This window comes from Cobetia sp. Ld8, assembly GCF_045066615.1.
Classification (GTDB): domain Bacteria; phylum Pseudomonadota; class Gammaproteobacteria; order Pseudomonadales; family Halomonadaceae; genus Cobetia; species Cobetia amphilecti.
Genome location: NZ_JBISHF010000006.1, coordinates 688,951 through 746,621 on the forward strand (window position 1 = coordinate 688,951; position 57,671 = coordinate 746,621).

Below are 57,671 nucleotides of genomic sequence, written 5' to 3' on the forward strand. Positions count from 1 at the left end.
CCGTGGAAGAAGCGCACGCGTGTGCGTCATGACATCGACCACGCCGCCAAGGTGCTGGACGAGGACCACTACGGTCTGGATGAGGTCAAGGAACGCATCCTCGAGTATCTCGCCGTGCAGAAGCGCGTCAAGAAGCTCAAGGGGCCGGTGCTGTGTCTGGTCGGTCCGCCGGGTGTCGGCAAGACCTCGCTGGGCAAGTCCATTGCACGTGCCACCAACCGTCAGTACACCCGTATGGCGCTGGGCGGTGTGCGCGATGAGTCCGAGATCCGCGGTCACCGCCGCACCTATATCGGGGCACTGCCGGGCAAGATCATCCAGCGCATGGCCAAGACGGGCGTGAAGAATCCGCTGGTGCTGCTCGACGAGATCGACAAGCTGGGCATGGACCACCGCGGTGATCCGGCCTCGGCGCTGCTTGAGGTGCTGGACCCGGAGCAGAACGACAAGTTCGCCGATCACTACCTCGAGCTTGATTACGATCTGTCCGAGACCCTGTTCATCTGTACGTCCAACTCGATGAACATTCCGGGTCCGCTGCGTGACCGCATGGAAATCATCCGTCTGCCGGGTTACACCGAAGACGAGAAGCTGGCCATCGCGATGCGCTACCTGGCGCCCAAGCAGCTCAAGGCCAATGGTCTGAAGCCGGGCGAGCTGACCTTCAGCGAAGCCTCCGTGCTCGAGCTGATCCGTTACTACTCGCGTGAAGCCGGCGTGCGTGAACTTGAGCGCCAGCTCGCCAAGGTCTGCCGCAAGATCGTGCGTGAGCGTGTGGTCGCCGAGGCCAAGGAGGGTGCACTGTCCTCCATGCACCTTGAGGCCGAGCAGGTCGAGCGCTACGCGGGTGTGCGCAAGTACAGCTTCGGCCTCGCCGATGCCGAGGACCAGATCGGCCGTGTCACTGGCCTGGCCTGGACCTCCGTCGGCGGTGAGCTTCTGACCATCGAATCTGTCGTCACACCGGGCAAGGGCCGTGTCAGCAAGACCGGGTCACTGGGCGACGTCATGAAGGAATCGGTGAGTGCGGCGCACACCGTGGTGCGTGCGCGTGCCGAGGCCTTCGGTATCGAGGCTGAGCGCTTCGAGAAGGAAGACCTGCACATTCACGTGCCGGAAGGCGCCACGCCCAAGGATGGCCCCAGTGCGGGCGCTGCCATGGTTACCGCGATGGTATCCGCTTACTGTGGACGCCCCGTGCGCTGTGACGTGGCAATGACCGGTGAGGTCAACCTGCGCGGCGAAGTCATGCCGATCGGTGGCCTCAAGGAGAAATTGCTGGCGGCGCGACGCGGTGGTATAAAGCTTGTGCTGATTCCCGAGGAAAATCGCCGTGACCTCAAGGAGGTTCCGGACACCATCAAGGATGCACTCGATATTCGGCCGGTGCGCTGGATCGACGAAGTGCTTGAGGTGGCTCTAGCAGAAAAGTCTACTGCTGAGAAGGACGATTCTCGTTCAGACGATGCCAGTGGTCGTCAGACAATGATCAGTACACATTGACGGGATTTTTTTGGCCATGCCGCTGTCGAAACGGCGGCGTGGTGCGGTTTTGCGCGTGAGGTTGCTTGACAGTCGTTTGAGGGCGTTGCTATAAACTCCGCTTCGTCGCGATCGCGTTTAGCACCCGTAATTTTCGCGCTGATTTCTGGTAATTTTTGCAAATTCAAGGGGTGAAGAGTGAATAAATCCGAGCTGATCGAAGCCATTGCTGCATCTGCCGATATTCCGAAAGCAGCAGCTAGCCGTGCACTCGATGCGATGGTCGACACCGTCACTGATAGCCTGAAGAAGGGTGAGACCGTGGCACTGGTCGGGTTCGGCACCTTTATTGTCAAGGAACGTGCTGCACGTACTGGCCGTAACCCGCAGACTGGCGCTCCGATCGAGATCAGTGCTGCCAAGGTGCCGAGCTTCAAGGCTGGCAAGGCACTGAAAGACGCCGTCAACTGAGGCCTGCCTGCTTCGCAGGCACCCGGTGGCGCGGTACCGGTTCGGGAGTGGTCTGATGACTGCCGAACCGGCACCAGAACATCGAAGCGCATCGCCTGGCGATGCGCTTTTTTTGTGGCTGAACCCGGCCATGTCGGCAGGGCGCAAGCGTTCGATGACCCTGGCGAGTCAGTCAGTCGTGCAAAGTCACCTGCATCTGTCTGCGGCATGCGTATAATCATCAGTCACTGAGTCGCGGCCCTTGTGGCCATTCCAATCCCTGTAGTTCGAGGCCTGCATGCTGCAACGAATTCGAGACCGGTCGCATGGCTGGGTGGCCAAGACGATCGTTGGTTTCATTGTCGTCACCTTTGCCTTCTTTGGTGTTGAGTCGATCATTGGCGCCTTCACTGCCAGCAGTGACGACGTGGCCACGGTCAATGGCGATACCATCAGCCGTCAGGCGGTGGAAACCGAAGTCCAGCGTGCCATCCGTTCTGGCCAGGTAGCGCCGGAACAGGAGCGCGAAGCACGCAATCAGATCATCAACCAGATGATCGATTCCCGCCTGCTGGATCAATACGCCGAGGAAGGCGGCCTGCACATGTCCGATGCGCAGCTCGATCAACTGATCGTGAGCATTCCGGACTTCCAGGACGACAAGGGACGCTTCGATGCCGACCTGTTCCGCAATCGTCTGGCCAGCGCCGGCTATTCTCCCACCTCCTTCCGCCAGCAGCTGAGCAGCGACACCCTGCGCCAGCAGTTGACCGACGGCTTCGCCGCCAGTGCCTTCGTGCTGCCGGGCGAAGAAGAGAAGCTCAGCCAGCTGCAGCGTCAGACGCGCACCTTCCGCTATGCCACGCTGAGCAGTGCGGACCTCGATGCGCCGGTGACGGTCAGCGAAGACGAGCTCAAGGCCTGGTATGACAGCCACCAGGACAACTACCGTCGCCCGGCACAGGTCAAGCTGGCCTACGTGCTGCTGGACCAGAACGAACTGGCAAGCGGTGGCGATATCAGCGAAGACACGCTGAAGGCCGAATATGCGGCCAAGCGTGCCGATGCGCCGCGGGAAATCGCGCACATCATGGTCGAGAAGGGTGACGATGATGCGGCGGCACGTGCCAAGCTCGAGGGCGCACGTGACGCACTCGCCAATGGCGAAGACTTCGCCAAGGTGGCGGCCGAGGTCTCCGAAGACAGCTCCACGGCCGAGGACGGCGGTGAGCTTGGCGTGATCACCCGCGGTATCTTCGGTGAGGACTTCGATGACGCGGCCTTCGCACTGGATGAAGGTCAGGTCTCGGATATCGTCGATACCGGCGACAGCCTGCACCTGATCAAGGTGACCGGTCTGGACATCGCGCCCTTCGAGGACATGCGCGACGAGCTGCTGACGCAAGCCCGTCAGGCCGCTTCCCGCGATACCTTCAACGAGAAGGCGCAGCAGCTGAAGGATGAGAGCTTCGCGGCGGATGATCTAGCCAGCGTCGCTGAGGATCTGGACCTGCCGCTGAAGAAGACCGACTGGGTCGCGCAGGAAAATGATGACGAACTGCTGTCCGAGCCGGGTGTGATGGCGGCAGCCTTCGGTGACGAAGTGCTGGAAGAGGGCTACAACAGTGACGTCATCGAACTGGACGACAGCCGCCGTCTGGTGCTGCGCGTTCTCGAGCAGCGTCCGGCCACCACGCTGGCACTGGATGAGGTCAAGCAGCAGGTTCAGCGCGAAGCCAAGGCCGACAAGACTGCCAAGGCACTCGAAGCACTGGCCGAGAAGCGTCTGGAGACCCTGCGTCAGGGTGGATCACTCGAGGGGATCGACTGGCAGCAGGCTGACGACGTCAGCCGTCAGGCCAGCACCCAGCTGCCGCAGAGTCTGGTCAAGCAGGCCTTCACGTTGGCGCACCCGCAAGATGGCCAGCCGGTCTACGGCAAGGCGTCGCTCAGTGGTGGCATCGCGCTGATCGCCCTGACCGAGATCGGCGAGGCCGAGCCGGGCGAGATGGACCAGTTCCTCTCGCGTCTGGCCACGCGTCTGCGTGCTCAGGCCGCTGTCACGGGCCTGCAGGAATCTCTGCGTGAGCGTGCCGAGATCGAGCGCAACTGATCGAGCGCAAATGAGCCAGGCAACTGGCGTGGGCAGCTTTCCCTGCCAATGAGACCGTCACCCCTTGGGGTGGCGGTCTTTTTTTGGTTCAAGCCATTGGGTTCAGGCCTTTGGGTCAAGCCTCGCAGGCTCAGGTATCGAAGCTCAGGCCGCGAGGCTACGTGCGGGTGTGGCGTCAGGTCACGAGTCATGTATCAAGTCACGAGCCCAGCCGCTGACGCAGGCGCTGGGAGAGTTCGCGGTGACGGGCCTGAATGCCCGTGGAGAGCGTCTGGCGCAGCCAGCGGTGGCCGGCGTCATGATGCAGGCGTTCGTGCCACACCAGCCAGTAGGAGAAGCGGTTGAGGGTGATGGGCAGCGGACGCAGGGCCAGCGGCAGCTGATCGAGCATGCTGATGGCCAGACAGCCCGGCACGCACAGCAGCAGGTCGCTGTGGCAGCTGACACTGAAGGCGGCCAGAAAATGGGGCTGGCGCATGACGACCTGACGACTCAAGCCCAGTTCCGCCAGCTTGAGGTCCACCGCGCCTCGCTCATCACCGCCCATGCTGATCAATTGGTGACTGGCGGCGAGGAAGTCCTCCAGGCTCAAGGTCTCTTTCGCTGCCAGCGGATGGTCCTTGCGCATCACGCAGACGAACTGGTCATCCCCGATCTCGCGACCATGCACGCCGGCCGGCACTCTGGCGGTGGGCACGCACATCGCAAGCTCCGGCCCGCCTTCTTCCAGCTGCTGTTCGACATTGCCGCCATAGGCCTGGATATCCAGACGGATGCCGGGCGCCTGCTCGTGCAGCGGGGCGATCTGGGGCGCCACGAAGGCGTGCATGCCGTAATCGGTGGTGGCCAGCTGAAAGCGACGTTGGCTATCTTCCGGCGAGAACTCGGGCGGCGCCAACAGGGCGCCCAGCTCCTGCAGCAGGCGGGCGAGGGGCTGCCTGAGGGCCTCTGCGCGTGCGGTGGGGCGCAGACCGCGTTGCGCGCGCACGAACAGGGGGTCATCAAAGGCCTCGCGCAGCCGGCCCAGGGTGCGGGACACCGCAGGCTGGCTCAGGTTGAGGCGCTCAGCGGCCCGCGACACGCTGCGGGTTTCCAGCAGCGCATGCAGCGCGACCAGCGTATTGAGATCATGGCGGGCAAGTTCAGCCAGGTGCATGGCAAGCGGTTCCCGGTAGCGAGGCGGCCCAGTCACTGGGATGAAAGTGTGCAGTTTCAACCGCACATGATATCAGTCTCATGCATACCGGGATTCAGTTTCTGTCATTGGTGTGATATCGGGAGCGCGCGTAATCTGGGAGCACTTCGTCGCCGAGCAACGCTTGCGGCGGCCAGTCGTCACAGGGTTGAGGCTACGGGCCAGCGGCCTGATGACGATTCTGATCACATGTCGTTTGACCAGATCATTCGCAAGGAGCATTGCATGCAGACACGCTATTACACGATCACTGACTATCCGAAAGGCACCCCGGAACGCGATCTGTTCCAGTTGCGTGAGGAAGAGCTGAGCGAGCTCGGCGAAGGCGAGGTGCGCATTCGCAACAGCTGGCTGTCCGTGGATCCCTACATGCGTGGCCGCATGAGCGGCGTGAAGACCTATATCGACCCCTTCGAGCTCAATGAGCCGCTGCAGGGCGCAGCCGTCGGTGAAGTGATCGAGTCACGTGACTCTCGCTTCAAGAGCGGCGACAAGGTACGTCACATGGGCGGCTGGCGTGACATCGCGCAGCTCTCTGGTGACCAGGTCGAGCCGCTGCCGAGCATCGAGGTGCCGGAGCAGGCTTACCTGGGCGTGCTGGGCATGCCGGGCATGACCGCCTGGACCGGTCTCAACATCATCGCCGAGATGAAAGAGGGCGATAACGTGCTGGTCAGCGCGGCCTCCGGTGCGGTCGGCTCGCTCGCCGTCCAGCTGGCCAAGGCCAAGGGCGGCACTGTCGTCGGCATCGCCGGCAGCCAGGAAAAGCTCGATTGGCTGGAAGCGCGGGGCGTCAAGGCGGTCAGCTACAAGGGCAAGGATGCCGAGCAGCTGACGAAGGCGCTCAAGGAAGCCTGCCCGGACGGCTTCGATGTCTACTATGAGAATGTCGGCGGTGATTGCCTGGTGGCGGCGCTGAACAACCTGAATGTCGGCGCACGCATCGCCGTCTGCGGCATGATCTCCAGCTACAACGATACCGAGGCGGCACCTGGCCCCTCGAACATCTCGATGATCCTGATCCGACGCGCGCGCATGCAGGGATTCATCGTCTTCGATCACTGGCAGAACTACAGCCGCTTCCTCGAAGAGGTAGGGCCGCAGGTCGCCAAGGGCGATATCGACTACGAAGAGACGGTGGAAGAAGGGCTCGAGCAGACGCCGGACGCCTTCCTCAAGCTGTTCTCGGGTGCCAACAAGGGCAAGATGCTGGTGCGTCTGTGATCTGAGTGCTGAGTGCTGAGAGCTGCGACAGCATTGCTGAAGATCCTGACTGAAGACCCGAACACCTGACGCCTCGCGTACGCGCGCTGCTCAGGCACTTACGAAAGGCTCGCTGCGGCGGGCCTTTTGCGTGGGTGGCCAGGCGTTGTTCATCACACATTACTGGTCATCACGAATTACTGGTCGTCAGGATTGGTGATTCACAAGAACCAAAGACGTGCGCACTGCTCTCTACTTTCGTCGTAGATGCTGCTCTAGAATGTGCGCAACATTCGTGGGGTGGTGACGTCTTCATTTCGTTTTCGTGTCACCAGGCCCTCACGCGACACCCTGTGTCAGGTGGCGCCTGATCATGGCGGCGTTCTGCATTGCCGCCGTGCCGCCCCTGACTCTGCGAGGAGAGCATCATGCAGGACTTTACCTATCAGAACCCGACCCGCGTGCACTTCGGTGCCGGCCAGATCGCCAAGGTGCGTGACGAGATTCCGGCGGATGCCCGCGTGCTGGTCACCTACGGTGGCGGGTCGATCAAGCGCAACGGCGTGATGGATCAGATCGAAGCCGCGCTGGAAGGCCGTCAGTGGTGGAGCTTCGGCGGCATCGAGCCGAATCCGAGCTATCACACCTTGCTCGAAGCTCTGAAAGTCATCAAGCGAGAGAAGATCGATTATCTACTGGCGGTCGGAGGTGGCAGCGTCGCCGATGGCAGCAAGTTCCTCGCGCTCGCCGCCTGTCATGCCGGTGATCCGTGGGAGATTCTTGCCGAGGGCAAGCACCCCGAGACGGCGCTGCCGCTGGGCGTGGTGCTGACATTGCCGGCCACGGGCTCCGAGTCCAATGGCAACGCCGTGGTCACCAACTACGAGACCCACGACAAGCTGCCGATGTTCAGCGAGCTGGCCTATCCGCGCTTCGCGGTGCTGGACCCGGCCACCACCCTGACCCTGCCGGAGCGTCAGAGCGTGAATGGCGTCGTCGATGCCTTCATCCACGTCAGCGAGCAGTACCTGACCTATCCGGTCAATGCGCCGGTGCAGGACCGCTTCTCCGAAGGGCTGCTGATGACGCTGATCGAGGAAGGCCCCAAGGTGCTGAGCCAGCCGGATGATCTGGCCGTGCGCGCCAACATCATGTGGGCCGCCAACCTGGGCCTCAACGGCCTGATCGGACGTGGCGTGCCGCAGGACTGGGCCACCCACATGATCGGTCACGAGATCACCGCACTGCACGGTGTCGATCATGGTCGCACCCTGACCATCGTGATGCCGGCGCTGTGGGAGGAGCTGTTCGAGGCCAAGCGTGCCAAGCTGGCGCAATACGGTCGCCGCGTCTGGGCGCTGGAGGGCGATGAGGAGAGCGTCGCGCGCGCCGCCATCGACAAGACCCGTGAGTTCTTCACTCGTCTGGGTGCGCCGGTGTCGTTGAGCGAAGCCGGTATCAGTGCCGACAGCATCGATCAGCTGGTCGACAACCTGACCCGTCACGGCTTCACCGCCATCGGTGAGCACGGCGATATCACGCCGGACGTGGCGCGTCGTATCCTGACCCGCGCTGCCTGATCGCACGCGTCAGTCAGGGCCGAGTGTCAGCCTCAAACCCCTCGTCACCTCTGGTGGCGAGGGGTTTTGCGTATCTCCCTCCTTGTCTCCCCCCTTGCCGCAGCTTGCCGTCCGTCAGATCGCGTCACTCCAAAAGGCCGGATTCACTTGACGAGACTTCGTCGTCGGCCGGTTTTTGTTACTCTATAACTTTTTGCACGCCCTTCACCTTGCGGAGATTTCAGCATGTCTGTGGCTTCACGCGGCGCCAGGAGCGGCGACGCCCCGACGAGTCCGGTTCCGATTCCGGTGCATCTGATCACCGGCTTTCTGGGAACAGGCAAGAGCAGTTTCATCCAGGCATTGGTCGCGGCCAAGCCGGCGGATGAACACTGGGCGATCCTGGTCAATGAGTTCGGTCAGGTGGGGATCGATCAGGCACTGTTTGCCGGGCGTGAGGATGTCAGCGTCAAGGGGCTGCCCGGCGGGTGTCTGTGCTGCCAGCTGGCCTTCGTGCTGCAGGCGGGGCTGGTCAGCCTGATCCATCAGACGCGTCCTGATCGTCTGATCATCGAACCTTCGGGGCTGGGCCATCCTGCGGGGCTGATCGATGTACTGCGCAGCGAAGGGCTGGCCTCGGCGCTTGCGCTTGAGGAAGTCATCACCCTGCTGGACCCGCGCGCACTGGACGATACCCGCACTCGCGAACACGGCACCTTCCAGGATCAGCTGACGCTGGCGGGCGGCGTCGTCCTCAGCAAGCGTGATCTGGCGAGTGAGCAGCAGCTGGCGGCCGCGCATGAGTTTCTGGCGGGGATGTGGCCGCGCAAGCGCTGGGTCGGTGAGCTGGGTAGAGCCGAGGGCGAAAGCCAGTCGACGCAGGCCCGCATGGCCGGGCAGGAGGTCGCGCTGATCGATTGGCTGCTGTCAGCAGAACGCACGCCTCAGCGCCAGGGCGGCGGGCACGTAAGCGCAGCGCGTGTAGACCAGCCCGAGATCAGCATGCCGGCCGCCCATCGCGCTGCGCGGGATAGGGCGCGTCTGGCGCAGGCCAGTGAAGAACCGTCCGCCTCAGGCGCGATGCCGCTGCCCGGCGCACCGGTGATCGAACAGGCCGAGGGGCTTGAGCATGCCAGCCTGGGCTGGCGAATCGCCGCAAGCGAGGTCTTCGATCTCGATCAGCTGACCCAGTGGCTGGATGGCTTGCCGCGCGAGTGGCGCATCAAGGGCGTCTTTCACACCCAGGATGGTTGGCGCAGCTATAACCGCGCCAATGGGCGTGCCGAGCTTGCGCCGTCCAGTTGGCGCGAGGATTCGCGGCTTGAGCTGATTGCACCGCTGGACGGGCAGGAGCAGAAGCAGGAGCAGGAAGGGATGGTGGCTGCGTTGCCGCTTGAGGATTCCCGTCAGTTGAATGCGGCCTTGCTGGCCTGTCGCAGCGACGGCGCCGCCAGGCCCTTCAACTTCTTCGGCGAGTAAGCTGAGGCGTATGCCTCAGGAAGCGCTACTTACGTCAGGCGCTCCCACTCGCCGATCAGGCGCAGGGCCTCTTCGCGGGAATCGCCACACAGCTCGTAATCGAAATCGAAGTCGCCGCACACCGCCGGACGCTGCGGCGTGCCGAACAGCTTGCACAGATTGTCGTCATCCAGCTGCACGCAACGCACCCCCGCCGGCTTGCCATTGGGCATGCCGGGAATCGGGCTCGAGATCGAGGGGGCGATGCAGCAGCCGCCGCAACCGGCACGACAGCCGGGAGCGGCAGCTTCTGCAGAAAGGGCGGCAGTCTGCGTCATGAGGTAGCGGACGTGTCTTCGTGCTCGGGGAGGACGAGAGGCTCACGCGCCGTCTGCGGGGTATGCCGCGCGATGGCGCCCTTGTTGATGCCCTCATAGGCTTCGACGCGGATGCTGTCACCGCTGTCGAGGGCGATCTGGCGCGCCAGCCAGTCGGCGATCCACTCGATGGTGGTCGGTGTCGGCAGCAGCCAGACCTGCTTGCGCGGCAGGCGGATGCGGAACCTGCCCTGCGGCGCCTCATAGCTGAATACCAGCTCACGCCCCGGGCGGTCGATCAGATCGCCTTCCTCGGCCAGATAGCGGTCGTTGAGCTTCTCGGCCCACTCGGCTTCGAGCGCAGTGTCCCGCACACCATTGCGCTCGATGATCAGCGGAGAGCGATGCCCATGCGCGATACGCTGGCAGTTGCCACTGTGATGACGCAGGCCATGACTGTAGGTGTAGGCGGCGCCGTCGATGGTCTCGTCTCGCAGACGCACGCGCAGCGCCTCGACGCGCGGTGGCAGGCGGCGAGTCAGCAGCTTCTCGAAGTGATTGGCCAGTACCTCGGTGGTGACCTCGGCTACCGGCAGCAGGCAGAAGGCCTGACGCGGGCCGCGCACTTCCATGGCATAGGGCTGGGTGAAGCGCAGGCACAGTCCTTCCGGGCAGTCCGTGACGCTCACGCCTTCGGCCTGACTGGGCACGATCAGGGTGTGATCGGCGTCCTGATCGATCATGCGCTTGGCCCACGGCTTGACGTCGCCGAAGTCGAACAGCATGCCGTCATGGCCGACGGCACCGTCCAGCTCCAGATCCAGATGCTGGCTGATGCCGTACAGGCCGCGGGTATTGCTCCACACCGAGGCATCCACCGCGGTGAGGGCCCTGACGAACAGGGTCTTGGGAGTCATTGCGGTCATCAATCGATACCACTGATCTTGTGAGTCTGCAGCGAGAGCTGCCACTGGGGATTGCGCATGCAGTAGCTGACGCACTGGTTCATCGGCGTGTCGGACGCCAGCACCTCGCGGTAATGCTCGCGGGCCGCGGCAGGCGCGGGCAGGGCGTCGAGGGCGGCGGTATCCAGTGGCTGCAGATAGAAGTGTGCGAAGTCAAGGCTGACGAAGCGCTCCGGCAGGGCCTCCGGCTGCGGGTAGACGAGCTTGAGCTCATCGCCGCCGGTGAGGACCAGCTCGCTGGCGCCCTTGGGGCTCACACATAGCCAGTCGATGCCGGCAGGCGGCTCGACGGTGCCGTTGGTCTCCACCGCGATCTCGAAGCCGCGGGCGTGCATCGCGTCCACCAGCTCACTGTCGAGCTGCAACAGCGGCTCACCGCCGGTGAAGACCACATAGGGCGTGGCGATGCCGGTGTGCTCCGGCCACAGGCTGGCCAAAAAGTCCGCCAGCGCGTTTGCGGTGCGGAACTTGCCGCCATTCTGGCCGTTGGTGCCGACGAAATCGGTGTCGCAGAAGCGGCAGACCGAGGTGTCGCGGTCCTGCTCGCGGCCACTCCACAGATTGCAGCCGGCAAAGCGGCAGAACACGCTGGCGCGCCCTGCGCGAGCACCTTCGCCCTGCAGGGTGTAGAACGCTTCCTTTACCGTATACATCAGAGAGTGCCTGCGCCCTTGGCCGAGTCGGTCGTTTCGTAACCGAGCGGATCGCGCAGCCCATGGGCGGCGAAGGCCTCGAGACGCTCACGGCAGCTGCCGCATTCCCCGCAGGCCAGTTCGCGGCCTTCGTAGCAGGTCCAGGTCTGGGCGTAATCGAGCTGCATGGCGATGCCGGCGGCAAGAATCTCGTCCTTGCTCGCGTGCAGGAAGGGCGCGCGAATCTCCACCGGCGAGAAGTTGGCGATCGCGGCGACGGCGTTCATCTTGTCGACGAACTCCGGACGGCAATCCGGGTAGAGCACGTGATCGCCACCGTGGGCACCATAGAAGCAGACCTCGGCCTCGATGTTGACGGCCTTGGCGATGGCCAGTGACAGCAGGATCATGTTGCGGTTGGGCACCACGGTCGAGGTCATGGAGGCCTCGTCGTAGTCGGCCTTGGGCATCGCCTGGTCACTGTTGGTCAGCGCGGAGTTGTCGATCAGGCCATGGATGGCGCGAATGTCGACGACTTCGTGGGCGACGCCCAGCGACTCGCAGACCTGGCGTGCGACGTCGAGCTCACGCGAGTGACGTTGGCCATAATGGAAGGAGAGGGCGTGTACCTCGAAGCCTTCCTTCAGCGCCTGGTGCAGGACAGTGTAGGAGTCCATGCCACCGGAGTAGATGACGACGGCGCGGGGGCGCTCTGCAGAGGAGGCAGAAGCGGGTACAGCGGAATTCTGGACGTTGAGAGTCATGACGGAGAATTTCTTTGACCGATGGATTCGGCGCCCGGGATCCGGTCCGGGCGAAACGGGCGCCTATCCTACTCTTCCGCACGCCTTGATGCCACTCGTGCACTGGTGCGGGGCGCGGATACGCCGCCTGTCGCCAGGTTCTGAGGCGGCCACGGTAGCCAAGCGTTGAGTCGGCGAGAAAATAGCCTTGGTACCCGCACCACAGGCTGGCATAGACTCGGAGTATTAGCGAAGCGTAGAGAGAGTCGTCTGCGTGCTGCACGCTTGTCCACCTAGTGCTTCGCCTGATGGCACGCACTTCGGGATGACGGGTTGAGGAGCAGGTCGAGGAGCCGGTTGAGTGGCTTGCCGAATGGCTCTTGGAGTGGCTCTCGCAATGGCGCCTGGAGCAGCGCTTGACGTGACAGACGAAGCGGGACGCGTCTGGCGTTCAAAAGGGCGATCAGAAGAGACAAAGTGCAGCAGTCTGGCGCCTGGTGATGTCCATTGGAGGAGTAGCATGGGCGCCCGGGCCTTGCCGTACTAGTCATGCGGCCCGAGCCTTGCGGCAGCCAGCGGCCACAATGAAAGCAGGTGTAAGCAGATAAGCGCGAGAACAGCCGGAAGCGTGAATGACGTGTCATGTCCCGGCGGTGTTACCCGCGTTGCGCCAGCCAACGGCCAGCATCACTGGCGACAGGCGGCCCTTGCGGGGCATCAAGCCCCTTTCCTTATGACTGCAGGTGGAGTGAGCGTGCCTCTCGATATCTTGATCAAATTGCTGTCGTCCATCGAAGAGCCGTTATGGGTTCATGACCGCTTCGGCCAGCTCGCCTGGACGTCGCCGCGCGCTCGCAAGGAAGACAGGGTGCCGGAGCTGCCATCCCCGCTGCCCAAGCAGCCGGAGCCTTGTGGTATCAGCGGCCAGCCCGGCTTCTGGTTGATGGGCATCACCGGCGAGCTGGGGGAGTGGCTGCTGGTGCAGAAGGCCAATCTGCCGTGGCGCATGGCGATCTTCGATGCCGAGTGTCTGGTGGCCAACACCTGCGGTTGGCAGGAGCTGTTCGGCACCCAGCGGCCGCGTCTCGAACCGGTCAGCGAGCGGCGAGTTCGCCTCAAGGCGCCGTTCTCGGGGCTGGCGGAGGCTCGGGCGGCCGGGGTGGATGACAAGGTCTTGATCGCCCTGCGCCGCCTGCAGCCCATCAACCTGCTGTCGCGCGATCGCTTCAATGCCCAGATCGATGAACTGCTGCTGGAAGAAAGCGTCGACGGCAGCATCGATGGCGGCATCATCTATCTGTCGCTGACCCACCTGGAAATCATCAACTCGGCGCACGGTGCCGAGCGTATCGATCCGCTGCTGGAGCGGGTGGCAGAAGCCATGTCCCTGCAGTATCGCGACGCCCTGGTCTGCCGCCCCCTGGGCAATGCCTTCGCGCTGTTCTTCGTCGGGGATGAGGCCAGCCTGATCGCGCGAGCCAACGAGCTGTGCGAACGGCTGGTGATGCTGATGCGACTGGATGGCAAGGCCCTGCCGGTCACGGCGCGGGTCGGCATCAGTCTGGCGCCGCAGCACGCGCGGCGTGCCCATCGCCTGATGCATCTGGCCGAACTCGCCATGTTGCACGGGGAATACGATGACATCGATGTCTGCGGCCCCCTGCATGTGTTCTCGCCCGGCGCGCACATGCAGCACCTCAACGACTATCGCCTGACCAGTGACCTGCGCGAGCATCTCGAAGAGCTGGATCTCGCCTTCCAGCCCCAGTTCGACCTCGCCAGTGGCGAGGCAGTCGGCGTCGAGGTGCTGGTGCGCTGGGACCACCCCGAGCTTGGCACCATCGGGCCGGGACGCTTCATCCCGCTGGCGGAGCAATACGGCTTGATCGGCACCGTCGGCGCGCGGGTGATGGACACGGCCCTCTCGGCGACGCGTGACCTGGTGACGCCCAACGGCAAGCCATTGTCGGTGGCGATCAATGTCTCGGCTCAGGAGTTTCGTGACCCCGGCTTCCCCGAGCGTGTCTCGGAGGCTCTGGCGCGTCATGACTTCGCGCCGGAACGCCTGGAGCTGGAGATCACCGAATCCTCACGCGTGCCGGATCTCGATCGCGTCGTGGAGCGACTCACCGGCCTGATCGAACGCGGCGTGCGCCTGGCAATCGATGATTTCGGCACCGGCTTCGCGTCACTGCTCTACGTGCGCGACCTGCGTGCTTGCCGCCTCAAGGTCGATCAGCGCTTCGTCGGTAGCCTTGACCATGATGCCCGCGACCGCGCCATCGTCTCCCACGCGATCTCGCTGGCCGACAGCCTGGGCATGGAGGTGCTGGCGGAGGGTGTCGAGACCGCAGAGCAGGAGCGCCTGCTGGTCGAGATGGGTTGTCATCTGGTGCAGGGCTTCCGCTATGCACGGCCCAAGCGCCTGCCGGAGCTGGTCGAGTGGCTCAAGCGCAAGCCGTCGATCCATCCCTGCCCCTGAGTATTTCTTTTGAAGGGTGCTAGATGAAGGGGGCTGAAGTGAAAGGCGCTTGAAATGAAGGGGCCTGAAATGAAAGGGGCCTGAAATGAAAACGCCCGCCACGCAGTGACTCTGCATGGCGGGCGTTTTCATGCTGGGCATTCGGGTCTGGCAGTGGCCGCGGGAGGTGATGGCGTGCGTTCAGACTCGAGAGCCGTGGCGACGTCTCATTCGCTGCAACCGCTACCGTAGCCGTACATGTTCTCGAAGCCCGGAATGCGCTGCTCCCAGACGGGCGGCGTGCCGACGACCTCCTGCAGGCAATCGCTGAAGCGACGCGTCTTCTGCGGCAGGTACTGGCGGTGCGGGTAGACCAGGTGGATCGAAGGCAGTGGCTTCATCGGCACGTTGGTCAACAGCGGCACCAGCTCACCATTCAGGATCTCGTCCTTGATGTTGATCGCGGACACCATGCCATAGCAGGCACCCGACTTGATGGCGCCGATCAGCACGTCGGCATCATTGACCTTGAGGCGCGAATCCAGCGCCACCTTTTCCTCGACACCGCTCTCGGTGCAGACGCGCAGGCGATCGAGAATGAAGCCATCGCGGGAATACACCGCTGCCGGCAGGCCAGACAGATCGGCGGGGGTCTGGGGCATGCCGTGACGCTCGATGAAGGCCGGCGAGGCGCAGATCAGGTGACGGTGTGCAGCCAGCGGACGCGCGATCAGGTTGGAGTCTTCCAGCTCCGACATGCGAATGGCCAGGTCATAACCGCCGCCGATCAGGTCGGTCAGGTGGTCTTCCAGGCGCACTTCCACCTGGGTGTCCGGGTAGCGCTCCATGTACAGGCGCACAGCCTGGGCGACATAGGTGCGCCCGAAGTGGCTCGGGCTGGTGATCTTCAGGATGCCACGCGGGCCATCCTGATAGGCGCCGGCCACATCATCGGTATCTTCCAGCACTTCACGCAGACGCAGTGCGTGCTGATGGATCTCGCGCCCCGCATCCGTCAGGGCCAGCGAGCGAGTCGAGCGATTGAACAGGCGAATCTGCAGTTCTTCTTCCAGACGGCTGATCTGCTTGGAGACCACCGAGCGGTTGACCTGACGATGGTCAGCCGCCTTGGAAAAACTCTGTGCTTCTACCACATCGAGAAACAGCAACAAACGGGATGCTTTATCCACGGTCTGACCTCTCGTGATGCCATGGGGAGGGGAACACTCTGCCAGCCATCCGTGAGGCAGTCAGTGCATATAAAGCGACGGTCCAACTTCGGTAGCAGTCGATAATCGGTGACATTGCATGGGTCATCATCACGAATCCAGGTGACGGAAATCCCTGACAAGGTGAGTTTATCACGGTCACTGTTTCCTCTAATACCACGCATCAACGCGTTTCTCGCTCTTCCTGTTGCCGACAATGCATCAAAGACATGTCCCACTGAGCCTATCTGGGGTCCGGCGAAATCCCTAGAATCATCCCTCCAGCGTCACGGAAGTGTTCCGACGCCTTATACCTTCATCCAACCAGCCATGCTCGACATGCTGGGAGTGAGTTCATGTCTTCTTCTATGTCCACTGACGCCTCTGCAACATCGACCCCGCCAACGTCGGAAACGCCGACGACGCGTGAGCTGATGTCACGCCTGTGGCGCAGCACCTTGCCGATGACACTCGGCATCATGGGATTGCTGGGCTTCAACCTGGTCGATGCCGCCTTCGTCTCGCACCTGGGCACCGCGCCGCTGGCCGCGCAATCCTTCACCTTCCCGCTGACCTTTTTGATCATCGGGGTGCAGGTCGGCATGGGCATCGCGATCGCCGCGATCGTCTCGCGGACCCTGGGCGCCGAGGATGAGGCGCGTGCCCGGCGCCTGGGCGGTGTGGTGCTGCTGGGATCCGGTGTGTTGATGGCACTGCTGATGCTGCTGTTGTGGGGCATCAGGGTGCCGGCCTTCGAGTTGCTGGGGGCCAATGCCACTGAAATGACGCTGATCGAGGTCTATTGGGGCCCATCGCTGATCGCCAGCTGGCTGGGGGCCATGGCCTATGTGCTCTACAGCCTGTTCCGCGCCCACGGCGACACGCGTCTGCCGGGCGAGATGATGCTGCTGACCAGTGTCTTCAACCTGGTGCTGGACCCGCTGCTGATCTTCGGCGCGGGGCCGCTGCCCGGCTTCGGTCTGGCGGGCGCTGCCTGGGCGACCGTACTCTCCTTCGGGGCCGGGCTTGCCATCACGGCATTCAAGCTCTCGCGCCGCGACTGGATGGAATATCGCGGCCTGTGGGCCGAATGGCAGGCCTCGCGCCGTCAGCTGGCGGGGATCGCGATACCCGCGATTCTGTGCCAGATGATGCCGGCGCTCTCCGCGATGCTGGTCACCGCCATCGTCGCGGGACTGGGCCAGACGGAGGTGGCCGCCTGGGGGATCGCCTCACGCCTGGAAACCTTCTCGCTGATCGTGGTGCTGGCCCTGACCATGTCGCTGCCGCCGTGGCTCGGGCGCTGCTATGGCGCCGGCCGTTGGCAGGAAATTCGCCGCCTGATGAACCTGGCCGCCCGCGTGGTGGTGATCTGGCAGCTGGTGCTGGGCATCATCGCCGCAGTGCTGGCGACACCGCTGGCCTATGTGCTGGTGGGCAGTGACGAGGTCTCGGCGGCGCTGGCGGTCCTGTTGCCGTGGATGTTGCCCAGCTACTCCTTCCTCGGCATCTGCATGCTGGTCGTGTCGGCTGCCAACGCGCTGGGGTGGCCGCTGCGTGCCACGGCGCTCTCCTTCGTGCGGCTCTTCATCTGCTTCATGCCGGCGGTATGGCTGGGGGCACATCTGGATGGGCTGCGCGGTGTCGCCATCGGCTCGGCGATCGGCAACCTGCTGGCGGGTGTGGTGGCATGGCGCGTCTATCGTCAGGCCCTGGGCGACCGTGGCAAGTCAGTGCGTCGCCATGCCTATGTCGCGACGACCTGATCGCCCGGGCCCTCATGGCGTCCAGCACGAGCGCTCCCTTGAGGTGTCAGGTGCTATTCAGAAGATTCTGTCCGGAAGGTCCTGCTGGAGACCCAGCCAGTAGACCTTGCCAGAAGCCCCGTCAGCAGTCCCGCTGAGAAGCACCGAAAGCGGCCATCCCAAAAATGGCCGCTTTTTTGTTTTTTATCACTGCCATGACACGAAATTTACCTGCTTATTTTCTGATATAGGGTCTCATAACAGAATATTAACCGTGGTTTGCGCCTCTATACTGGATGCATTCAGGCCAAGCCACTGTGAGTCGCCTTGTCGACCGGTGTTGGCCTTCATCGTCTTTATTCGCTGCCGAGTGCGCGAATACGCCTGTCATTTGCCGTGGGGCGCGGCTTGCAGTCATGGGGTAGGCCAACATGAAGATTCTTGTACTCGGTAGCGGCGTCGTCGGTGTCACCAGTGCCTATTATCTGGCGCGTCAGGGGCATGAGGTCACGGTCGTCGACCGTCAGGCCAGCCCGGCGATGGAAACCAGCTACGGCAACGCCGGTCAGGTCTCCTTCGGCTTCTCCTCGCCGTGGGCGGCGCCGGGCATTCCGCAGAAAGCCGTCAAGTGGATGTTCCAGGAGCATGCGCCGCTCAAGATCCAGCCGCGCATGGACCCGCAGATGGCCAAGTTCATGGTCAAGATGTTCGCCAACTGCAACGCCGACCGCTATGCCGTCAACAAGGAGCGCATGGTACGGGTCTCCGAGTACAGCCGCGCCTGCATCAACGCCCTGCGCGAAGAGACCGGACTGCGCTACGAAGACCGCCAGAAGGGGCTGTTGCAGCTGTTTCGTACCCAGGCGCAGGTCGATGCCGTGCAGAGCGACATGAAGGTGCTGGCGGGCTGTGGCGTGCGCCATCAGCTGCTGGACGCCGACGCCTGCGCCACGGTGGAGCCGGCACTGACCCGCGTGCCGGGCAAGTTCATCGCCGGCCTGCACCTGCCGGATGACCAAACCGGCGATTGCCATCTGTTCACCAACCGGCTGGCGGATTACTGCCGCGACACCCTGGGCGTCAATTTCGTCTTCAATACCACCATCCAGCGCATCCAGCGCAGCGGCAGCCGCATCGAGAAGGTCATCACCGACCGTGGCGAGATGACCGCAGACAGCTACGTGATGTGTCTGGGCAGCTACTCGCCGTTCCTGGCGCGTGATCTGGATCTGGATCTGCCGATCTATCCGGTCAAGGGCTACAGCCTGACCGTGCCGATCATCAATGCCGATGCCGCGCCTCAGTCCACCGTGATGGACGAGACCTTCAAGGTCGCGCTGACGCGCTTCGATGACCGCATCCGCGTCGGTGGCACCGCCGAGCTGGCCTCGTTCGATCTTTCCTTGATCGAGAAGCGCCGTGCGACCATCAACATGGTGGTGCGTGATGTATTCCCGGAAGCCGGTGACTATGCGCGGGCGGAATTCTGGGCCGGCCTGCGTCCGATGACGCCGGATTCCACGCCGATCATCGGTGGCACCAAGTACGACAATCTGTGGTTGAACACCGGACACGGCACCTTGGGCTGGACCATGAGCTGCGGCAGTGCGAGTCTGTTGGCGGACCTGGTGGATGGTCGCAAGCCCACCATCGACCCCAACGGTCTCAGTCTTGGTCGCTACGCTGCCTGATGCTCAGAGCAGTGTCTGTGTCTGTGACCTGAAACTCAGAGCAGTGTCTGTATCAGTGTCAGTGGCTGCGCCAGGGTCTGCCAGGCAGTGCGTACTGCCGTGTAGTCGTCTTTTTTCGAGTGTCTCTCCGTCAACTGATTGAACAAGGAATTGCGCATGACCAAGCAGATTATCTCTACCGAGTCCGCACCGGCTGCCATCGGCCCGTATTCCCAGGCGGTGCGCACGGGTAATCTGGTGTTCCTGTCCGGCCAGATCCCGCTGGACCCAGCGACCATGGAAGTGGTGGAAGGCGGTTTTGAAGCCCAGGCAGACCAGGTGTTCCGCAATCTCAAGGCGGTGTGTGAAGCCTCCGGTGGCAGCCTGGATCAACTGGTCAAGGTCAATCTGTTCCTGACCGATCTCAGCAACTTCGCCGTGGTCAACACGCTGATGGAGCAGTACTTCAGCCAGCCGTATCCGGCGCGTGCGGCCGTCGGCGTCAAGGAGCTGCCCAAGGGCGTGCTGTTTGAAGCAGAAGGTGTACTGGCACTCTCCTGATCGCTCGTTCTTTGTCGCTCTGATCGACCGACTGGCGCGATCGATGCCTTGTCTCTCACTCCCCTCGCTGATTCATCAGCGGGGGGAGTGTCGTTTCAGGGGTCGTGACGTCCTGTAGGCAGCTTGAGCGTGACATTTGGCGCCAGCATGATTAGCGTAAGGCTAAATGAGCCAGCGACCAGCGCTGGCTCTCGGAGCATCGCGGACGAACCCTTCAAGGAGCAACACCATGGCGCAGTCAGACACAGGCACCCGTGAACCCGGCATACGGCTGCGTCAGCTGGAAATGCTGTGGGCGGTGATCGAGTGTGGCTCGATGAAAGGCGGTGCCGCACAACTGGGGATCAGCGTGCCGGTGGTCTCGCGGGGCTTGGCACAACTCGAGCAGACGCTGGGCTATTCGTTGTTTCTGCGCGAGGGTGGCAAGCTGGTGCCGACCCCGGAAGCCGAGCGCCTGACGCCATCACTCGCCCGGATGTTCAGCGCTCAATCCGAGCTCAGGCGACTGGCCTTCGGGCCGGGCAGCGGCAAGCGTCCGCGTCTCGTGCTGGCAGTCACACCTGGTCTTGAGGCCTTCAGTGCCGGTTGGCTGACACGCATCGCGGCCAGTGAAGCCTTGAGTGAGTGGCTGCCAAGCCTGGAAGTGCTCGAGGTGTCACAGCATGATCTCGCCATCCGCGAGGGGCGGGTCGCGATGGCGGTGAGCCTGGAAGCACCGCCGGAGCCCCAGGGCGGCAAGCGTGCCAAGACGGCAGCGGCACGCGCCCGCGAGCTCAAGGCCAGCCTGCGTCAGCGTGCGCGCGAGGAGACGACACTCATCGAAGGCGATGACGACGAGGCAAAGCCTACCGCCAAGGCTGCCATGCCCGAGCTGGGGGATACGCCGGAGTTGCCGTTTGACGTCGAGGATGATGCGCACAATGCCGAAGGGGCCGCTTCCCGCAGCGGGACAAGTGAAGAGGCCAGTGACGAGGCGCAAGCCGAGGCACCGCCCGCGCTGAAGCTACCCTTGATGCTGCTGTGGCCCTCACGCTGGCCGCTGCTGGACAAGCCGCTGACCCTTGCACGCCTCAATGAACGCCCCTTCGTCGACCTGCCGGAAACCAGCAGTCAGGGGCGCTTGATTCGTGGGCTGCTCAAGCGTGAGCGCGTGACGCCAGCGAGTCTGCTGGAAGTCGCCACGCCGGCCAGCGCCGGGCGTCTGGCGCGCTCGGGCAGTGCCGCCACCATCATTGATGCGCTGTCAGCGCTGCAGGTGCTCGAGGATGCCAGAGGCGACCTGATCGGCCTGCCGCTCTCGATGCGCAGCGAGCGCTATCTGGAGCTCAAGTGGCAGTTGCCGACGGCCGAGGAAGGGGAGTCGCTGCACGCGGTGCAGGCCCTGCTGATCAGTCTGCTCGAAGAGGAGGTGGCGGCGAGTCTTGCCCGCTTGCCGCTGGCGGACGAGGAGGGCTGATCGGCTGATGGCGCAGGCGCCTGGCGGAAGCCTTGCCTCAGAGTAGAGATCAGGTCAGACAACAGGCCGGACAACCGACCATTCAAGAAAAACCCCGCCGATTGGCGGGGTTTTTCTTGTCTTTCACGACAGCACTCGTTCGGGCTCAGCCCTTGACGACGGTCGCGATGGCCTTGGCCACGTAGGGCAGGTTCTCGGTGGAGAAGCCGGCCACGTTGGCACGCCCGGAGCGCACCATGTAGATACCGAACTCGTCACGCAGGCGATCGACCTGTTCCGGCGAGAGGCCGGTGTAGGAGAACATGCCACGCTGTTCGGCGATGAAGGCGAACTGCTCATCCAGACCATACGGCTTGAGTGCCTCGACGAAGTCACGACGCAGGCCGTTGATGCGCTCACGCATCTCGGTCAGCTCGCTTTTCCACTCGCCACGCAGGGTGTCGTCCTCGAGGATATCGATGACCACCGCACCGCCATGTGCCGGCGGATTGGAGTAGTTCTCGCGCGCGGTGATCGCGGCCTGGGAGCGCACGTCGAGCATGCTCTCCTCGTCCTTGGCGATCAGGATCAGGCAGCCGGTGCGCTCGCAGTAGATGCCGAAATTCTTGGAGCAGGAGCTGGTGATGATGGCTTCATCGACATTCTCGGCCAGCAGGCGCACGCCGTAGGCGTCTTCTTCCAGGCCGTCACCGAAGCCCTGGTAGGCGAAGTCGATCAGCGGCATCAGCTTGCGCGCCTGGACGACTTCCAGCACCTGGTCCCACTGCTCGCGGCTCAGATCGAAACCGGTCGGGTTGTGGCAGCAGGCGTGCAGCACCACCACGTCACCTTCCGGGATGGTCTTGAGCGTCGCCAGCATGCCATCGAAGTCGAGGCGGTTGTTCTCGTCGACGTAGGGGTAGTTGTGGCGCGTCACGCCAGCGGCGTCGAAGATGCCCAGGTGGTTCGGCCAGGTCGGGGTGGACAGCCAGATATCACGTCCCTTGAGGTTGCTGGCGATGAAGTCCGCGGCCAGACGCAGGGCACCGGTACCGCCGGGCGCCTGGGTGGCGCTGGCGCGATTGGCGGCCAGCACCGGCGACTCGGCGCCCAGCACCATCGGCAGTACGACCTTGCCGAAGCGCGGGTCGCCGTGGGAGCCGATGTAGGTCTTGGTGACTTCATTCTCGACCAGGCGGTTCTCGGCCTGCTTGACCGCACGCATGACCGGCGTATTGCCGTTCGCATCGCGATAGACGCCCACGCCGAGGTCGACCTTCTGCGGGTTGGTGTCGTTGTTGAAGGCTTCGATCAGGCCGAGGATGGCATCCCCGGGTACACGCGCAATCTGCTCGAACATCTTATTTCGCTACCTCGTCGGTTCTGGCGGCCATGATGAAATCGTTCTTGTGCAGACCCTTCATCTCGTGGGACCACCAGGTCACGGTGACCTTGCCCCACTCGGTGAGAAGTGCCGGGTGGTGCCCGACTTCCTCGGCAATCTCGCCTACGCGATTGGTGAATGCCAGTGCCTGCTTGAAATTGCGGAACGTGAAGCACCGTTCCAGTTGCATGATGCCATCGCGATTGAGCAACTGCCACTCGGGAATGGCGGTCTTGAGCGTCTCGATGTCGCTATCGCTGACCTTGGGCGCATCGAAGCTGCAGGCTTCACAGGACTGTCTGGCGAGTTCGGTCATGTCACTATCTCCGGCTTGAGGAAAGAGGGGACTGGTGAAAAGGCGTACCCCTTGGGGCAAGGGCGTCTGTGCGATCAGCGCCGGTGCGATCAACGTGGTGCGAAGCGCGGCGTCTTGAGGCCGAGAGCCATGGCCTCGTGCACCAGTGCCATGATGTCGCGGCTGGCGAGTTCATGCAGGTCGTCCAGTGACTCAAGGACATAGTAGAGCGGCTGCAGGATGTCGATGCGATACGGGGTGCGCAGTGCCTCGACGGCATCGAAGGGCAGATGCTCGGGGCGCTCGAGACTCTCCGCAAGCTCACCCAGGGCGTAGCGGGTCTCGCGCGGCGAGGAGATGATGCCGCCGCCGTAGAGGCGCAGCGCACGGCTGCCATCGGGTTGAGTCTCGCGCAGCATGCCGAATTCCACCGTCATCCAGTAGAGGCGGGCCAGATAGACGCGCTCTTCCTTGCTGGCGGCGAGGCCGAGGCGTCCGTAGGTGGCGGTGAATTCGGCGAAGGCGGGGTGGGTGAGCATCGGGCAGTGGCCGAAGATCTCGTGGAAGATGTCCGGCTCCTGCAGGTAGTCGAGTTCTTCCGGGGAGCGGATGAAGGTGGCGACCGGGAAGCGCCGCTCGGCGAGCAGCTCGAAGAAGCGCGTGAAGGGGATCAAGGCCGGCACACGTGCGGTTCGCCAGCCGGTGGTGGCCTCGAGGACACGATCGATCTCGCCAAGCTGGGGGATGCGGTCCTCCGGCAGGGCAAGGCGCTCGAGCCCTTGCCGATACTCGCGACAGACACGCCCCTCGACAAGCGCCATCTGGCGCGCCATCAGTGTCTGCCAGGTAGAGTTCTCCTGATCGCTGTAATGGATCCTGCCCCGGGCGTCCGGCTCATGGGCCACGTAGCGGGTGCCCTTGGCCTTGGCTTGCGAGCCGGGCTGAGCTTCCTGGGATGTCTGTGGCCAATGACGACCCTGCGGTGCGTTCATGCAACCTCCCCAACCAGATGGCGGCGCTGCCGAGCAGGCTGCCGTGTTGTCATTATGGCGTACATGCCAGTCCTTGCATGTCGATGACAACGCTAGGCCTTGTCGGGTGGCGTTGACCAGTGGTCAGGCGTGGCTCTGCGCCGCAGATAACGCTGCGATGGCGCGTGTCTTGTCACATAATTGTGACACTGGAGCGGTAATCGGGCGCATCCTGTGCCATTCGGGCGTTCATGTACTGCTGTGTCGCCGTCTTTTGTAAGGAATGCTTTACGACGTTTTTGATAACGCTTACGTTAACGTCACTCAGCCGCCCGTCGCGAAGCTGTCCGTCGCTAAGACGCCCGTGACTCGAGTGGCGCCGCCAGGCCGGCGACACCATTTCGATGACAATGCCTACAAGAATTCCAACGACAATGCCGAGAACGCCATGCGCCTCAAACTGACCTGCCAGAATCGAATCGGGATTCTGCGCGACATCCTGGCCCCCTTTGCCGATTACGGCCTCAACGTGCTGCGCGGTGAGGTCGGCGGGGAGGCCAACAACTCCATCTATCTGCATGTGCCCAACATGCTGCGCATGCAGCTCTCGACCCTGAAGCCGACCCTCGAGGAGATTCCCGGGGTCTTCAAGGTCAGTCGCGTCAGTCTGATGCCCACCGAGCGACGCCATCTGGAGCTCAATGCACTGCTGTCATCGCTGTCAGACCCGGTGATGTCCATCGACATGGACGGGCGCGTGGTGGCGGCCAATCGCGCGGCGGGCAAGTTGCTCGGGGTGCGCATCGATGAGGTGCCGGGGCTGGCGCTGACGCGTCACGTCCAGGATGTCGACCTGCCGGAACTGATCCGGCGCAACAATGCCCGCGTCAATGGCCTGCGCCTGCGGGTGGGGGAGGAGACCTTCCTCGCCGATATCGCGCCACTGCACACCGAGAACGAGGATGTCGCCTCGCTGGCGGGCGCCGTGGTCACCCTGCATCGTGCAGACCGCCTGGGCTCGCGTATCTATCAGATCCAGCGCACCGAGGTGCGCGGCTTCGAAGCGATATTCCAGGCGAGCCGTCAGCTGTCGGCGGTGGTCAAGGAGGCTCGCCGCATGGCACCGCTGGATGCGCCACTCTTGATCGAGGGTGAGACCGGCACCGGCAAGGAGCTGCTGGCGCGAGCCTGCCACCTGGCAAGTTCCCGCGGCCAGGCCCCCTTCATGGCGCTCAATTGCGCGGGGCTGCCGGAGTCGATGGCCGAGACGGAGCTGTTCGGATACGCCCCGGGTGCCTTCGAGGGCGCACGGCCGGAGGGCAAGCTGGGCCTGCTCGAGCTGACCAGTGGCGGCACCATCTTCCTGGATGAGGTCGGCGAGATGAGTCCGCGCATGCAGGTCAAGCTGCTGCGCTTTTTGCAGGACGGCGGTTTCCGGCGTGTCGGCAGCGATGAGGAGACCTTCCTCGATGTGCGCGTGATCTGCGCCACTCAACAGGACCTGCCGGCACTGTGCAGCGAAGGGCGCTTCCGCCACGATCTCTTCCATCGCCTCAATGTGCTGTGTGTGCAGATTCCGCCGCTCAGGGAATGTCTGGATGGGCTCGAGGAGCTGGCGCGGCATTTTCTCGAGCGCGCAGTGCGTCAGATCGGCGCTCGCGTGCGGGATATCTCGCCCGAGGCCATGGCGCGCCTGCAGGGCTATCACTGGCCGGGCAACGTGCGTCAGCTGGAGAACGTGCTGTTCCAGGCCGTCTCGCTGTGCGATGGAGAGGTGATCGAGGCGCAGCATCTGCGCCTGACCGGTGAGGCGCGTGATGAGGGGCTCGACAACATCGACCTGACCGGCAGTCTGGGCGATATCCATGACGAGGTCGAACGGCGCATCCTGGCGCATCTCTACCCGGAGTATCCGTCCAGCCGATTGCTGGCCAAGCGCCTGGGGGTCTCGCATACCACCATCGCCAACAAGCTCAAGCGTCACGGCATCGCGCAGGAATGACCGGCGGCGCAGGTGATGGCGGGACAGAAGAGATAGCAGGGCGAGAGGAAAGCAGACGAGCAGCAAAAGGAGATAGAGGAGAAAGAGGAGAAGGGGAAGAAGACAAGTCAGAAGACAGAAGCGCAGAGGCGCTTAAATGCGTGTTTGAATATCGGAATTGGTGAATTGTTTTGCTCGCTAATAAAGGGTATGATTCTCATATTGTTAGCAAGCTAATATAGATGGCGTCTGATATCGGCGGCAACAGCCGCCCTGACGCCGCACCAATCAAGGCTCTCGTGGGTCTTCCGCTCAGTACCGATGAGGGGGAGTGTCATGGGAGCCTTCATGTCGAGAGATGATACATGAACGCACATTCTCCGGGGACGGATTCGACACAGGAAATCCCGTTTCACGAGCAGATCAAGCCCTCGCTGGGTGGCCAGGTCGGCCGGGTCCACCGTCTCTGGCGCACCGCCATCACCAGCGCGGTGCGTAGCCTGGACATGACGGAATCGCGCTGGACGGTCATGGTCCATCTGGAAAAGCTCGGCGAGGGCTGTACCCAACAGATGCTGGCCAGCGAGCTGGGCATCGAGATGCCGTCGCTGACGCGTACCCTCAACCAGCTCGAGGCTCAGCAGCTGATCGCGCGCGTGCCGCACGAGACCGACAAGCGGGCGCGTTGCCTGTGGTTCACCGAGCAAGGCCGCCAGTGCCTGACACAGTTGACGGAGCGCATCGAGCGAGTGCGTGCCGAGCTGTACGTCGGCTTCGATGACGAAGCGCTCAATGCCTTCGCCCGCACTCTGCTCCAGTTTGAAGACAATGCCAGCGCCAGCATCGCGCGCTCCCAGGCTGAATATCAGCGGAGTCGTCAGGGGTGACATCCGATCAGCGCTTTCGGCGCTGGGTGCGGGGAGCCTTGCTGATCGCCGTATTCAGTTTCGTGTATTTCCTGATCGCGGACCTGTGGATGCCGATGACGTCCCAGGCGCGCGTGATGCACCCGGTGGTCAGTGTGGCATCGCGGGTCAGTGGTCGTATCGATGAGGTGCTGGTCCACGACAACCAGCATGTCGAGGCAGGCGATGTGCTGTTTCGTATTGATGCAAAGCCCTATCAGTTGGCCGTGCAGCAGGCGGAGCTGGCGCTGGAAGCCGCCATTCAGGCCAATCAACAGCTGGATGCCTCGATTCTGGCGGCCAAGGCGCAGCTCGAGCAGAGCCGTGTCAGCGAGGAAGAGCAGCGGCTGGAGATGGCGCGCGTCACGCGGTTGATCAAGTCGCACAGCATCTCGCGCCAGCAGTACGATCAGACACGTGCCAGCTATCAGGGCGCGCAGGCGACGGTCAGGGCCGATCAGGCCGATCTGGCAGCGCTCAAGGTGCAGCGGGGCCTGACGGGAGACGATAACCTGAGCCTGCGCCAGGCGCGCAATGCGCTGGAGCAGGCGCGTCTCGATCTGGCCTATACCGAGGTGCGCGCCCGCGAGGCCGGGACGGTGTCCAACATGCAGCTGGTGGCCGGTGCCTACGCCAGCACCGGTCAGGCGCGGCTGGCCATCGTGGCCGATCGTGCCGATGTCATTGCCGACTTTCGCGAGAAGTCTCTGTCACGCGTCGCGATCGGCGATCAGGCAAGCATCATCTTCGATGCGCAGCCGGGGCGGGTCTTCACGGCAACGCTTTCATCGCGGGATTCAGGCGTACAGGCGGGTCAGCTCAACGCCGATGGCTATCTGGCCGCCCCCGAGGACAGCGATCGCTGGGTGCGTGATGCCCAGCGCATGCGCGTCCATCTCGTGATGCCGAGGGCTCATGGCCTCTCGCTCAGCCAGCTGCCGACCGGCTCGCGTGCCACCGTACAGCTGTTCCCCGTGGCTGGGCTAGCCAGCTGGCTGGCGCATGCCCAGGCGCGTGCGGTCAGCCTGCTGCATTACATCTATTGAGGCGGCGGCATGTTGGCGAATGCATTGCGAGACCGGCTGTCCCGTCTGTGGACACGTGGCGAGACCTTGCCGCGCGTCGAGGGTAGTGAGCCACTCCTGAGCGAGAACGATGTCCAGCAGTGCCTGCGGATCGCCTTCGGCGGCACCCTGGGCTTCGTGCTGCTCAAGTGGATGGATTGGACCTACGGCACCTTCTTCGTGGTCAACCCTATTCTGCTGCTGGCCCTGGTGCCGGTACTGAACGCCTCCATCGCGCGGCAGTTTCTGGCCAGCGTCTTTCTCAACAACGCCTTCACCCTCGTCGTGCAGGGCCTGTTCGGTGACAACCCGGCGATCATGTTGCTGCTGGTGCTTGGCATGCAGCTGGTGCTGTTCAACTGCATGAGCCGCGGGCCATTGTTCCTGTTCGGTGCCCTGAGTGTGGTCGGCATGCATGTGCAGCTGAATTTCGCCAGCTACCCGAGCACGGATATCAGTGATCTGGTGTGGTGCAACTTCGTCGGTGGCGGCACCACGCTTTCGATCGTGGCCCTGATGCATTACTGCTTCCCGGACAAGGCGCCGCGTCAGCCACCGTCACGCCCCGCCAAGCCGCCATCCAATCGCCGTCACGAAGTGCTGTTGACCACCGCGGTGGCGATGGTGGTCTATGTGATGTTCCAGGTGCTCGATCTGAGCGATTCGCTGTCGGCGCAGATCGCCTCGATCCTGATTCTCTTTCCGATGAACTGGTTCGGTGCCATTCAGGCCAGCATTCGGCGCGCCGCGGGTACGTTGGTGGGCTGCAACGTGGCGGTGGCGATCCAGCTGGTGTTGATGACGCACTATTCGTTGCTGTGGCTGGTAGCGCTGGGGCTCTGGCTGAGCTTGATGCTGTTCGCGCGCCACCATGTTATGGAGCGGGTGGGCTCCGGTGCGGGTCTGGGCGCCATGACCACCATGGCGATCCTGTTTGGCCAGTACATGTCGCCCGACAAGGACCTGATCTACAGCGCGCTCTACCGCACCAGCTCCGTGCTGGTCGCGGTCTGCAGCGCGATGTTGCTGATCTACCTGATGCATGCGCTGCTCAATCGTTTTGCGGCGACGCGTCTGATTCGCCCCGCCGCTTGAGGCAGTCGTTCCCGGTCGAGATTGTCGCCGCCCCGCGAGCGGCGGATCAGCGTGGCGCGTCGTAGCGCCCTGCGGTGCCGTGGGTGAATACCACCTGCCACAGCTGCAGCTGGCGGGCGCGGAAGGCGCCTGCGCAGGCGCCGAGATAGTACTCGAACATGCGCTTGTCGCGCGGTGAGTAGGTATCGGCCAGCTCATGCCAGTGCTGGTCGAGATTGGCGCGCCACGCCATCAATGTCGGGTCATAGTCGGCGCCGAAGTTGTGCCAGTCCTCCATCACCAGATGCGCTTCGCTGGCGCGTACCAGCTGACTGGCGCTGGGCAGCACGCCATTGGGGAAGATATAGCGGTTGACCCAGGGGTCGGCCGAGATATCGCTCTGGTTGGAGCCGATGGTGTGCAGCACGAAGCGTCCGCCGGGGCGCAGCAGGTGCGCGGCATGGGCAAAGTAGGTGGCGTAGTTCTTGTGGCCGACGTGTTCGAACATGCCAATCGAGGCGATGGCATCAAAGCTGCCCACCGTGCGCCGGAAGTCGGAGTCGCGATAGTCCTTGAGCAGGATTTCCACCGGTAGCCCTGCGCAATGCTCACGCGCCAGCGCGGCCTGCTCGGCGGAGATGGTGATGCCGACGACCTCCACGCCGTAATGGCGCGCGGCGTAGGCGGCAAGGCTCCCCCAGCCACAGCCGATATCCAGCAGGCGCATGCCGGGCGCCAGCCCCAGCTTGCGGCACACCAGATCCAGCTTGGCCTGTTGCGCCTTGCCCAGGTTCTCCGCGCTCACCGGCAGGTCTTTCCAGTAGCCGCAGCTGTAGCACAAGGTGTCATCCAGCATGCGCGTGAAGAGGTCATTGCCGAAGTCATAATGCACCTTGCCTACCACGCCGGCGCGGCGGCGGCTCTGCAGGTTGATCACTCCGGCCTGCAGTCGATAGGCGATGCGCTCGCTGGTGGTGTGGGCGCGGCTGCCCAGGCCATGTCGCAGCAGGCGACAGATCATCTCGTCGATCTGCTCGCAGTCCCACCAGCCTTCCATGTAAGCCTCGCCCAGCCCCAGGCTGCCTTGCTGCAGCACTCGCCGGAACAGGTCTGGATGGCGAACGCGAATGTCCCAGGGATCGGGCCCGTTGAGTCTGACGCCGGAACTTGCCAGCAGATGTTCGACGGTGCGTCGATGACGGGTGTCGGGGAGTGCAACGGGGGCCAGGCGTTGTTCGATACTCATGGAAAAGCCTCCTTGACGGCGCGCGGGCGCAGAGAGTCCTGATGGGTTCGTCATGGCGTATGGCAGTGATCGACAGTCCCCGGGCGATAGGGCTGTCGAACGTCTCGCATGGCAATGCGCGAGCTTCATGCAGCGAGGTGCATGCAGCGAGGTTGCAAGTACAGCGTCCGAGTCGCCACTGGCGTGCCAGCCGGGTGGGGGGGCTCTCTCTTCACCAGTTTCATATGGCGATCAGGGGCGGCGCTGGGACAGCTTTCGTCTCAGCATAGTCAAGAGTCGTCTAATGCGGTGACGCAATAGACTGATTTCTGGGGAAACCGAAGGTTGCGTCCTCGAAACTCAGGCACCGCAGTGGCGGTTTTCCGGGGTTCTCTTCGGGTGTCGGAACGCAAGAAAGCCGCCCCTGGGGGCGGCTTTCTGATGGATGCTGCGCTTTCGCTTTCGCCGTCGTTGCGACTTTCGCTTTCGCGTTCGATCGCGCTGTCAGGTCACGCTACCTGACGGGGGAATGCCTCAGCGGCAGCGCACGGTCCAGACGACCTTGTAGCCTTCGCCTTCATGGGTGGCGGCAGCCATTTCGGTGTCTTCATTGACGGTGCCACCTTCCAGCTGGTCATTGCCATCGGCGGCCTTGGCGGTGGCGTCGTGCGGGCCGAAGACGCGCGAGTCGAGCACATCGTACTTGTCGCGGTCCTGCTCTTCACACACCTCGAGCGCGCGTTCCTTGACCTGTGCGATGGCATCATCGCGGTCTTCATCGACGGCGCTGACTTCGTAGCGCGTGTCCTGCTTCTCGATCACGCTGGTGTTGCCGCAACCGGCGATGAAGGCGGAACCGACGAGGGCCAGGGTCATGCAGGAATTGCGCAGGGCGTTGGATGTCAGGGTCATGATCTCTCCTTGAAGTGTCTTTCAAAGCTGTCGTAAACGGGCTCGGGTCGCAATATCTGTCGTCAAGATGACGCTGACATCAGTACTGGGGGGTATGGGCGCGTGCTTCAAGTGTCGAGATGCATCGACGCTGGCTGTCGCCTGCCGCCAACAGCAGAGGCGCGGAGGCACTGGCGAACGGGCTTGCGGGCAACCGAAGTGACACTTTGGTCGTGAACTGTCTCATTTAGGCATGTCGATGCCTCATCTGGACAGCCAGCCTGTGACAACTGACCTAGTCTGCATAAGCCCTACCGGTTGGACGCCACCGACCGGGGGCTGGTGGCCGATGCAGGAAAAGTGACGGGCGGCGCAAGCCAGCTTGTCTGCCTGTCGCCGGCCACCTGCCAAACCCCATGCCAGCCAGGAGCACGTCATGTCAGCCAATGCCAATCGCGGAGTCGTATACCAGGGAGCGGGGAAGGTGAGTGTCGAATCACTGGACTATCCGACCCTGGCGCTGGGAAATCGCAAGTGTGAACACGGGGTCATTCTCAAGGTCGTCTCGACCAATATCTGCGGCAGTGATCAGCACATGGTGCGTGGCCGCACCACGGCGCCGCAGGGCCTGGTGCTGGGCCACGAGATCACCGGTCTGGTCGTCGAGGCCGGGCGCGATGTGGAATTCATCAAGGTTGGTGACATCGTCTCGGTCCCCTTCAACATTGCCTGCGGCCGCTGCCGCAACTGCAAGGAAGGCAAGACGGGGATCTGTCTGAACGTCAATCCGGCGCGTCCCGGCGCGGCCTACGGCTATGTCGACATGGGCGGCTGGACTGGCGGTCAGACAGATTACGTCATGGTGCCCTATGCCGACTTTAACCTGCTCAAGTTCCCGGATGCCGACCAGGCGATGGAGAAGATCCGTGATCTGACGCTGCTGTCCGATATCTTCCCCACCGGCTTCCACGGCTGTGTGACCGCGGGTGTCGGGCCGGGCTCCACGGTGTATATCGCGGGCGCCGGGCCGGTCGGGCTGGCGGCGGCCGTGTCCGCCCAGCTACTGGGGGCGGCCTGTGTCATCGTCGGCGACATGATCCCCGAGCGTTTGCAGCAGGCCGAGAGCTTCGGCTGCGAGACCATCGATCTGCGTCAGGAAGGCTCGATGGAAGACAAGGTCGAGGTGATTCTCGGCGAGCGCGAAGTGGATTGCTTCGTCGATTGCGTCGGCTTCGAGGCGCATGGCTGTGGTTGTGACCACGGCCGCGAGCAGCCGGCCACGGTGCTCAACTCGGCGATGGCGCTGACGCGTGCCGGCGGCCAGATCGGCATTCCCGGGCTTTATGTCACCGAAGACCCGGGCGCCGAGGATGAGGCCGCCAAGGTCGGGGCGCTGTCGATGCGCTTCGGGCTGGGCTGGGCCAAGTCCCACTCGCTGCACACGGGCCAGTGCCCGGTGATGAAGTATCACCGTCCGCTGATGCAGGCGATCCTGTTCGGGCGCGTCAATATCGCCGATGCGGTCAATGTGCAGGTCATCAGTCTGGAAGAAGCCCCGCAGGGCTATGCGGACTTCGATGGCGGCGCTGCCAAGAAATTCGTCATCGACCCCCACGCCATGGTGCGCAACGGCCGTGCCGCTTGATGCCATCACGGCCTGAATCCCGCCCGTAGCGGAGTTCTGTCGCCACAGACGACGCCGCCACGCCCTCTGATCGGGTGTGGCGGCGTCGTCTTTTTTGAAGCGTGCCTGCCAGTCGGATGTTGCAGTCAGGCCCTTGTTGTCGAAGAGGCGCTGCGCTATACCGGTGGGCATATGAGGCCAGCGCGCTGCGTATGGTGCTCTCCGCTCTGATGTATCTGCACAGGAATGCCCATGTCCGCTTCAGCGTCCCCCATCGCCAATACCGCCAGCCTGATGCCGCAGCACGCCGATTTCTCCGACTGGCCCAACAGCCGCGACTGGCTGGCGCACTTGGTCAGCTTCAATACCGTGTCGCGCGAGTCGAATCTGGCGTTGATCCATTGCCTGCGCGACGCCCTGGAAGTGGTCGGCGTCAGTGCCGAGGTCATCCACAATGATGGCGGCGACAAGGCCAATCTGCTGGCGGTGATCGGGCCGGAGGTCGAGGGCGGCGTGGTGCTCTCCGGGCACACCGATGTGGTGCCAGTTGAGGGCCAGGCCTGGGACAGCGATCCCTTCACGCTGCGTGAGGCCGAGGGTCGCCTTCATGGGCGCGGTTCCGCCGACATGAAGGGCTTCATCGCCTGCTGCATGGCGGCGGTGCCGGCGCTGGTGAATGCCCAGCGTGCGGGCACGCTGAAAAAGCCGGTGATTCTTGCCTTCTCCTATGACGAGGAGATCGGCTGTCTGGGGGCGCCGCGCATGATCGCGCGCCTGCGTGACCGCCTGCCGCGTCCGGCGGCGGTGCTGGTGGGCGAGCCGACCATGATGGCGATCGTCGATGCCCACAAGGGCATTACCGATCTGCGCACCACGGTGACCGGCAAGCCGTCGCATTCCAGCCTGGTCTATCAGGGGGTGAGTGCCATCCATCTGGCGGCGCGCATAGTGACCTTCATCGAGGACCGCATGCAGGCGCGCATCGACTGCGGTCATCTGGACGAGCGCTTCGATGTGCCTCACGCCAGTCTGCATGTCGGGCGCATCGAGGGCGGCACAGCGGTCAACATCACCGCCGGGGAGTGCATCTTCGACTGGGAGCTGCGCCATCTGCCGGGCGAGGATGTCGAGGCGATGCTGGCGGAGATCGATGCCCACGCCGAGCGTCTGGTCGCTCCCTATCGGGAGCGCGCGCCAGAAGTGGCGATTCGTAGCGAACGCACGGTGGAAACGGTGCCTTCACTCGGGCATGGCGATCGGGACCCGGCCATTCGCCTCTGCCAGCGCCTGCTGGGCGATGAGCGGGCCAGCGAGGCCGTGGCGTACACCACCGAGGCGGGCCAGTTCCAGAGCGAAGGCTGGCCGACGGTGGTCTGCGGGCCAGGCTCCATCGGGGTCGCGCATCAGGCCAACGAGTATATCGAGCTCAGCCAGCTGGCGGCCTGTGATCGCTTCCTGGCCCAGCTGGTGCGTGAGCAACAGGGCGGCTGAGGCTCCTGTGTTGGGCCTGATGCACGACTGAAGCGTGCTCTCACAGCATGCCGGGGCGGGGCGTCTCCTGCTCCGGCATCGGGCGCAATACCGTGGCACATTCCCGCAGCAGGTGGTCGGTGAGCTTGTCCAGCGTGCTGCCGCCGTGGCGCCAGTGATGCCAGTAAAGCGGCACATCCAGGGCATGGTTCGGCGCGATATCCACCAGCTCACCACTGGCCAGCAGATGCGCCGCCTGCTGCTCGGGAATCATGCCGTAGCCCATGCCGCTCAAGGCCAGGCGCACGAAACCCTCCGACGACGGGCAGAGATGGTGGGGGAAGGGCTCATCGAAGCCCATGGTCGACAACAGCCGGTGTTGCAGGCGGTCATCACGGCCATAGACGATGGCGGGCATGCTGCGCAGGGTCTCGGCCGGCAGAATGGGCGGGATGGCGTGGCCTTTCTTCGCGATATGGCGCTGCACGAAGTCCGGGCTGGCCAGCGCCCGATAACGCATGCTGCCCAGCGGGTGGGAGCGCGCCCCCTGCACCGGACGCGGCGTGGCGCAGATGCAGCCCGCGACTTCTCCATCGCGCATGCGCCTGAGCGCCACTTCCTGATCCTCCACCAGCATGTCCAGCAACAGGTCACGCTCGCGACAGAAACTGCCGGTGACGGTCGGCCACCAGGTGGCCAGCGAATCGGCATTGATGGCGATGCGCAGTCGCTGCTCGCTCTCGCCGAGGGCGGGAATCTGGTCGAGCAGATCATGCTCCAGCAGACGCACCTGCTGGACATGATTGAGCAGGCGCCGCCCGAGCGGTGTCGGCCCCAGCCGCGGTGTACGCACCAGTACCGGCTGCCCCAGCCGTGCCTCCAGCAACTTGATGCGCTGCGAGACCGCTGACTGCGTCAGCCCCAGTGCTCGCGCCCCGCGTTCAAAGCCCGCCTGATCGATGACGGCTGCCAGCGCCTCCAGCAATTTATAGTCCAGCATCAGTATTCCTTATGATCCATTCCATGAATCAATTTCCTTGATGGATTCATCCTAGCGTACTCTGCCTGCCTCAGCACTGACAGCCGTGGCAGACGTCGTCAGTCACGGCAACGACACGACGAAAGGACAGGCGATATGTGGTGGTCATTCTTCAATGGGGCAGGGGTAGGCGCAGGCTTGATCATCGCCATCGGGGCGCAGAATGCCTTCGTGTTGGGACAGGGGCTCAAGCGCGAGCATCAATGGTGGGTGGCGGGGCTCTGCGCGCTGTGTGATGGCGTGCTGATCATCGCCGGCGTGCTCGGGCTGGGCGCGCTGATGCAGCAATCGCCGCTGTTGATGAGCATTGCCCGCTGGGGAGGGGTGGCGTTTCTGCTCTGGCAGGCACTCAAGGCGTTGGGGCGCATGCGCACTGGTGGCCAGCTGACGGCGAGCAACGCCCTCAAGGCCAATCTCGGCAAGGTGCTGGCGGCAACCTTGGCCGTCACGCTGCTCAATCCCCAGGTCTATCTGGATACGCTGGTGATGCTGGGCGCGATCGGCGCGCAGCAGCCGTCCCCGCAAAGCTTTATCGTCGGGGCGAGCCTGGCCTCCTTCGGCTGGTTCTTCGGTCTGGTGGCATGTGCCGGTTGGCTGGCGCCACGTCTGACCAGTCCGCGTGCCTGGCAGGTCATCGAGGCCTTCATCGCCACGATTCTGCTGTGGGTGGCCTGGCAGCTGGGCAGCGGTGCCTGGCTCTAGCGACCAACGCAAGACGGGCAAGAGGCAACGGCAGGCGAGACGCGTCGATAGGTGTAAAGAAAGCATGACGCAGTGTCAGGCGCTGGCGGCAGTGGGAGCGCCCCGAGTGGGCAGTGTCGAGATGGCCGTCAGCGCCATGGCAGGGTTTCGTTACATGTCTGGCGTGAGGGGAGGCCGGACACGGCACCAATGAGGGCGCAAGGCGAATGGGCAGGGCGGCAGGCAAGGCATAGATTTCCGATAACGGAATCGGGACACGACAGGTGATCAGCGCGATGCGTTCGCCTGTCGTGAAGGATGTTGCCCGCCTTTTCTCTACCTTGCCTGCCTTGTCGGCAGCCTGACTCAGGAGCCCCTCATGAACGCACCGGCGCGTATCGAACAGCACAATCCCATCGGCACGGACGGCTTCGAGTTCGTCGAATTCACGGCCCCGGATGCGGCCGGCATCGATGCCCTGCGCAAGTTGTTCAACCAGCTCGGATTTACCGAGACCCGTCGCCATCGCTCCAAGCAGGTGTTCCTGTTCCAGCAGCACGGCATCAATGTGGTGCTCAACGCCGAGCCGAACAGCCCGGCGGCGGAATTCGCGGCGATTCACGGCCCGAGTGCCTGTGCGATGGCCTGGCGCGTGGCGGATGCCGAGCAGGCGCATCGCTACGCCCTGGCGCACGGTGCGCGCAGCGTCGAGCATCCGGTCGGGCCGGGCGAGGTAGGCATCCCCGCGGTGCAAGGCATCGGCGGTTCGGTGCTGTACTTCGTGGACCATCACCGCGAGCGCTCGATCTACGATACCGATTTCGTCGCCATCGACGGCGCAATCGAGAATGCCAACAGTGTCGGCCTGCATACGCTGGATCACCTGACCCACAATGTCGGGCGTGGCCAGATGGATGTGTGGGCCGACTTCTATGCGCGTATCGCCAACTTCCGCGAGATCCGCTATTTCGATATCGAAGGCAAGATGACCGGGCTCTTCTCGCGCGCGATGACGGCGCCCTGCGGCAAGATGCACATTCCCATCAACGAGTCAGCGGATGATGACTCCCAGATCGCGGAGTTCATCCGCGAATACCATGGCGAGGGTATCCAGCATCTGGCGATGGCGACGGATGATATCCAAGCCACCGTCAAGGCGCTCAAGGCCAATGGCGTTACCTTCCTGACCACGCCGGCCACCTATTATGAGAAGGTCGATGCGCGGGTGCCCAACCACGAAGAGAATGTCGAGGACCTCAAGGCATTGAACCTGCTGGTCGATGGCGCGCCGGGGGAGGGCATTCTGTTGCAGATCTTCACCGAGACGGTGATCGGGCCGATCTTCTTCGAGATCATCCAGCGCAAGGGCAACGATGGTTTCGGCGAGGGCAACTTCAAGGCGCTGTTCGAATCCATCGAGGAAGACCAGATCCGCCGCGGCATCATCAGCGCCGAGTGATCCACCCATTCCGGCACGCCCTGATCAGGGCGTGATCACGATGGCATCTTCAGCAACACGAAAGCCCCGCCGGTGATAGCCGACGGGGCTTTCGTGTTGCTGAAGTCTTGATTCAGGCAGTCAGGCTCAGGAGGTTGTCGGGACGCGCTGGTGATCGATCACCTGACGCAGCACGAAGCTTGAATGCACGCCGGTCACCCCCTCGATCCGCGTGATCTGCTTGAGCAGCAGGTCGTGATAGTCATCCATGTCCTTGACCACCACCTTGAGCTGGTAGTCGGCTTCCTGGCCGGTGATCAGCAGGCATTCCATCACCTGAGGCAGCGAGGCGATGGTGTCCTCGAAGTTGGTGAAGCGCTCCGGGGTGTGGCGGTCCATCGAGATATGCAGCAACGCCATCAGGCTGAGTCCCAGCTTGCGGGCATCTATCTGGGCGCGGTAGCCGGTGATCATGCCGCTTTCTTCCAGCGCACGGACACGGCGCAGGCAAGGCGACGGTGACAGGCCAATGCGCTCCGCGAGTTCCTGATTGCTGATGCGACCCGAGTGCTGAAGCTCGTCAAGAATGCGACGGTCGAAGCGGTCCAGTGTCGGGAGAGGAATATTCTGGCTCATTTTCGCAATCCATTAGCGGTGAAGATGTGAATGGTGAAATAATCTGCTTTTAAGATGGCGATGTCATGTGGTTTTCGCAATCGTCCGCCCTGATATGCGGCATATACTGTAATCACTGCTCAGCGATGAAGACGCCCGTTCGAGTCGTGGCTGTCGCATGACACGACGCACGACACGAACGACAGACCTGAGCAGGATGAGCCACCGGCGCTGGCGACACGCCTCTTGCAACCGGTGAACGCGGAACGCAGTCGGCTTCTGATCGAAGCGAGGCTGCCGAAAGAGCTCTGGTGGTGATCCCACCGTCCTTCTCTCCGCGCTGGAGACCGTGATCCGGTCCCGGAGCTTGCGGCGGGCAGTGACGTTACGCTGCCCCCGACTTGCTTGCTTGCCCTGCTGACGGCAAGCTTTCGGATGCAAGGCCTTCACGCCTTCGACATCTCACATTTACTCAGGCGCCCCGATTGGGACACTGTTGAGTGCGAAAGGTGCCATCGATCTCCCGTATCGGGCCTCGATTGCCGGTTTTTCGCACCCAGACCGCCAAGGACACGACCATGACTGCTGCATCCACGCCAAGTGCTGCCTTCGACCACACCAAATATCGCCCCGTGACGCCTGTTGCACTGACCGACCGCCAGTGGCCGTCGCGTACCGTGACCCAGGCGCCGCTATGGGCGAGTGTCGACCTGCGTGATGGCAATCAGGCGCTGCTCGAGCCGATGACGGTCGAGCAGAAGAAGCTGATGTGGAAGCTGCTGGTCAAGATCGGCCTCAAGGAGATCGAAGTCGGTTTCCCCTCCGCCAGTCAGCTCGATTTCGACTTCGTGCGCTGGTTGATCGAGGAAGATCAGGTCCCGGAAGGCGTCAGTATCCAGGTGCTGGTGCAGGCGCGTGAGCATCTGATCGCGCGTACCTTCGAATCGCTGGTCGGCGCGCGTGATGCCGTCGTTCACGTCTACAACTCCACCTCCACCGTGCAGCGTGAGCGGGTGTTCGAGATGGACCGTGACGGCATCAAGGCCATCGCCGTCGAGGGTGCACAGCTGGTCAAGGACTACGCCGAGCGCTATCCGGACACCAACTGGGTGTTCCAGTACTCGCCGGAGAGTTTCACCTCCACCGAGATGGATTACGCCGTCGAGGTGTGTGAGGCGGTGATGGATGTCTGGCAGCCGACGCCGGAAAAACGCTGCATCCTCAACCTGCCGGCCACGGTGGAAGTGGGCCCGGCCAATCACTTCGCCGACCAGGTCGAGTACTTCATCAAGCACCTGAGCCGTCGTGACTGCGCGATCATCTCGCTGCACACCCACAACGACCGCGGTGGTGCCGCCGCCGCCGCCGAACTTGGCCTGCTGGCCGGCGCTGACCGCATCGAAGGCACCCTGCTGGGCAACGGTGAGCGTACCGGCAACATGGACCTGATCACCCTGGCGATGAACCTCTACAGCCAGGGCATCGATCCGGAGCTGGATCTCTCCAACCCGGACGAGATCATCCAGGTCTACACCGAGTGCACCAATCTGCCGGTTCACCCGCGTCACCCGTGGGTCGGCGAGCTGGTCTACACCGCCTTCTCCGGCAGCCACCAGGACGCCATCCGCAAGTGCCTCAAGAAGCAGCAGCCTGACGAGTCGTGGCAGGTCGCCTATCTGCCCATCGACCCGCAGGATCTGGGCCGCGACTTCCAGGCGGTGATCCGCGTCAACAGTCAGTCCGGCAAGGGTGGCATGGCCTTCCTGCTCGAGCGCGATCACGGCATCAGCCTGCCGCGCTGGATGAGCCTCGAGCTTGCGCCGCACGTGCAGAAGGCCAGCGAGCAGGTCAGTGGTGAGCTGTCCAGCGACCAGATTCGCGCGATTCTCGATGCCAGCTTCAAGCGTGAGGCGCCGCTGAGTCTCAAGGGCTATCGTCTGGATCGTGAAGGGGCCGAGCAGCTCACCGCGACGCTGGTCGATGACAAGGGCGAGCAGATCGCGCTGGCCGGCGAAGGCAACGGCGCCATCTCCGCCTTCATGGATGCCTGGCAGCGTCACACCGGTTCCACCGTCAGCGTGGTGGACTACGGTGAGCACGCCCTCGGCGAAGGCAGCGATGCCGTCGCGGTGGCCTTCGTGATGCTCAACCTGGATGGCAAGCGTGTCTGCGGCATGGCCGAGGATGGCGATACCGTGAGCGCATCGCTCAAGGCCGTGCTGTCGGCGGTCAATCGCGGCCTGGAAAGCAGTGCACGCAGCGAAGCGGAACGTGCCGAGGAAGCCGGTCCGGTCGCTGTCTGACGACAACACGCCTCATGCGTGACTGATCAGGGGCTTTTTTGCCTCTCTCGAGACCCTCGCTCATCAGAGCGGGGGTCTTTGCGTTTTGTAGCAGGGCAGAAGTTGCCCGGCTGGCGCTCACGCCCGCCGTTGCTGGGCTGACGCGGGCAGGCTTGCGTGGAAAATACGTGTCATGCTCGCCAGGCCGCTATAGACTTTTGTCTGATGTTGACGGCTCAGTCAACATCCGGGCTTGCACCGGTGCCCACCCTGCGTATCATCGCTGCACCCGCATAATGATAACGATCTGGTGGCAGACCGGATTCGAGAACACAACAATTCCAAGCGGTGCAAAGGCAAACCCCCTGATTGAAGAGATAATGGATGCGTCCCCATCCCTGCTCTGATCGGGCATCGCCAGTGCACCTCTCGTTCAGGAGGTCCGCTAGAACAACCCACAACTACTCATCGGTATCGCATGATTCAACTTGATGCTATCACCACCCTGTTGCTGGCGGCGCTTGTCCTCGTCGTTGGCCATCTGATCGTCGAGCGCGTGCGCGTGCTGCGCGAATTCAATATCCCCGAGCCTGTGGTCGGCGGCCTCATCGCTACCATCATCGTCACCGGCCTGCGCGGCCTGGGTTACGAGTTCCAGTTCTTCGGCGGTCTCCAGACTCCCTTCATGTTGCTGTTCTTCGGCTCCGTTGGCCTGTCGGCAGACGTTCGCATGATTCGTGCCGGCGGCAGCAAGCTGGTGCTGTTCCTCGCGCTGGTCATCGGTCTGCTCATCCTGCAGAACCTGCTGGGTGTCGGTGTTGCCAGTCTGTTCGGTCTTGATCCGGTACTGGGTCTGCTCGGCGGTTCCATCACCATGTCCGGTGGCCACGGTACCGGCGCGGCATGGGCCAACGTCTTCGCCGACGAATATGGCATCAATGGCGCGATGGAAGTCGCGATGGCCTGTGCCACCTTCGGACTGGTGTTCGGTTCCCTGATCGGTGGGCCGACGGCGCGTTTCCTGATCAATCGCATGAAGCGTGAAGGGCAGGACATCAACGCCCAGGTCAGCGATTCCGAATATGACGAGACGGAAGTCCAGCATCCGCTGAATACGTCCAATGCCCTGAAGACACTCTTCATGCTGCTGCTCGGGGTCGTCTGTGGCCAGCAGCTGCAGTCACTCACCTCTGGCACCGCCTTCTCGCTGCCGACCTTCGTGTGGGTGCTGTTCAGCTGTATCGTCATCGGCAACGTGGTGCGCGCCTTCGGCGACAAGCACCTCAATACCCACGCCGTGGATGTGTTGGGCAACATCAGCCTGTCGATCTTCCTGGCGCTGGCGCTGATGACGCTCAAGCTCTGGGATCTGGCCAACCTGGCACTGCCGATTCTGGCCATCCTGCTGGCACAGGTCGCGCTGGTGTTCCTCTACACCACCCAGGTCACCTTCCGCCTGATGGGCAAGAACTACGACGCAGCAGTCCTGGTCGCGGGTAACTGTGGTTTCGGCATGGGCGCCACGCCGACGGCGATCGCCAACATGCAGGCGGTCACGCAGCACCACGGGCCGTCGCGTCTGGCCTTCATCATTGTGCCGGTGGTGGGTGGCTTCCTGATCGATATCGCCAACTCGCTGATCATCAAGGGCTTCCTCGGCTTCTTCTGAACATGACAGCAGGTGTCATGATGAGAAGTCGCAGAATCTGCCTGGCATGAACGACAACGCCGGACTCCATTGGAGTCCGGCGTTGTCGTTTCGGGGGCTGAAGTTTCAAGGACGGAAGCTTCAAGGGCTCAGGCTTCAAGGGCGGTGAGAAGCTCGTCAGGCGCTTGTGCTCTCGCCCTCGTTCTCACCTTCGCTTTCACCTTCGCTCTCTTCCCGGCCCCGCGTCAGCAGCCTCATCTACACCCACAGTGCCACGATCAGGCCATAGGCCAGCAGGGTGACGACCACGGTACCGGCCAGGTTCAGGAAGAAGCCGGCGCGCATCATGGTCTGGATCTTGAGGTGGCCGGTGGCGAACACGATGGCGTTGGGCGGCGTCGCCACCGGCATCATGAAGGCACAGCTGGCCGCGATGGCCGCCGGCACGGTGATCAGCAGCGGATCGATGTCCAGTGACAGCGCCAGTGCCCCCAGCAGCGGCAGGAAGGCGGCTGCCGTCGCGGTATTGGAGGTGACCTCGGTCAGGAAGATGATCACCACGACCACGATGGCGACCAGGCCGATGAGCGGCAGCACGCTGAACATCGACAGCTGGCCGGCGATCCACTCGGCGAGACCCGAGCTCTTGATCACGCCCGCCAGTGCCAGACCACCCCCGAACAGCAGCAACACGCCCCAGGGCAGGTCACGCGCGTCTTCCCACACCAGCAGGCGGCGGCCGCGTGAGGTGCCGGAGGGAATGGCGAACAGGCCCACGCCGATGGCCATGGCGATGCCGGTGTCCGACAGCCAGGCAAGGCCCATCTGGTTGATCAGCGGACGGAACATCCACAGCAGGGCAGCCACCAGGAAGGCGACGCCGACACGTTTCTCGGCGCTGCTCATGGCGCCCAGTGCCTTGAGCTCACGGCTGATCATCTCGCCGCTGTCTGCCGTCTCGGACTTGAAGGAGAAGGGTGTGCGCGTCAGCCACCACCAGGTGATGGCACACATCGCGATGGCGACCGGCAGGCCGACGACCATCCACTGGGCGAAGCCGATCTCGATGCCTTGATCACTGGACAGGTAACCTGCCAGCAGGGCATTGGGCGGCGTGCCGATCAGGGTCGCGATACCGCCGAGGCTGGCGGAATAGGCGATGCCCAGCAGCAGGGCGGCGGCGTAGCGCTTCAGTTCCGGGTCATTGCTGTCGCGCTCGTCCTGACCACTGGACATCAGGCTGACCACTGACATGCCGATGGGCAGCATCATGATGCTGGTGGCGGTGTTGGACACCCACATGCTGATGAAGCCGGTGGCGATCATGAAGCCGGCGATCTGGCGGCGCGGCGAGTGGCCGGCAAGCTTCAGCGTATGCAGGGCCACGCGGCGATGCAGATCCCAGCGCTGCATGGCGATCCCGAGCAGGAAGCCACCGAGGAACAGGTAGATGGTCGGGTTGGCATAGGCGGCGGTGGTGCTCTTGATGTCGTCGATGCCAAGCGCCGGCACCAGCACGATGGGCAGCAGCGAGGTCACCGGAATCGGCAGGGCCTCGGTGGCCCACCAGGTGGCCATCAGCAGGGCCAGGCCGACGCAGAGCCAGGCGCTGTCCGGCATGTCACCCGGCGCCGGTGTCAGCCAGGTCAGCAGCAACAGGAGGGGTCCGAGTATCAGGCCGATGCGCGCCGCGAGTGGCGCTTGTGGCGGCGTAGTGGATTGATCAGCGGCGTGATCGGGAGATTGCTCAGGCATGTCGACTCCAGAGAAGCCGGTCGGCGACTGGCTTCCTCATCATGGTGGTCATCGTGTTGTTGGTATGGGTCATGGTAGGTGATGGCGAGTTGTCGTGTTGGTGTTGTTCATTACATGTCGCGCATGTATTCCCGGTCGGGGTGACGTGCACGGCGTGTCATGTTGCCTGCCTTGTCAGAAAGTCGCTCGCGAGTCGATCAGCCGGGCGCTCAGGCGGCAAGGCGCGGCCATTGTCTCAGCATTGAGGCGCGTCTCAATAGCCTTCATTGCCTGTTTTGAAACTCCGGCAAGTGAAACCTTGACGCCGCGCAAGCGCGACGCTTGATCCGAGGCGCTCACACCTCGGGCCAGGCCCTGTGTGACGCCATCTTGCACGGGTCAGGTTGCTGTCTGGCGACAGACGCTGTCGTTGGCTGTGGACTTGTGAGCGCAAGGGCTGGAAGGTAGGGTTAGCAGCCATGAACAGGGCCAGCGCAGGACAACTGCGTGGCCCACTGTCGCGTTACTTTCACAAGGAAGATGATTGATGATTCTGGTCACGGGTGGTGCAGGCTACATCGGCTCTCATACGGTATTGGCGCTCATGGAGGCCGGCCATCAGGTGCTGGTGCTGGACAACCTGTCCAATGCCAGCGAAGCCTCTCTTGCGCGTGTGGCGACGCTTGCCGGGCGCGAAGTGCCGTTCGTCGAAGGGGATATCCGCAACGGTGCGCTGCTCGACAGCCTGTTCGAGCGTCACGATATCGAGGCCGTGGTCCACTTCGCCGGGCTCAAGGCGGTCGGCGAGAGCGTCGCCAAGCCGCTGGCCTACTACGACAACAACGTCAACGGCACCCTGGTGCTGTGTGACGCCATGGCGCGTGCCGGCGTCAAGCGTATCGTGTTCTCTTCCTCCGCCACCGTGTATGGCGATCCGGCCTCCACGCCGATCCGTGAAGACTTCCCGACCTCCGCGACCAACCCCTATGGCCGCTCCAAGCTGATGGTCGAGGAAGTACTGCGCGACCTGGCCGTCGCGGATGACAGCTGGCGCATCGCGCTGCTGCGCTACTTCAATCCGGTGGGCGCCCATGAGTCCGGCACCATCGGTGAAGACCCCAACGGCATCCCCAACAACCTGGTGCCGTATATCAGCCAGGTCGCCGTGGGCCGCCTCGAGGAACTGGCCGTGTTCGGTGATGACTACCCGACGCCGGATGGCACCGGGGTGCGCGACTACATCCACGTCGTCGACCTGGCCGATGGCCACCTCAAGGCGCTGGACTACCTGGCCGGTGATGCGCGGGATGGCGTTCACACTTATAACCTGGGCACTGGGACCGGCTACAGCGTGCTGGACATGGTCAAGGCGTTCGAGAAGGCCAGCGGTCGTCCGGTGCCGTATCGCATCGCACCGCGTCGCGCCGGCGATATCGCCGAATGCTGGGCAGAGCCGGACAAGGCCTTCAACGAGCTGAAGTGGAAGGCCGAGCTGGGTCTCGATCGCATGATGGCCGACAGCTGGCGTTGGCAGTCACGCAACCCCAACGGCTATCGCAGTGCCTGAAAACTGACACTGCAGGGTCAGTGCGCCTGCATTGACCGAGCTTGAGTTGACCAAGCTTGAGTTGACGGCGCTTGTGTGAAGACCTCTCGAAGCGGTCGCGGGCAGCATCCGCGGCCGCTTTTGCGTATGATGACGGCGGGCCGAAGGGCCCGTGTCGACTCCTTCGAATTCTCTGCGAGACCCCCATGACCCAGTCTGATGTCACCCTCGATCTTGAACTGCTGACGGCCATTGAACAGCTTTGCCGTGAAGCGGGGCAGGCGATACTCGCCGTTGCCCGTGGGGGAGAGCTCGGCACGCGCGCCAAGGCGGATGACAGCCCCGTCACGGCGGCGGATATGGCGGCGCATCATGTGCTGGTCGAGGGGCTGGCCCGCCTGACGCCGCAGATCCCGGTGCTCTCGGAGGAGAGCGACAAGGCCGATATCGCGGCGCGGCGTGACTGGCAGACCTTCTGGCTGGTCGACCCACTGGATGGCACGCGTGAATTCGTCACCGGCAGCGGTGAATACACCGTCAACGTGGCGCTGATCCAGGGCTCGCGCAGCGTGCTGGGCGTGGTGGATGCGCCGGTGCTGGCGACGACCTGGAGCGGCCTTGCCGGCGTGGGGGCCTTCCGGGAAGACGCCGCCGGGCGTGTCGCGATCGCGGTCAGCCCGGAGCCCGAGGTATTGAGAGTCGTGGCCAGCAAGTCGCATCTCGATGCGCGTACGGCGGCGCTGATCGAGCGACTGGCACCGGTGGAGAACGTCAGCTGTGGCAGCTCGCTCAAGTTCTGTCGCATCGCGGAAGGCAATGCGGATCTCTATCCGCGCTACGCGCCGACCAGCGAGTGGGACACCGCGGCGGCCCAGGCCGTGCTGGAAGCGGCCGGCGGCCAGGTCTTCGATGCCGAGTCATTGCCCGCACAATCGCGTCGTCTGGACTACAACGCCCGCGATACGCTGGTGAATCCCTTCTTCATCGCCTGTGGCCAAGCGGATGGTCGCTGGCGCCAGGCGCTGGACGTCTGAGGGTGGCCGGGGCTCGATGGCTCGTGCATCCATTGGCCCGCGTGAGGGCTGAAGCGTTCATGCCGTTGCGAGGACGCGCATGAAGGGCCTGCTGCAGCGCCTCGTCCGTCGCCTGTTTGCACGCAGCGATCAGGCGAGCAAGTGGGCCGGGGTGATCTCCGCCATCACGCTGGCCCTGCTGGCGAGTCTGGTGCCGTTGATCTATCACGGCCTGCTCGAGGGCGGCCTGATCCTGTTCGGCAATCTGTTGCTGTGGCCGTGTCTGCTGGCGGCGCTGCATCGTCCGCGCTGGCGTTGGCCGGCGCTGGGGCTGATGGCGGCGCTGGGCGTCAATCTCTCCGCAAGCGTGGTCAGCGCCGTCTATTACGATTCCCGCTATGGGCTGGCCTTTGCGCTCAGCTCGCTGGATACCAGCCGCAGCGAATCGATGGCGATGCTGTTCAAGTTCCCGCTGGCCCTGATCGTCCCGTTGGGGTTCTTCCTGCTGGCGCTGTCATTGGGCAATCGCTTCGGGGCGGGGCTGGCTCGCGCCCGGCTGGGCGGGCGCAGCGGAATCGCCTTCGTGCTCTGGATGCTGATGCTGCTGGCCGGTAGCTGGCAGTGGGGGCGGGCCAGTGTGCCGTTGGCCATCACGACGCTGTCGGTCTCGCCGGGCTGGAATCTGGCCACCACCTCGCATGCCTGGTGGGAGAAGGAGCGCTACAAGGCGCTGATGGCGGATGACTATGATTTCGGTGGCGTCTCGCGCAGCCCCGAGGTGTCGGATGATGCCGTCTTCGTCCTGATCATCGGTGAATCCCAGCGCCGCGACCAGCTGTCGCTGTATGGCTATTCCCGTGCCACGACGCCGAATCTCGATGCGCGCCGCGATGAGCTGGTGGTCTTCGATCAGGCCATCGCGCCGGCACCACAGACCGTGCTGGCGGTACCGATGCTGGCCAGTCTGACCGACCCGCGGACCTTCTCGCCGCGCTACCTGGACGCCAATCTGATCTCGCTGGCCAATCAGGCCGGCTATCATACCGAGTGGCTGTCGCGCCAGGGGCTCGATATCACTTCCGAGCGCACCTGGATCACCGCCATCGCCCAGCGTGCCGATGTCGCTGGCACCATCATGACCGACTATGACGATGGCTTGCTGGATGCACTGGATGAGGCGCTGGCGCGCGAGGTCGATGGGCCGCGGCTGATCGTGCTGCATCTCTACGGCAGTCACCCGCCGGCCAGCCTGCAGTACCCGGATTCACTGCGCTATTTCCTGACCCCGGACAGCCGCTCGCCGCTGACCGATGCCTACGATGACAGCATCCGCTTCACGGATCAGGTGATCGAGGGCGTTTTCCAGCGCCTGGAAGGGCGACCCGCTGGCGTGCTCTATCTATCGGACCACGGCCTCGAGCATGACCCGCTCAGTGACGCCTATGTGCATGGCGGTGATCGCCCCAGTCAGGCGCCGTACCGCATTCCGCTGTGGCTGTGGCAGACGGGGCAGGCGCCCAATCCCGCGCGCGAGCTGACGCGCCTGCGCTCGCACGCCGATGAGCCTTTCGCCAGTTTTGACCTGCCCTATCTGGCCAGCGACTGGCTGGGCATCCGCTTCTCCGGTGACAAGCCGTGCCTGTCGCCCTGGGCGGTCTGCTATCAGCCACGTGAACGTCATCCGGTGCTGGACCAGCTGGGACGATTGAACTTCTATGAAGCCCTGCCGTCGGACTTTCTTTCCCGACCTCTCGCGCCGGGTGCCGAAGAGCTCGAGGAAGCGGTCGAGGCGACCACCGAGCTGCTGGAGCGCCCGGAGTTCATGTCCGGGCAGGGCGCGAAACGCGACGGGCAAGTCCCACAACCGGATTCCCGCGTGACGCCGTCGGAGGATTCATCGGCGTTCACCTTGTCACCTGCTTCATTACCTTCAGAAACCCTCAAGGACTGACATGAAAATCACTGTCTTCGGAACAGGCTACGTAGGCCTGGTGACTGGCACCTGTCTGGCCGATGTCGGCCATGACGTGATCTGCATGGATGTTGATGCGGCCAAGATCGATGGCCTCAAGCAAGGCGAGATCCCCATCTTCGAGCCGGGGCTGGAGAGCATGGTGCTGCGCAATGTCGAGGCCGGCCGTCTCAACTTCACCACTGACGCGCGTGAAGCCGTCGAGCATGGCGTGCTGCAGTTCATCGCCGTGGGCACACCGCCGGACGAAGACGGCAGCGCCGATCTCAAGTACGTGCTTGCGGTGGCCGGCACCATCGGCGAGCACATGAATGACTACAAGGTCATCATCGACAAGTCCACCGTGCCGGTGGGCACGGCGGATCGTGTCACGGCGCGAGTCGCCGAAGTGCTTGCCGAGCGCGGCGAAAGTGTCGACTTCGATGTCTGCTCCAACCCGGAATTTCTCAAGGAAGGCGCGGCGCTGGAGGACTTCACGCGTGGCGCGCGCATCGTGGTCGGCACCGATTCCGAGAAGGTGCGTGAGCGCATGCGCGAATGCTACGCGCCCTACAACCGCAACCATGAAAAGCTGATGTTCATGGACGTGCGCGCCGCCGAGCTGACCAAGTACGCCGCCAACGCCATGCTGGCGACCAAGATCAGCTTCATGAACGAGATCTCCAATCTGGCCGAGCGCCTGGGCGCGGACATCGAGGAAGTGCGTCGCGGCATCGGCAGTGACCCGCGTATCGGCTACCACTTCATCTATCCCGGTTGTGGCTATGGCGGTTCCTGCTTCCCGAAGGATGTCCAGGCATTGGCGCGTACTGCCAGTCAGGTCGGCTATGACGCCGAGCTGCTGACCGCCGTGGAATCCGTCAACAAGCGCCAGAAGGTCACGCTGTTCGATAAGCTGTCGCGGGCCTTCGATGGTGATCTCAAGGGCAAGACCATCGCCGTCTGGGGTCTGGCCTTCAAGCCCAACACCGATGACATGCGCGACGCGCCGAGCCGCACGCTGATGGAAGCGCTGTGGGCCGCTGGTGCGACCGTGCAGGCCTATGACCCGGAAGCGATGAAGGAATGCCGCCGCATCTACGGCGAGCGCGACGACCTGATGCTGGTCGCGGACCGTCAGCAGGCAGTCAAGGGTGCCGATGCACTGGTGGTGTGCACCGAGTGGAAGGAATTCCGCACCCTGGACGGTGAGTGGCTCAAGGCGCAGCTCGGTTTCCCGGTGGTGGTCGATGGCCGCAACCTGTTCGAGCCCGCCGCCATGAAGTCCGCTGGCCTGATGTACTACGCCGTCGGCCGCGGTGACTCCATGCGTCGTGTGCAGGAGGCGTCGTGAGCACTGGTGCAGGCAAACTGGCCGCGATCGCCATTCGTCAGGTCGAGAAGAATACCGGTGCCAGCCGCAATGCCTTCGAGCAGGCGGATGCGTTGCGCGCGCTGGGCTATCGCGTGGTGATTCTCGCCGAGCGCGGCAAGCCTGAGCTGGCTCGCTCACACGGCGCGGAACTGGTGCGCCTGTGGCGCTGGCCCTTCAAGGGGGCGTATCGACGTTTCTGGTTCAATCGCCGTGTTCAGGCCTGGGCCAGCCGTCATGCGCCCGACCTGCTGATCAGTCATGGTGACTGCGAAAGCCCGGATACCGTCTATCTGCACAATTGCGTGCACCTTGCCTCGCAGTGCATCCATGGCCGTGAGCTGCCTCGCGACCACGAAGTGGCGGCGATTCATGATCACGTGCTCAAGGGTGGCAAGTTCCGTCAGGTTGCGGTCAATTCGCGCATGATGGGCGAGGACCTGATGGCGCGCTACGGTATCGCGCCTGAGCGGATCGAGATCAGCTACCCGGGCTATGATCCGGTGCAATTCACGGTCGAGCGCGCGCGCGCAGGGCGCACCGCCCAGCGTGAGGCATTGGGCGTGGCTGAGGATGAGCTGCTGGTCGGTCTTGTGTCATCCGGCAACTTCACCAAGCGCAACGTGGCCGGGTTCGTGGCGATGGCGGCGCTGATGGAGCAGGCCTCACCGGGCCGCTATCGCTTCCTGGTAGTAGGCAAGGATGATGCCGCGCCTTACCAGCAGCAGGCCAGGGAGGCGGGCATCGCCGAGCGTATGATCTGGCGCTCGACCATTCCCGAGGTCGAGACGCTCTATGGTGCGCTGGACCTGTTCGTGATGCCAGCCCATATCGAGGAGTTCGGGCGTGTCGCGCTGGAGGCGATGGCCTGTGGTGCGCCGGTGCTGCTTAATGCGCGGGTCGGCTCGGCTGAGTTGCTCGATGATTACCCTGAGCTGGTCATGGCGGCAGAGTCCACGCCACAGCAGTGGGCCGAGCGCTGCACCCATCTGCTCGAGAGCGACACGCAGGCGCTGAGCGCTGCGCTGGCCAGTCTGGCACGCAATTACTCGCATCAGGCGCAGAATCTCAAGCTCAAGTCCAGCTTCGAGGCCTTGATGGCGGGGCGGTGAAGATCTGCGCTGACAGATTGACCGCTCGCGTGCCGGACGAAGCATGAGTGCGACAGAGAAAAGCGTGCAAGAGTGAATGACGCGACTGGCCCCGTATCCCTGATGCGGGGCCTTTTGTTGACGCAAGAGGTGGGCGAGGGCGGGCTGCGTGGTCATCGGTCGCAGTGCCCCGCCTTGGGTGTCGCGTGTGCAGTCCCTATACTCATGGCTTGTTTACCGCAGGAGAAAGGCATGTCCCTGACTATCAGCATCATTCTGGCCGTCATCGCGATCATCATCATCGCGGGATTGGCGTTCTATGCCCTCAAGCTGCGCCGCGAGGTCAAGGTGCGTGAGGCGCGTCGTGAGCAAGAGCTCATCCAGGCGCGCGCCAACTGTCTGGAAAGCCTCGAAGCCATCGCACGCGCCATGCAGGCCGGGCAGGTCGACATGGTGGAAGGCGGTCTGCGCTGCAAGGTGTTGATCGAGATTCTCGATACCAGTCTGGCCGAAGATGACGTGCTCTCGGTCTTCGGTGTCCTGCATGGGCGGGTATCACACCTGCACACCCATTCGGCGCGCAAGGAGCTGTCGCCGCGTGAGCGTCTGGCCGAAGACAAGGAGCGCATCGCCGTCGAGGAAGCGCTGGCAGAGCCGCTGCAACTGGCGGCGAGTCGCGTGCTGAGCAACATGGAGTTCTGGCATCAGCATTACCTGGGGCGCAAGCGTCCCGCTTCGCCAGCAGATCTGGGGCAGGCCATCTGATGAGTCTTCACGAGGCAGGCATGAACACGACAATTTCCTTGCTGGGCACGCCGCTGGCCGAGCTGCGTCACGCGCTGCACCGCTCACCGGAACTCTCCGGACAGGAAGCCGCCACGGCGGCCTGCATCGCCGGCTGGATGCAGGAGGCCGGCGCCGAGGTGGTCAGCGGGCTGGGCGGGCATGGTCTGGCCGCCATCTTCCGCGGCGCCGAGCCAGGCCCGCGCGTCATGCTGCGCTGCGAGCTGGATGCGCTGCCAATCGATGAGGCGCCGCGCGGCGACTGGTCCTCCTGTCATCCGCATGTCGGGCACCTGTGCGGCCATGACGGCCACATGAGCTGGATGCTGGGCGTGGCGCAGCGCCTGGCGGCGTCTCCGGTCGCCAGGGGTGAGGTGGTGTTGCTGTTCCAGCCCGCCGAGGAAACCGGCGAAGGCGCGCGCGCCGTCGTGCGCAGTAAGGCCTTTGCCGCGCTCAAGCCGGACTATCTCTATTCGTGCCACAACCTGCCGGGGCGCCCCCTCAGGGAGGTCAGCGTGCGTGACCATGCCTTCACCTGCGCCTCGCGCGGCATGATCGTGCGGCTTTCCGGGCTCTGTGCACATGCGGCCCACCCGGAAAATGGTCGCAGCCCGGCGATGGCCATGTGTCGCATCATGCAAGGCCTGTCGCGTCTGCCGTTGCAATTTGCCGATGAGACCGGACTTGCGATGGTGACCCTGATTCATGCGCGCCTGGGCGAGGTCGCGTTCGGCACCTCACCGGGCGGCGCCGAGGTGATGGTCACCCTGCGCACCGAGAGCGATGACATGATGAAGGCGCTGGCCGAAGCGGCGGTGTCACTGGCGCGCAGCGAGGCGGAAGAAGACCGTCTGGGCATCGACGTGGACTGGTGTGACACCTTCGATGCGACCTGGAATTCGCCTGAGGCGAACGACATGATTCGTCGCGTGGCGCGACAGCAAGGGCTTGATTGCGTGGAACTTCCTCAGGCACATCGCTGGTCCGAGGACTTTGGCGTGCTGGCACGTGACTGCCATGCCGCCATGTTTACATTTGGCGCAGGTGAGGAAATGCCGGGCCTTCACCACCCCGATTACGATTTTCCTGATACGCTGTTGGCGCCCGGCGTCGAGATTTTCGAGGGGCTGGTGCGCCAGCACCTTGGAAGAGAGTAAAACAGGGGTTTTACAGCGTCGCTATTCGGATACAGTTAGTGTCAAAGTTTTTCGACGTTGCAAAAAACACTGTTTTCCTTCACCGTATGCATGAGGATCGGTACCGTTTTCAAGGGAAACAGACCCGATCAGAGCTGGAAGGACGCACCTGCATGTGCTTTCTTCTTAAAGGAAGATTTGAATAAAATTCCTTTCATCGTAACGAGTTCGGCTCTTATACTGAGTCGATACGTAACACCCTCGTTACATATTGCGCTGTGTTAAGAAGGAGTCTTACATGAAAAGATCTACGACTGGCCTGGTTCTGGGTTCTGCATTGGTTGTTGGCCTGTCTGGCTGCGCAAGCTCTGCTTCCCAGTCTTCATCTGCTGAGAAGCCCTGGTACAGCCAGCCGTTCGTCTGCGGTCTGGCCGGTGGCCTGATCGGTGGCGGGATTGGTTACGGCGTCTCTGGCGACAGCGACGAAGACACCGGCGCTTCTCTGGGTGCTGTCGGCGGCGCGACCGCTGGCGCACTGCTGTGTGCTGACGATGCTCCGAAGTCCATGGACGACGATGGCGACGGCGTGCCGAACGACCGTGACGAATGCCCGGGGACTCCGGCAGGCGTCGCTGTTGATGCGAAAGGCTGCCCGCTGGACACCGACGGTGACGGCGTTGCTGACTACAAGGACCAGTGCCCGGGTACTCCGGCCGGCGTCACTGTTGACGCGAAAGGCTGCCCGCTCGATTCCGACGGTGACGGCGTGCCGGACTACCAGGACCAGTGCCCGAACACCCCGGCCGGCGCCAAGGTCAATGCACTGGGTTGCGTCGCTGACCTCGTCCTGCGTGACGTGAACTTCGAGTTCGACTCCGCCAAGCTGACTGCCAACGCTGAGAAAGTGCTGAACGGTGTGGCGGCCAAGCTGGTCTCCAACGAGAACGTCCGCGTTCGCGTCGAAGGTCACACTGACTCCGTGGGTTCTGACTCCTACAACAAGCAGCTGTCCCAGAAGCGTGCTGACTCCGTGAAGGCCTACCTGGCTTCCGAAGGTGTTGGCGCCAACCGTATCCAGACTGTGGGTTACGGTGAAGAGCAGCCGGTCGCCAGCAACGATACCGCTGCAGGCCGTGCCGAAAACCGTCGTGTCGAGCTTGCTGAAGTCAAGTAAGCCGAACGCGGTAAGCTGAATCAGACGGGGCGCCTCAGGGCGCCCCGTCTGCGTTCGTGTCGTGCATGGTCTTCAGTGGCTCAAGCGTATCTTTACGACTTTTGAACGGGCTGCTAAGGTCTTGCCTCGCTCATGTTCCCGCGTTATGTGTCCACACCCTGACTGGTCGCTCGATCATCATGGGGCAGTGGGCGGCGCCCCAGGCATTGTAGGCCGGGGTCAGTAGCGTGAGGGGCGTGATCGTCATTGCCCCCATTTCGAGCCGACGCCCCGTGTTCGGCCAAATTCGCTTCACGTGACCCTTGGTAAGGGCCACCACTGAACGCAAGGAATTCTTCATGCCTATCGTTACTCTGCCTGACGGCAGCCAGCGTACCTTCGATACCCCGATTTCCGTGATGCAGCTGGCCGAGTCCATCGGTCCCGGTCTTGCCAAGGCCTGTGTGGCCGGCAAGATCAATGGCGTCGAGGTCGATGCCGCTGACATGATCACCGAAGACGCCAACGTCGCCATTCTCACGGCGCGTGATGCGGAAGGCCTGGACGTGATTCGTCACTCCTGCGCGCATCTGATCGGTCATGCCGTCAAGCAGCTCTACCCGGAGGCCAAGATGGCCATCGGCCCGGTCATCGATGACGGTTTCTACTACGACATCGACTTTGGCCGCTCGGTCACCCCGGAAGATCTCGAGACCATCGAGAAGCGCATGAAGCAGCTGATCGACAGCGAGTACGATGTGGTGCGTGAGTATGTCTCGCGTGACCAGGCCATGGCCGCTTTCGAGAAGCGCGATGAGCCGTACAAGCAGGAGATCATCGAGGGCATCGGCGAAGGCGACACCATCCGCCTTTACCACCACGAAGAATACACCGACATGTGCCGCGGCCCGCACGTGCCGAATACCCGTCACCTCAAGCACTTCCAGCTGCTCAAGTTGGCCGGTGCCTACTGGCGTGGTGATTCCACCAAGCCGATGCTGACCCGCATCTATGGCACCGCCTGGCCGGACAAGAAGCAGCTCAAGGCCTACCTCAAGCGTCTCGAGGAAGCCGAGAAGCGCGATCACCGCAAGCTGGCCAAGAAGCTGGACCTCTTCCATATGCAGGAAGAAGCGCCGGGCATGGTGTTCTGGCACCCGAATGGCTGGACCATGTATCAGGTGCTCGAGCAGTACATGCGTCGTATCCAGCGTGCCAATGGCTACCAGGAGATCAAGACGCCGCAGGTGGTCGATCTTTCGCTGTGGAAGAAGTCCGGGCACTGGGGACATTACAACGAGCTGATGTTCACCACCGAGTCCGAGAAGCGTGAGTACGCGGTCAAGCCGATGAACTGCCCGTGTCACGTCCAGGTCTTCAATCAGGGCCTGAAGAGCTACCGTGACCTGCCGCTGCGTCTGGCCGAGTTCGGCTCCTGCCACCGCAACGAGCCGTCCGGCTCTCTGCATGGTCTGATGCGCGTGCGTGGCTTCACCCAGGATGACGCCCACATCTTCTGTACCGAGAATCAGGTCGAGTCCGAGGCCGAGGACTTCATCCGTCTGACGCTGGAAGTCTACCGTCAGTTCGGCTTCGAAGACGTCGAGCTGAAGCTCTCCACCCGTCCGGAATCCTTCATCGGTGAGCCGGAAGCGTGGGACAAGGCCGAAGCCGGCCTGCAGGCAGCACTGGATGCGACTGGCCTGCCGTGGGAGCTGCAGCCGGGTGAGGGTGCCTTCTATGGACCAAAGATTGAATTCTCTCTGCGAGATTGTCTGAATCGTGTCTGGCAGTGTGGTACTCTACAGCTCGACTTCAATCTGCCTGAGCGTCTCAGTGCCCAGTTTGTCGATGAAAGTGGAGAGCGTCGCATGCCGGTCATGTTGCACCGCGCGATTCTCGGCTCCTTCGAGCGCTTCCTCGGCATCCTGATCGAGCACCACGCAGGCGCGATGCCATTCTGGCTCGCCCCGGAGCAGGTTGTCGTAATGAATATCACGGATTCCCAGGCAGAATATGCCAAGGATCTGGTCTCCCGCCTCGAGAAACATGACATCCGTGTCAAAGCAGACTTGAGGAACGAGAAGATCGGCTTTAAAATCCGTGAGCATACTCTGCAGAAGGTTCCTTACCTCATCGTCGTTGGCGACAAGGAAGTGGAAGCTGATGCAGTAGCTGTCAGAACCCGTTCCGGTGAAGACCTCGGCACCATGAAAGTTTCAGAATTCATGGAACGCCTGAAGGAAGAACAGGTCTGACAGTAACGAATTTCAGCCAAACGGAGACGCAACGATCAAGCGGAATAATCAGCGCGGACGCCCCCAGGAAAAGCGGGCTCCCATCAATGACCGTATTCGTGCGGACGAAGTCCGCCTCATCGACGCAGATGGCGAGCAGGTTGGCGTAGTGTCAACCAAAGATGCGCTTGTCAAGGCCGAAGAGGCAGGGCTCGACCTCGTCCAGATTTCCAATGCCGACCCCATCGTCTGCAAGATCATGGATTACGGCAAGTTTCTTTTCGACGAGAAGAAACAGAAGAATCTGCAGAAGAAGAAGCAGAAACAGATCCAGGTCAAGGAAGTCAAATTCCGTCCTGGTACCGATGAAGGCGATTATCAGGTCAAGCTACGCAACCTGACTCGCTTCATCGAAGGCGGAGACAAGGGTAAGGTAACCTTGCGCTTCCGTGGTCGCGAAATGGCGCACCAGGACATCGGCCGCAAGCTGATGGAACGGATCGCCGGCGACCTCTCGGAGCTCGTGACCGTCGAGTCCTTCCCGAAAATGGAAGGCCGTCAGATGATCATGATTCTCGCGCCGAAAAAGAAGTGATCCATAGGCAGTAAAACGGACACATCAGGGTCACGCCTGCGGGCGTGGCTCTTTTTGTCGGCCCTGGATTTTCTCAAGAAACCGAGCGGAGTTAATACTCATGCCGAAGATCAAGACTAACCGCGGCGCTGCCAAGCGCTTCAAGAAGACTGCCAACGGCTTCAAGCACAAGCAGTCCTTCCGTAGCCACATCCTGACCAAGAAGTCGACCAAGCGTAAGCGTCAGCTGCGTGGCATGAAGCAGGTTCACGCTGCAGACAAGGCGCTGATCCAGCGCATGCTGCCGAACCTGTAAGCCGTCCTTACCTCGGTCCAACTTTCTTAATATCAGGAGTACGCTATGTCCCGCGTCAAGCGTGGCGTCGTCGCACGTCGCCGTCACAAGAAGATCATGAAGCAGGCCAAGGGTTACTACGGAGCGCGTTCACGCGTCTTCCGCGTAGCCAAGCAGGCTGTCATCAAGGCCGGCCAGTACGCTTACCGTGACCGTCGTGTCCGCAAGCGTCAGTTCCGTGCCCTGTGGATCGCGCGTATCAACGCTGCGGCCCGCATCAATGGCATGTCCTACAGCCGCTTCATCGCTGGCCTGAAGAAGGCCAATATCGAGATCGACCGCAAGGTCCTCGCCGATATCGCGGTTCACGAAAAAGCTGCCTTTGCTGCCATCGTCGAGAAGGCCAAGGCTGCTCAGTAAGTGACCGGATCAGATGTCGCCCAGTCCCGGCGAGCCGCTCAGGTGGCGAATCGGGCCGTGACTGTCGAATGCTTGCATTGGACAACTCAGGCGGTATCGAGATGACGTGTTACGTCACAGGGGAAGAGCAGCCGCTCTTCCCCTGTTTTTGTTTGGCCTGCCGTCAGAGAACCGGCGGTGGGTCAGCAGCGACATGAACGGGATTGGCCGCGTTGTGGGCCGGTCTCTGGCAAGGGCGCGATCGTCTGTGTGACTCACCGCAGGCGGAGCGCTCTCCCTGCCGACCTTCGGGTCGGCGCGACTTCCATTGGTGGCGGACATTGCCGCGCCAGTGACTCAAGCGATCGGAGCTGAACGGATGGAACATCTTTCCACCCTGGTGGACGAAGCACGCACCGCGATCCAGGCGGCCGAAGACGTCCAGACCCTCGACGAGGTACGGGTACGTTTTCTCGGCAAGAAGGGCGAGATCACCGCACTGCTCAAGGGCCTCGGCAAGCTGTCCCCCGAAGAGCGTCCCAAGGCCGGTGAGACCATCAACGAAGCCAAGCAACTGCTGAGTGGCGAGTTGGATGCACGTCG

General features: G+C 63.0%; 48 protein-coding genes (2 of these 48 only partly in view). 34 read left to right on the top strand and 14 right to left on the bottom strand.

Annotated elements, in window-relative coordinates; all coding sequences use genetic code 11:
* The 3 genes from lon to ACJJV2_RS04650 all read left to right on the top strand — a co-directional run.
* Nucleotides 1-1,503, top strand: the 3' portion of a protein-coding gene (lon, locus tag ACJJV2_RS04640) for an endopeptidase La (protein WP_043331298.1). Its footprint begins 906 nt before the window's first position; 1,503 of the gene's 2,409 nt are visible here — the last part of the coding sequence; the start codon falls outside the window, past its left edge; it ends in the stop codon at nt 1,501-1,503.
* 177 nt (nt 1,504-1,680) lie between these two features.
* Complete coding sequence (locus ACJJV2_RS04645; protein ID WP_043331296.1) at nt 1,681-1,953, top strand: HU family DNA-binding protein; 273 nt, start codon at nt 1,681-1,683, stop codon at nt 1,951-1,953.
* A gap of 277 nt (nt 1,954-2,230) precedes the next feature.
* Complete coding sequence (locus ACJJV2_RS04650) at nt 2,231-4,045, top strand: SurA N-terminal domain-containing protein (protein WP_405278573.1); 1,815 nt, start codon at nt 2,231-2,233, stop codon at nt 4,043-4,045.
* A 199-nt stretch (nt 4,046-4,244) separates the two neighbouring features.
* Here the strand turns inward: ACJJV2_RS04650 and ACJJV2_RS04655 are convergent, their stop codons facing one another.
* A complete protein-coding gene (locus ACJJV2_RS04655; protein WP_052384231.1) occupies nt 4,245-5,201 on the bottom strand; it encodes a LysR family transcriptional regulator in 957 nt (318 codons plus the stop codon).
* Between the two features lie 264 nt (nt 5,202-5,465).
* Here ACJJV2_RS04655 and ACJJV2_RS04660 point away from each other — a divergent pair, with 264 nt between their 5' ends.
* The 3 genes from ACJJV2_RS04660 (at nt 5,466) to ACJJV2_RS04670 (ending at nt 9,481) form a co-directional block, all read left to right on the top strand.
* Nucleotides 5,466-6,464: an NADP-dependent oxidoreductase gene (locus ACJJV2_RS04660; RefSeq protein ID WP_405278576.1), complete on the top strand. Its 999-nt coding sequence runs from the start codon at nt 5,466-5,468 to the stop codon at nt 6,462-6,464.
* Nucleotides 6,465-6,871: 407 nt separating this feature from the next.
* The gene (locus ACJJV2_RS04665) at nt 6,872-8,023 is read left to right on the top strand and encodes an iron-containing alcohol dehydrogenase (protein ID WP_405278578.1); all 1,152 of its coding nucleotides are present in this window, start codon (nt 6,872-6,874) and stop codon (nt 8,021-8,023) included.
* 225 nt (nt 8,024-8,248) lie between these two features.
* A complete protein-coding gene (locus ACJJV2_RS04670) occupies nt 8,249-9,481 on the top strand; it encodes a CobW family GTP-binding protein (protein ID WP_405278580.1) in 1,233 nt (410 codons plus the stop codon).
* A gap of 29 nt (nt 9,482-9,510) precedes the next feature.
* Here ACJJV2_RS04670 and ACJJV2_RS04675 read toward each other — a convergent pair whose 3' ends face one another.
* From ACJJV2_RS04675 to queC, 4 genes are read right to left on the bottom strand one after another with little or no spacing between them, the layout of a single operon-like run.
* Nucleotides 9,511-9,798: a YkgJ family cysteine cluster protein gene (locus ACJJV2_RS04675; RefSeq protein WP_405278582.1), complete on the bottom strand. Its 288-nt coding sequence runs from the start codon at nt 9,796-9,798 to the stop codon at nt 9,511-9,513.
* Complete coding sequence (locus tag ACJJV2_RS04680) at nt 9,795-10,694, bottom strand: 6-carboxytetrahydropterin synthase (RefSeq protein ID WP_279839370.1); 900 nt, start codon at nt 10,692-10,694, stop codon at nt 9,795-9,797. Before ACJJV2_RS04680 ends, ACJJV2_RS04675 begins: the two co-directional genes overlap by 4 nt.
* Before the next feature lie 8 nt (nt 10,695-10,702).
* On the bottom strand, nt 10,703-11,395 hold the full coding sequence (gene queE, locus ACJJV2_RS04685; RefSeq protein ID WP_107336280.1) for a 7-carboxy-7-deazaguanine synthase: 693 nt from the start codon (nt 11,393-11,395) through the stop codon (nt 10,703-10,705).
* On the bottom strand, nt 11,395-12,138 hold the full coding sequence (queC, locus tag ACJJV2_RS04690; protein WP_405278585.1) for a 7-cyano-7-deazaguanine synthase QueC: 744 nt from the start codon (nt 12,136-12,138) through the stop codon (nt 11,395-11,397). Before queC ends, queE begins: the two co-directional genes overlap by 1 nt.
* A gap of 733 nt (nt 12,139-12,871) precedes the next feature.
* Between queC and ACJJV2_RS04695 the strand changes: the two genes are divergently transcribed.
* Complete coding sequence (locus ACJJV2_RS04695) at nt 12,872-14,599, top strand: bifunctional diguanylate cyclase/phosphodiesterase (RefSeq protein ID WP_215823231.1); 1,728 nt, start codon at nt 12,872-12,874, stop codon at nt 14,597-14,599.
* Nucleotides 14,600-14,805: 206 nt separating this feature from the next.
* Here the strand turns inward: ACJJV2_RS04695 and ACJJV2_RS04700 are convergent, their stop codons facing one another.
* Complete coding sequence (locus tag ACJJV2_RS04700; RefSeq protein WP_043331288.1) at nt 14,806-15,768, bottom strand: LysR family transcriptional regulator; 963 nt, start codon at nt 15,766-15,768, stop codon at nt 14,806-14,808.
* 374 nt (nt 15,769-16,142) lie between these two features.
* Between ACJJV2_RS04700 and ACJJV2_RS04705 the strand changes: the two genes are divergently transcribed.
* The 4 genes from ACJJV2_RS04705 (at nt 16,143) to ACJJV2_RS04720 (ending at nt 21,218) form a co-directional block, all read left to right on the top strand.
* Nucleotides 16,143-17,552 (top strand): MATE family efflux transporter, encoded by a 1,410-nt coding sequence (locus tag ACJJV2_RS04705; RefSeq protein ID WP_405278588.1) that lies wholly within the window; start codon nt 16,143-16,145, stop codon nt 17,550-17,552.
* A gap of 410 nt (nt 17,553-17,962) precedes the next feature.
* Nucleotides 17,963-19,222 carry a D-amino acid dehydrogenase gene (locus ACJJV2_RS04710; protein WP_043331286.1) on the top strand — a complete coding sequence of 420 codons (1,260 nt, stop codon included), beginning with the start codon at nt 17,963-17,965 and terminating at the stop codon, nt 19,220-19,222.
* A gap of 156 nt (nt 19,223-19,378) precedes the next feature.
* Nucleotides 19,379-19,762: a RidA family protein gene (locus ACJJV2_RS04715; protein ID WP_043331285.1), complete on the top strand. Its 384-nt coding sequence runs from the start codon at nt 19,379-19,381 to the stop codon at nt 19,760-19,762.
* Nucleotides 19,763-19,991: 229 nt separating this feature from the next.
* Nucleotides 19,992-21,218, top strand: a complete 1,227-nt coding sequence (locus ACJJV2_RS04720) for a LysR family transcriptional regulator (RefSeq protein WP_405278591.1) — start codon at nt 19,992-19,994, stop codon at nt 21,216-21,218.
* Between the two features lie 145 nt (nt 21,219-21,363).
* Here the strand turns inward: ACJJV2_RS04720 and ACJJV2_RS04725 are convergent, their stop codons facing one another.
* The 3 genes from ACJJV2_RS04725 to phhA form a co-directional block, all read right to left on the bottom strand.
* Nucleotides 21,364-22,557: an amino acid aminotransferase gene (locus tag ACJJV2_RS04725; protein ID WP_107336286.1), complete on the bottom strand. Its 1,194-nt coding sequence runs from the start codon at nt 22,555-22,557 to the stop codon at nt 21,364-21,366.
* Between the two features lies 1 nt (nt 22,558).
* Entirely contained in the window at nt 22,559-22,897 is a 339-nt protein-coding gene (locus ACJJV2_RS04730; RefSeq protein ID WP_054555480.1) for a 4a-hydroxytetrahydrobiopterin dehydratase, read from the bottom strand.
* An 89-nt stretch (nt 22,898-22,986) separates the two neighbouring features.
* Nucleotides 22,987-23,868 carry a phenylalanine 4-monooxygenase gene (gene phhA, locus ACJJV2_RS04735; protein ID WP_405278594.1) on the bottom strand — a complete coding sequence of 294 codons (882 nt, stop codon included), beginning with the start codon at nt 23,866-23,868 and terminating at the stop codon, nt 22,987-22,989.
* A 427-nt stretch (nt 23,869-24,295) separates the two neighbouring features.
* Between phhA and ACJJV2_RS04740 the strand changes: the two genes are divergently transcribed.
* From ACJJV2_RS04740 to ACJJV2_RS04755, 4 genes are all read left to right on the top strand, one after another.
* On the top strand, nt 24,296-25,849 hold the full coding sequence (locus tag ACJJV2_RS04740) for a sigma-54-dependent transcriptional regulator (RefSeq protein WP_405278596.1): 1,554 nt from the start codon (nt 24,296-24,298) through the stop codon (nt 25,847-25,849).
* A gap of 344 nt (nt 25,850-26,193) precedes the next feature.
* Nucleotides 26,194-26,715 carry a MarR family winged helix-turn-helix transcriptional regulator gene (locus ACJJV2_RS04745; RefSeq protein WP_052384225.1) on the top strand — a complete coding sequence of 174 codons (522 nt, stop codon included), beginning with the start codon at nt 26,194-26,196 and terminating at the stop codon, nt 26,713-26,715.
* On the top strand, nt 26,712-27,779 hold the full coding sequence (locus ACJJV2_RS04750; protein ID WP_131432486.1) for an HlyD family secretion protein: 1,068 nt from the start codon (nt 26,712-26,714) through the stop codon (nt 27,777-27,779). Before ACJJV2_RS04745 ends, ACJJV2_RS04750 begins: the two co-directional genes overlap by 4 nt.
* A gap of 9 nt (nt 27,780-27,788) precedes the next feature.
* Nucleotides 27,789-28,892, top strand: a complete 1,104-nt coding sequence (locus ACJJV2_RS04755) for a DUF2955 domain-containing protein (RefSeq protein WP_405278599.1) — start codon at nt 27,789-27,791, stop codon at nt 28,890-28,892.
* Between the two features lie 46 nt (nt 28,893-28,938).
* Here ACJJV2_RS04755 and cfa read toward each other — a convergent pair whose 3' ends face one another.
* Both cfa and ACJJV2_RS04765 read right to left on the bottom strand, forming a co-directional pair.
* On the bottom strand, nt 28,939-30,117 hold the full coding sequence (cfa, locus tag ACJJV2_RS04760; protein WP_405278601.1) for a cyclopropane fatty acyl phospholipid synthase: 1,179 nt from the start codon (nt 30,115-30,117) through the stop codon (nt 28,939-28,941).
* Between the two features lie 513 nt (nt 30,118-30,630).
* The gene (locus ACJJV2_RS04765) at nt 30,631-31,008 is read right to left on the bottom strand and encodes a hypothetical protein (protein WP_043331278.1); all 378 of its coding nucleotides are present in this window, start codon (nt 31,006-31,008) and stop codon (nt 30,631-30,633) included.
* A gap of 415 nt (nt 31,009-31,423) precedes the next feature.
* On the opposite strand from ACJJV2_RS04765, the gene fdhA reads away from it, so the two are divergent.
* Entirely contained in the window at nt 31,424-32,632 is a 1,209-nt protein-coding gene (gene fdhA / locus ACJJV2_RS04770; protein WP_054555477.1) for a formaldehyde dehydrogenase, glutathione-independent, read from the top strand.
* A 231-nt stretch (nt 32,633-32,863) separates the two neighbouring features.
* On the top strand, nt 32,864-34,102 hold the full coding sequence (argE, locus tag ACJJV2_RS04775) for an acetylornithine deacetylase (protein ID WP_405278604.1): 1,239 nt from the start codon (nt 32,864-32,866) through the stop codon (nt 34,100-34,102).
* A 40-nt stretch (nt 34,103-34,142) separates the two neighbouring features.
* Here argE and ACJJV2_RS04780 read toward each other — a convergent pair whose 3' ends face one another.
* Entirely contained in the window at nt 34,143-35,081 is a 939-nt protein-coding gene (locus tag ACJJV2_RS04780; protein ID WP_192837592.1) for a LysR family transcriptional regulator ArgP, read from the bottom strand.
* Between the two features lie 135 nt (nt 35,082-35,216).
* Between ACJJV2_RS04780 and ACJJV2_RS04785 the strand changes: the two genes are divergently transcribed.
* Together ACJJV2_RS04785 and hppD are read left to right on the top strand one after the other, a co-directional pair.
* Nucleotides 35,217-35,822, top strand: a complete 606-nt coding sequence (locus ACJJV2_RS04785; protein WP_043331275.1) for a LysE/ArgO family amino acid transporter — start codon at nt 35,217-35,219, stop codon at nt 35,820-35,822.
* Nucleotides 35,823-36,180: 358 nt separating this feature from the next.
* A complete protein-coding gene (gene hppD / locus ACJJV2_RS04790) occupies nt 36,181-37,260 on the top strand; it encodes a 4-hydroxyphenylpyruvate dioxygenase (protein ID WP_405278606.1) in 1,080 nt (359 codons plus the stop codon).
* A gap of 126 nt (nt 37,261-37,386) precedes the next feature.
* On the opposite strand, the gene ACJJV2_RS04795 is transcribed toward hppD, so the two are convergent.
* On the bottom strand, nt 37,387-37,875 hold the full coding sequence (locus ACJJV2_RS04795; RefSeq protein WP_043331273.1) for an Lrp/AsnC family transcriptional regulator: 489 nt from the start codon (nt 37,873-37,875) through the stop codon (nt 37,387-37,389).
* Between the two features lie 557 nt (nt 37,876-38,432).
* Between ACJJV2_RS04795 and ACJJV2_RS04800 the strand changes: the two genes are divergently transcribed.
* Nucleotides 38,433-40,157, top strand: a complete 1,725-nt coding sequence (locus ACJJV2_RS04800) for a 2-isopropylmalate synthase (RefSeq protein ID WP_405278608.1) — start codon at nt 38,433-38,435, stop codon at nt 40,155-40,157.
* Between the two features lie 457 nt (nt 40,158-40,614).
* The gene (gene gltS, locus ACJJV2_RS04805; protein ID WP_043331271.1) at nt 40,615-41,805 is read left to right on the top strand and encodes a sodium/glutamate symporter; all 1,191 of its coding nucleotides are present in this window, start codon (nt 40,615-40,617) and stop codon (nt 41,803-41,805) included.
* A 237-nt stretch (nt 41,806-42,042) separates the two neighbouring features.
* Here the strand turns inward: gltS and ACJJV2_RS04810 are convergent, their stop codons facing one another.
* Nucleotides 42,043-43,539, bottom strand: coding sequence for an SLC13 family permease (locus ACJJV2_RS04810; protein ID WP_405278610.1), 1,497 nt, complete (start codon nt 43,537-43,539; stop codon nt 42,043-42,045).
* Between the two features lie 523 nt (nt 43,540-44,062).
* On the opposite strand from ACJJV2_RS04810, the gene galE reads away from it, so the two are divergent.
* The 13 genes from galE to pheS all read left to right on the top strand — a co-directional run.
* Nucleotides 44,063-45,085 (top strand): UDP-glucose 4-epimerase GalE, encoded by a 1,023-nt coding sequence (gene galE, locus ACJJV2_RS04815; protein ID WP_054555473.1) that lies wholly within the window; start codon nt 44,063-44,065, stop codon nt 45,083-45,085.
* Nucleotides 45,086-45,270: 185 nt separating this feature from the next.
* Nucleotides 45,271-46,098, top strand: coding sequence for a 3'(2'),5'-bisphosphate nucleotidase CysQ (cysQ, locus tag ACJJV2_RS04820; protein WP_405278613.1), 828 nt, complete (start codon nt 45,271-45,273; stop codon nt 46,096-46,098).
* Between the two features lie 79 nt (nt 46,099-46,177).
* On the top strand, nt 46,178-48,028 hold the full coding sequence (locus tag ACJJV2_RS04825) for a sulfatase-like hydrolase/transferase (RefSeq protein ID WP_405278615.1): 1,851 nt from the start codon (nt 46,178-46,180) through the stop codon (nt 48,026-48,028).
* Between the two features lies 1 nt (nt 48,029).
* Nucleotides 48,030-49,382, top strand: coding sequence for a UDP-glucose dehydrogenase family protein (locus ACJJV2_RS04830; RefSeq protein ID WP_405278617.1), 1,353 nt, complete (start codon nt 48,030-48,032; stop codon nt 49,380-49,382).
* Entirely contained in the window at nt 49,379-50,512 is a 1,134-nt protein-coding gene (locus ACJJV2_RS04835) for a glycosyltransferase family 4 protein (protein ID WP_405278619.1), read from the top strand. Before ACJJV2_RS04830 ends, ACJJV2_RS04835 begins: the two co-directional genes overlap by 4 nt.
* 231 nt (nt 50,513-50,743) lie before the next feature.
* Nucleotides 50,744-51,256: a DUF2489 domain-containing protein gene (locus ACJJV2_RS04840; protein ID WP_225347014.1), complete on the top strand. Its 513-nt coding sequence runs from the start codon at nt 50,744-50,746 to the stop codon at nt 51,254-51,256.
* A gap of 20 nt (nt 51,257-51,276) precedes the next feature.
* Complete coding sequence (locus ACJJV2_RS04845) at nt 51,277-52,431, top strand: amidohydrolase (protein ID WP_405278621.1); 1,155 nt, start codon at nt 51,277-51,279, stop codon at nt 52,429-52,431.
* Between the two features lie 277 nt (nt 52,432-52,708).
* Nucleotides 52,709-53,584, top strand: a complete 876-nt coding sequence (locus tag ACJJV2_RS04850) for an OmpA family protein (protein WP_043335655.1) — start codon at nt 52,709-52,711, stop codon at nt 53,582-53,584.
* Nucleotides 53,585-53,922: 338 nt separating this feature from the next.
* A complete protein-coding gene (thrS, locus tag ACJJV2_RS04855) occupies nt 53,923-55,821 on the top strand; it encodes a threonine--tRNA ligase (RefSeq protein ID WP_043335653.1) in 1,899 nt (632 codons plus the stop codon).
* Between the two features lie 34 nt (nt 55,822-55,855).
* The gene (infC, locus tag ACJJV2_RS04860; RefSeq protein ID WP_082388253.1) at nt 55,856-56,395 is read left to right on the top strand and encodes a translation initiation factor IF-3; all 540 of its coding nucleotides are present in this window, start codon (nt 55,856-55,858) and stop codon (nt 56,393-56,395) included.
* 100 nt (nt 56,396-56,495) lie between these two features.
* Nucleotides 56,496-56,690, top strand: coding sequence for a 50S ribosomal protein L35 (rpmI, locus tag ACJJV2_RS04865; RefSeq protein WP_043335648.1), 195 nt, complete (start codon nt 56,496-56,498; stop codon nt 56,688-56,690).
* 45 nt (nt 56,691-56,735) lie between these two features.
* Nucleotides 56,736-57,089 (top strand): 50S ribosomal protein L20, encoded by a 354-nt coding sequence (rplT, locus tag ACJJV2_RS04870; RefSeq protein WP_043335644.1) that lies wholly within the window; start codon nt 56,736-56,738, stop codon nt 57,087-57,089.
* Nucleotides 57,090-57,447: 358 nt separating this feature from the next.
* Nucleotides 57,448-57,671: the beginning of a phenylalanine--tRNA ligase subunit alpha gene (gene pheS / locus ACJJV2_RS04875; RefSeq protein WP_043335643.1), read on the top strand. 796 nt of this gene lie beyond the right edge of the window; the window shows 224 of its 1,020 coding nt (coding positions 1-224); the start codon lies at nt 57,448-57,450; the stop codon falls past the right edge of the window.

What these genes read in the sequence shown, in the direction of transcription:
- ACJJV2_RS04650 (WP_405278573.1), top strand. Translation starts at nt 2,231, where the DNA reads ATGCTGCAACGAATTCGAGACCGGTCGCATGGCTGGGTGGCCAAGACG.
- ACJJV2_RS04655 (WP_052384231.1), bottom strand. Translation starts at nt 5,201, where the DNA reads ATGCACCTGGCTGAACTTGCCCGCCATGATCTCAATACGCTGGTCGCG.
- ACJJV2_RS04660 (WP_405278576.1), top strand. Translation starts at nt 5,466, where the DNA reads ATGCAGACACGCTATTACACGATCACTGACTATCCGAAAGGCACCCCG.
- ACJJV2_RS04665 (WP_405278578.1), top strand. Translation starts at nt 6,872, where the DNA reads ATGCAGGACTTTACCTATCAGAACCCGACCCGCGTGCACTTCGGTGCC.
- ACJJV2_RS04670 (WP_405278580.1), top strand. Translation starts at nt 8,249, where the DNA reads ATGTCTGTGGCTTCACGCGGCGCCAGGAGCGGCGACGCCCCGACGAGT.
- ACJJV2_RS04675 (WP_405278582.1), bottom strand. Translation starts at nt 9,798, where the DNA reads ATGACGCAGACTGCCGCCCTTTCTGCAGAAGCTGCCGCTCCCGGCTGT.
- ACJJV2_RS04680 (WP_279839370.1), bottom strand. Translation starts at nt 10,694, where the DNA reads ATGACTCCCAAGACCCTGTTCGTCAGGGCCCTCACCGCGGTGGATGCC.
- queE (WP_107336280.1), bottom strand. Translation starts at nt 11,395, where the DNA reads ATGTATACGGTAAAGGAAGCGTTCTACACCCTGCAGGGCGAAGGTGCT.
- queC (WP_405278585.1), bottom strand. Translation starts at nt 12,138, where the DNA reads ATGACTCTCAACGTCCAGAATTCCGCTGTACCCGCTTCTGCCTCCTCT.
- ACJJV2_RS04705 (WP_405278588.1), top strand. Translation starts at nt 16,143, where the DNA reads ATGTCTTCTTCTATGTCCACTGACGCCTCTGCAACATCGACCCCGCCA.
- ACJJV2_RS04710 (WP_043331286.1), top strand. Translation starts at nt 17,963, where the DNA reads ATGAAGATTCTTGTACTCGGTAGCGGCGTCGTCGGTGTCACCAGTGCC.
- ACJJV2_RS04715 (WP_043331285.1), top strand. Translation starts at nt 19,379, where the DNA reads ATGACCAAGCAGATTATCTCTACCGAGTCCGCACCGGCTGCCATCGGC.
- ACJJV2_RS04720 (WP_405278591.1), top strand. Translation starts at nt 19,992, where the DNA reads ATGGCGCAGTCAGACACAGGCACCCGTGAACCCGGCATACGGCTGCGT.
- ACJJV2_RS04725 (WP_107336286.1), bottom strand. Translation starts at nt 22,557, where the DNA reads ATGTTCGAGCAGATTGCGCGTGTACCCGGGGATGCCATCCTCGGCCTG.
- ACJJV2_RS04730 (WP_054555480.1), bottom strand. Translation starts at nt 22,897, where the DNA reads ATGACCGAACTCGCCAGACAGTCCTGTGAAGCCTGCAGCTTCGATGCG.
- phhA (WP_405278594.1), bottom strand. Translation starts at nt 23,868, where the DNA reads ATGAACGCACCGCAGGGTCGTCATTGGCCACAGACATCCCAGGAAGCT.
- ACJJV2_RS04740 (WP_405278596.1), top strand. Translation starts at nt 24,296, where the DNA reads ATGCGCCTCAAACTGACCTGCCAGAATCGAATCGGGATTCTGCGCGAC.
- ACJJV2_RS04745 (WP_052384225.1), top strand. Translation starts at nt 26,194, where the DNA reads ATGAACGCACATTCTCCGGGGACGGATTCGACACAGGAAATCCCGTTT.
- ACJJV2_RS04755 (WP_405278599.1), top strand. Translation starts at nt 27,789, where the DNA reads ATGTTGGCGAATGCATTGCGAGACCGGCTGTCCCGTCTGTGGACACGT.
- cfa (WP_405278601.1), bottom strand. Translation starts at nt 30,117, where the DNA reads ATGAGTATCGAACAACGCCTGGCCCCCGTTGCACTCCCCGACACCCGT.
- ACJJV2_RS04765 (WP_043331278.1), bottom strand. Translation starts at nt 31,008, where the DNA reads ATGACCCTGACATCCAACGCCCTGCGCAATTCCTGCATGACCCTGGCC.
- fdhA (WP_054555477.1), top strand. Translation starts at nt 31,424, where the DNA reads ATGTCAGCCAATGCCAATCGCGGAGTCGTATACCAGGGAGCGGGGAAG.
- argE (WP_405278604.1), top strand. Translation starts at nt 32,864, where the DNA reads ATGTCCGCTTCAGCGTCCCCCATCGCCAATACCGCCAGCCTGATGCCG.
- ACJJV2_RS04780 (WP_192837592.1), bottom strand. Translation starts at nt 35,081, where the DNA reads ATGCTGGACTATAAATTGCTGGAGGCGCTGGCAGCCGTCATCGATCAG.
- ACJJV2_RS04785 (WP_043331275.1), top strand. Translation starts at nt 35,217, where the DNA reads ATGTGGTGGTCATTCTTCAATGGGGCAGGGGTAGGCGCAGGCTTGATC.
- hppD (WP_405278606.1), top strand. Translation starts at nt 36,181, where the DNA reads ATGAACGCACCGGCGCGTATCGAACAGCACAATCCCATCGGCACGGAC.
- ACJJV2_RS04795 (WP_043331273.1), bottom strand. Translation starts at nt 37,875, where the DNA reads ATGAGCCAGAATATTCCTCTCCCGACACTGGACCGCTTCGACCGTCGC.
- ACJJV2_RS04800 (WP_405278608.1), top strand. Translation starts at nt 38,433, where the DNA reads ATGACTGCTGCATCCACGCCAAGTGCTGCCTTCGACCACACCAAATAT.
- gltS (WP_043331271.1), top strand. Translation starts at nt 40,615, where the DNA reads ATGATTCAACTTGATGCTATCACCACCCTGTTGCTGGCGGCGCTTGTC.
- ACJJV2_RS04810 (WP_405278610.1), bottom strand. Translation starts at nt 43,539, where the DNA reads ATGCCTGAGCAATCTCCCGATCACGCCGCTGATCAATCCACTACGCCG.
- cysQ (WP_405278613.1), top strand. Translation starts at nt 45,271, where the DNA reads ATGACCCAGTCTGATGTCACCCTCGATCTTGAACTGCTGACGGCCATT.
- ACJJV2_RS04825 (WP_405278615.1), top strand. Translation starts at nt 46,178, where the DNA reads ATGAAGGGCCTGCTGCAGCGCCTCGTCCGTCGCCTGTTTGCACGCAGC.
- ACJJV2_RS04830 (WP_405278617.1), top strand. Translation starts at nt 48,030, where the DNA reads ATGAAAATCACTGTCTTCGGAACAGGCTACGTAGGCCTGGTGACTGGC.
- ACJJV2_RS04840 (WP_225347014.1), top strand. Translation starts at nt 50,744, where the DNA reads ATGTCCCTGACTATCAGCATCATTCTGGCCGTCATCGCGATCATCATC.
- ACJJV2_RS04845 (WP_405278621.1), top strand. Translation starts at nt 51,277, where the DNA reads ATGAACACGACAATTTCCTTGCTGGGCACGCCGCTGGCCGAGCTGCGT.
- ACJJV2_RS04850 (WP_043335655.1), top strand. Translation starts at nt 52,709, where the DNA reads ATGAAAAGATCTACGACTGGCCTGGTTCTGGGTTCTGCATTGGTTGTT.
- thrS (WP_043335653.1), top strand. Translation starts at nt 53,923, where the DNA reads ATGCCTATCGTTACTCTGCCTGACGGCAGCCAGCGTACCTTCGATACC.
- rpmI (WP_043335648.1), top strand. Translation starts at nt 56,496, where the DNA reads ATGCCGAAGATCAAGACTAACCGCGGCGCTGCCAAGCGCTTCAAGAAG.
- rplT (WP_043335644.1), top strand. Translation starts at nt 56,736, where the DNA reads ATGTCCCGCGTCAAGCGTGGCGTCGTCGCACGTCGCCGTCACAAGAAG.